Annotated in this window: 55 protein-coding genes (1 of these 55 only partly in view); 36 read left to right on the top strand and 19 right to left on the bottom strand. The window is 62.5% G+C overall.

What is annotated here, in order from left to right; genetic code table 11:
- A protein-coding gene (locus tag ACTJKX_RS32405; RefSeq protein ID WP_440727761.1) for a DUF4153 domain-containing protein crosses the window boundary here: on the bottom strand, positions 1 to 754 show its 5' end (the start). The gene continues 803 nt to the left of window position 1, outside the view; only the first 754 of its 1,557 coding nucleotides appear in the window; the start codon lies at positions 752 to 754; its stop codon lies beyond the left edge, outside the window.
- Between the two features lie 120 nt (positions 755 to 874).
- Positions 875 to 1,759 carry a class A beta-lactamase gene (gene bla, locus ACTJKX_RS32400; protein ID WP_440727760.1) on the bottom strand — a complete coding sequence of 295 codons (885 nt, stop codon included), beginning with the start codon at positions 1,757 to 1,759 and terminating at the stop codon, positions 875 to 877.
- A gap of 98 nt (positions 1,760 to 1,857) precedes the next feature.
- Here bla and ACTJKX_RS32395 point away from each other — a divergent pair, with 98 nt between their 5' ends.
- Positions 1,858 to 2,745, top strand: coding sequence for a LysR family transcriptional regulator (locus ACTJKX_RS32395; protein ID WP_440727759.1), 888 nt, complete (start codon positions 1,858 to 1,860; stop codon positions 2,743 to 2,745).
- Positions 2,746 to 2,777: 32 nt separating this feature from the next.
- Here the strand turns inward: ACTJKX_RS32395 and ACTJKX_RS32390 are convergent, their stop codons facing one another.
- The 4 genes from ACTJKX_RS32390 to trxA all read right to left on the bottom strand — a co-directional run bounded on the left by ACTJKX_RS32390 (position 2,778) and on the right by trxA (position 5,945).
- Positions 2,778 to 3,980 carry a serine hydrolase domain-containing protein gene (locus tag ACTJKX_RS32390; protein ID WP_394314548.1) on the bottom strand — a complete coding sequence of 401 codons (1,203 nt, stop codon included), beginning with the start codon at positions 3,978 to 3,980 and terminating at the stop codon, positions 2,778 to 2,780.
- Between the two features lie 68 nt (positions 3,981 to 4,048).
- Complete coding sequence (locus tag ACTJKX_RS32385; protein ID WP_311932869.1) at positions 4,049 to 4,249, bottom strand: Trm112 family protein; 201 nt, start codon at positions 4,247 to 4,249, stop codon at positions 4,049 to 4,051.
- A gap of 12 nt (positions 4,250 to 4,261) precedes the next feature.
- Complete coding sequence (locus ACTJKX_RS32380) at positions 4,262 to 4,921, bottom strand: LON peptidase substrate-binding domain-containing protein (protein ID WP_311932870.1); 660 nt, start codon at positions 4,919 to 4,921, stop codon at positions 4,262 to 4,264.
- A 127-nt stretch (positions 4,922 to 5,048) separates the two neighbouring features.
- Entirely contained in the window at positions 5,049 to 5,945 is an 897-nt protein-coding gene (gene trxA / locus ACTJKX_RS32375) for a thioredoxin (RefSeq protein ID WP_311932871.1), read from the bottom strand.
- Between the two features lie 827 nt (positions 5,946 to 6,772).
- On the opposite strand from trxA, the gene ACTJKX_RS32370 reads away from it, so the two are divergent.
- The 6 genes from ACTJKX_RS32370 (at position 6,773) to ACTJKX_RS32345 (ending at position 11,205) form a co-directional block, all read left to right on the top strand.
- A complete protein-coding gene (locus ACTJKX_RS32370; RefSeq protein ID WP_440727763.1) occupies positions 6,773 to 7,519 on the top strand; it encodes a LuxR C-terminal-related transcriptional regulator in 747 nt (248 codons plus the stop codon).
- Positions 7,520 to 7,799: 280 nt separating this feature from the next.
- Complete coding sequence (locus ACTJKX_RS32365) at positions 7,800 to 8,315, top strand: hypothetical protein (protein WP_440727758.1); 516 nt, start codon at positions 7,800 to 7,802, stop codon at positions 8,313 to 8,315.
- 367 nt (positions 8,316 to 8,682) lie between these two features.
- A complete protein-coding gene (locus ACTJKX_RS32360; RefSeq protein ID WP_440727757.1) occupies positions 8,683 to 9,273 on the top strand; it encodes a hypothetical protein in 591 nt (196 codons plus the stop codon).
- A gap of 218 nt (positions 9,274 to 9,491) precedes the next feature.
- Entirely contained in the window at positions 9,492 to 10,031 is a 540-nt protein-coding gene (locus ACTJKX_RS32355; protein ID WP_394314542.1) for a hypothetical protein, read from the top strand.
- A gap of 99 nt (positions 10,032 to 10,130) precedes the next feature.
- On the top strand, positions 10,131 to 10,502 hold the full coding sequence (locus ACTJKX_RS32350) for a hypothetical protein (protein WP_440727756.1): 372 nt from the start codon (positions 10,131 to 10,133) through the stop codon (positions 10,500 to 10,502).
- Between the two features lie 109 nt (positions 10,503 to 10,611).
- The gene (locus ACTJKX_RS32345; RefSeq protein ID WP_394314539.1) at positions 10,612 to 11,205 is read left to right on the top strand and encodes a hypothetical protein; all 594 of its coding nucleotides are present in this window, start codon (positions 10,612 to 10,614) and stop codon (positions 11,203 to 11,205) included.
- 279 nt (positions 11,206 to 11,484) lie between these two features.
- On the opposite strand, the gene ACTJKX_RS32340 is transcribed toward ACTJKX_RS32345, so the two are convergent.
- Together ACTJKX_RS32340 and ACTJKX_RS32335 are read right to left on the bottom strand one after the other, a co-directional pair.
- On the bottom strand, positions 11,485 to 12,000 hold the full coding sequence (locus ACTJKX_RS32340; RefSeq protein ID WP_311932878.1) for a prolyl-tRNA synthetase associated domain-containing protein: 516 nt from the start codon (positions 11,998 to 12,000) through the stop codon (positions 11,485 to 11,487).
- Between the two features lie 129 nt (positions 12,001 to 12,129).
- Complete coding sequence (locus ACTJKX_RS32335; RefSeq protein ID WP_440727755.1) at positions 12,130 to 12,894, bottom strand: outer membrane protein; 765 nt, start codon at positions 12,892 to 12,894, stop codon at positions 12,130 to 12,132.
- Between the two features lie 305 nt (positions 12,895 to 13,199).
- Between ACTJKX_RS32335 and mnmA the strand changes: the two genes are divergently transcribed.
- The 5 genes from mnmA to glmM all read left to right on the top strand — a co-directional run bounded on the left by mnmA (position 13,200) and on the right by glmM (position 18,433).
- Positions 13,200 to 14,369, top strand: a complete 1,170-nt coding sequence (gene mnmA, locus ACTJKX_RS32330; protein ID WP_440727754.1) for a tRNA 2-thiouridine(34) synthase MnmA — start codon at positions 13,200 to 13,202, stop codon at positions 14,367 to 14,369.
- 120 nt (positions 14,370 to 14,489) lie between these two features.
- Positions 14,490 to 15,479: a flagellar motor protein MotA gene (locus ACTJKX_RS32325; RefSeq protein ID WP_311932885.1), complete on the top strand. Its 990-nt coding sequence runs from the start codon at positions 14,490 to 14,492 to the stop codon at positions 15,477 to 15,479.
- A 16-nt stretch (positions 15,480 to 15,495) separates the two neighbouring features.
- Complete coding sequence (locus tag ACTJKX_RS32320; RefSeq protein ID WP_068297785.1) at positions 15,496 to 16,533, top strand: peptidoglycan -binding protein; 1,038 nt, start codon at positions 15,496 to 15,498, stop codon at positions 16,531 to 16,533.
- Positions 16,530 to 16,997, top strand: coding sequence for an N-acetyltransferase family protein (locus ACTJKX_RS32315; RefSeq protein ID WP_440727753.1), 468 nt, complete (start codon positions 16,530 to 16,532; stop codon positions 16,995 to 16,997). Before ACTJKX_RS32320 ends, ACTJKX_RS32315 begins: the two co-directional genes overlap by 4 nt.
- A gap of 95 nt (positions 16,998 to 17,092) precedes the next feature.
- Positions 17,093 to 18,433: a phosphoglucosamine mutase gene (gene glmM, locus ACTJKX_RS32310; protein WP_440727752.1), complete on the top strand. Its 1,341-nt coding sequence runs from the start codon at positions 17,093 to 17,095 to the stop codon at positions 18,431 to 18,433.
- Positions 18,434 to 18,532: 99 nt separating this feature from the next.
- Here glmM and ACTJKX_RS32305 read toward each other — a convergent pair whose 3' ends face one another.
- Together ACTJKX_RS32305 and ACTJKX_RS32300 are read right to left on the bottom strand one after the other, a co-directional pair.
- A complete protein-coding gene (locus tag ACTJKX_RS32305) occupies positions 18,533 to 19,840 on the bottom strand; it encodes an MFS transporter (protein WP_311932890.1) in 1,308 nt (435 codons plus the stop codon).
- Positions 19,841 to 19,865: 25 nt separating this feature from the next.
- A complete protein-coding gene (locus ACTJKX_RS32300; protein WP_311932891.1) occupies positions 19,866 to 20,924 on the bottom strand; it encodes a histone deacetylase family protein in 1,059 nt (352 codons plus the stop codon).
- Between the two features lie 348 nt (positions 20,925 to 21,272).
- Between ACTJKX_RS32300 and ACTJKX_RS32295 the strand changes: the two genes are divergently transcribed.
- Positions 21,273 to 21,854, top strand: coding sequence for a dienelactone hydrolase family protein (locus ACTJKX_RS32295; protein WP_311932892.1), 582 nt, complete (start codon positions 21,273 to 21,275; stop codon positions 21,852 to 21,854).
- 54 nt (positions 21,855 to 21,908) lie between these two features.
- Here the strand turns inward: ACTJKX_RS32295 and ACTJKX_RS32290 are convergent, their stop codons facing one another.
- The gene (locus ACTJKX_RS32290) at positions 21,909 to 22,388 is read right to left on the bottom strand and encodes an SRPBCC family protein (RefSeq protein ID WP_440727751.1); all 480 of its coding nucleotides are present in this window, start codon (positions 22,386 to 22,388) and stop codon (positions 21,909 to 21,911) included.
- Positions 22,389 to 22,923: 535 nt separating this feature from the next.
- Here ACTJKX_RS32290 and rpsU (ACTJKX_RS32285) point away from each other — a divergent pair.
- The 4 genes from rpsU (ACTJKX_RS32285) (at position 22,924) to rpsU (ACTJKX_RS32270) (ending at position 25,759) form a co-directional block, all read left to right on the top strand.
- A complete protein-coding gene (rpsU, locus tag ACTJKX_RS32285) occupies positions 22,924 to 23,208 on the top strand; it encodes a 30S ribosomal protein S21 (protein ID WP_311932894.1) in 285 nt (94 codons plus the stop codon).
- Between the two features lie 596 nt (positions 23,209 to 23,804).
- Positions 23,805 to 24,710, top strand: coding sequence for an LpxL/LpxP family acyltransferase (locus tag ACTJKX_RS32280; protein ID WP_440727750.1), 906 nt, complete (start codon positions 23,805 to 23,807; stop codon positions 24,708 to 24,710).
- A 152-nt stretch (positions 24,711 to 24,862) separates the two neighbouring features.
- Positions 24,863 to 25,348: a hypothetical protein gene (locus ACTJKX_RS32275; RefSeq protein WP_440727749.1), complete on the top strand. Its 486-nt coding sequence runs from the start codon at positions 24,863 to 24,865 to the stop codon at positions 25,346 to 25,348.
- Between the two features lie 120 nt (positions 25,349 to 25,468).
- A complete protein-coding gene (gene rpsU, locus ACTJKX_RS32270; protein WP_311932898.1) occupies positions 25,469 to 25,759 on the top strand; it encodes a 30S ribosomal protein S21 in 291 nt (96 codons plus the stop codon).
- 588 nt (positions 25,760 to 26,347) lie between these two features.
- Here the strand turns inward: rpsU (ACTJKX_RS32270) and ACTJKX_RS32265 are convergent.
- Together ACTJKX_RS32265 and ACTJKX_RS32260 are read right to left on the bottom strand one after the other, a co-directional pair.
- Entirely contained in the window at positions 26,348 to 26,557 is a 210-nt protein-coding gene (locus ACTJKX_RS32265) for a cold-shock protein (protein ID WP_311932900.1), read from the bottom strand.
- Between the two features lie 1,130 nt (positions 26,558 to 27,687).
- Complete coding sequence (locus ACTJKX_RS32260) at positions 27,688 to 27,897, bottom strand: cold-shock protein (protein WP_149250444.1); 210 nt, start codon at positions 27,895 to 27,897, stop codon at positions 27,688 to 27,690.
- A 299-nt stretch (positions 27,898 to 28,196) separates the two neighbouring features.
- On the opposite strand from ACTJKX_RS32260, the gene ACTJKX_RS32255 reads away from it, so the two are divergent.
- The gene (locus ACTJKX_RS32255; RefSeq protein ID WP_311932901.1) at positions 28,197 to 28,658 is read left to right on the top strand and encodes a cupin domain-containing protein; all 462 of its coding nucleotides are present in this window, start codon (positions 28,197 to 28,199) and stop codon (positions 28,656 to 28,658) included.
- 25 nt (positions 28,659 to 28,683) lie between these two features.
- On the opposite strand, the gene ACTJKX_RS32250 is transcribed toward ACTJKX_RS32255, so the two are convergent.
- From ACTJKX_RS32250 to ACTJKX_RS32235, 4 genes are all read right to left on the bottom strand, one after another.
- Positions 28,684 to 29,175 (bottom strand): GFA family protein, encoded by a 492-nt coding sequence (locus ACTJKX_RS32250; RefSeq protein ID WP_311932903.1) that lies wholly within the window; start codon positions 29,173 to 29,175, stop codon positions 28,684 to 28,686.
- Positions 29,176 to 29,206: 31 nt separating this feature from the next.
- A complete protein-coding gene (locus ACTJKX_RS32245) occupies positions 29,207 to 29,770 on the bottom strand; it encodes a GNAT family N-acetyltransferase (RefSeq protein WP_440727748.1) in 564 nt (187 codons plus the stop codon).
- A 64-nt stretch (positions 29,771 to 29,834) separates the two neighbouring features.
- Positions 29,835 to 30,602, bottom strand: coding sequence for an ABC transporter permease (locus ACTJKX_RS32240; protein ID WP_311932908.1), 768 nt, complete (start codon positions 30,600 to 30,602; stop codon positions 29,835 to 29,837).
- The gene (locus ACTJKX_RS32235; protein ID WP_367625045.1) at positions 30,602 to 31,552 is read right to left on the bottom strand and encodes an ABC transporter ATP-binding protein; all 951 of its coding nucleotides are present in this window, start codon (positions 31,550 to 31,552) and stop codon (positions 30,602 to 30,604) included. Before ACTJKX_RS32235 ends, ACTJKX_RS32240 begins: the two co-directional genes overlap by 1 nt.
- Positions 31,553 to 31,645: 93 nt before the next feature.
- On the opposite strand from ACTJKX_RS32235, the gene ACTJKX_RS32230 reads away from it, so the two are divergent.
- The 10 genes from ACTJKX_RS32230 to ACTJKX_RS32185 all read left to right on the top strand — a co-directional run bounded on the left by ACTJKX_RS32230 (position 31,646) and on the right by ACTJKX_RS32185 (position 45,257).
- Complete coding sequence (locus ACTJKX_RS32230; protein WP_440727747.1) at positions 31,646 to 33,457, top strand: amidohydrolase; 1,812 nt, start codon at positions 31,646 to 31,648, stop codon at positions 33,455 to 33,457.
- 221 nt (positions 33,458 to 33,678) lie between these two features.
- Positions 33,679 to 34,740 (top strand): ABC transporter ATP-binding protein, encoded by a 1,062-nt coding sequence (locus ACTJKX_RS32225; protein WP_311932912.1) that lies wholly within the window; start codon positions 33,679 to 33,681, stop codon positions 34,738 to 34,740.
- Positions 34,741 to 34,977: 237 nt separating this feature from the next.
- Positions 34,978 to 36,648: an extracellular solute-binding protein gene (locus tag ACTJKX_RS32220; RefSeq protein ID WP_440727746.1), complete on the top strand. Its 1,671-nt coding sequence runs from the start codon at positions 34,978 to 34,980 to the stop codon at positions 36,646 to 36,648.
- A 207-nt stretch (positions 36,649 to 36,855) separates the two neighbouring features.
- The gene (locus ACTJKX_RS32215) at positions 36,856 to 37,962 is read left to right on the top strand and encodes a carbohydrate ABC transporter permease (protein ID WP_311932915.1); all 1,107 of its coding nucleotides are present in this window, start codon (positions 36,856 to 36,858) and stop codon (positions 37,960 to 37,962) included.
- Between the two features lie 16 nt (positions 37,963 to 37,978).
- Positions 37,979 to 38,899 carry a carbohydrate ABC transporter permease gene (locus ACTJKX_RS32210; protein ID WP_311932916.1) on the top strand — a complete coding sequence of 307 codons (921 nt, stop codon included), beginning with the start codon at positions 37,979 to 37,981 and terminating at the stop codon, positions 38,897 to 38,899.
- Between the two features lie 182 nt (positions 38,900 to 39,081).
- Complete coding sequence (locus tag ACTJKX_RS32205) at positions 39,082 to 40,248, top strand: phosphoserine transaminase (RefSeq protein WP_440727745.1); 1,167 nt, start codon at positions 39,082 to 39,084, stop codon at positions 40,246 to 40,248.
- A 157-nt stretch (positions 40,249 to 40,405) separates the two neighbouring features.
- Positions 40,406 to 41,995 carry a phosphoglycerate dehydrogenase gene (gene serA / locus ACTJKX_RS32200; protein WP_311932918.1) on the top strand — a complete coding sequence of 530 codons (1,590 nt, stop codon included), beginning with the start codon at positions 40,406 to 40,408 and terminating at the stop codon, positions 41,993 to 41,995.
- Positions 41,996 to 42,068: 73 nt separating this feature from the next.
- Positions 42,069 to 42,410: an ADP-ribosylation/crystallin J1 gene (locus tag ACTJKX_RS32195; RefSeq protein ID WP_311932919.1), complete on the top strand. Its 342-nt coding sequence runs from the start codon at positions 42,069 to 42,071 to the stop codon at positions 42,408 to 42,410.
- A gap of 172 nt (positions 42,411 to 42,582) precedes the next feature.
- Positions 42,583 to 43,440 carry a type 1 glutamine amidotransferase gene (locus ACTJKX_RS32190; protein WP_311932921.1) on the top strand — a complete coding sequence of 286 codons (858 nt, stop codon included), beginning with the start codon at positions 42,583 to 42,585 and terminating at the stop codon, positions 43,438 to 43,440.
- Positions 43,441 to 43,625: 185 nt separating this feature from the next.
- Positions 43,626 to 45,257: a mucoidy inhibitor MuiA family protein gene (locus ACTJKX_RS32185; protein WP_440727744.1), complete on the top strand. Its 1,632-nt coding sequence runs from the start codon at positions 43,626 to 43,628 to the stop codon at positions 45,255 to 45,257.
- Positions 45,258 to 45,621: 364 nt separating this feature from the next.
- On the opposite strand, the gene ACTJKX_RS32180 is transcribed toward ACTJKX_RS32185, so the two are convergent.
- On the bottom strand, positions 45,622 to 47,184 hold the full coding sequence (locus ACTJKX_RS32180) for a mannitol dehydrogenase family protein (protein ID WP_440727743.1): 1,563 nt from the start codon (positions 47,182 to 47,184) through the stop codon (positions 45,622 to 45,624).
- Between the two features lie 559 nt (positions 47,185 to 47,743).
- Here ACTJKX_RS32180 and ACTJKX_RS32175 point away from each other — a divergent pair.
- From ACTJKX_RS32175 to ACTJKX_RS32140, 8 genes are all read left to right on the top strand, one after another.
- Complete coding sequence (locus ACTJKX_RS32175) at positions 47,744 to 48,517, top strand: ferredoxin--NADP reductase (RefSeq protein WP_311944756.1); 774 nt, start codon at positions 47,744 to 47,746, stop codon at positions 48,515 to 48,517.
- A 154-nt stretch (positions 48,518 to 48,671) separates the two neighbouring features.
- On the top strand, positions 48,672 to 49,085 hold the full coding sequence (locus ACTJKX_RS32170) for a MarR family winged helix-turn-helix transcriptional regulator (RefSeq protein WP_311944758.1): 414 nt from the start codon (positions 48,672 to 48,674) through the stop codon (positions 49,083 to 49,085).
- Positions 49,086 to 49,265: 180 nt separating this feature from the next.
- Positions 49,266 to 50,216, top strand: a complete 951-nt coding sequence (locus tag ACTJKX_RS32165) for a sugar-binding transcriptional regulator (RefSeq protein ID WP_311944759.1) — start codon at positions 49,266 to 49,268, stop codon at positions 50,214 to 50,216.
- A 226-nt stretch (positions 50,217 to 50,442) separates the two neighbouring features.
- Positions 50,443 to 51,750: an ABC transporter substrate-binding protein gene (locus tag ACTJKX_RS32160; protein WP_376717795.1), complete on the top strand. Its 1,308-nt coding sequence runs from the start codon at positions 50,443 to 50,445 to the stop codon at positions 51,748 to 51,750.
- A 235-nt stretch (positions 51,751 to 51,985) separates the two neighbouring features.
- Entirely contained in the window at positions 51,986 to 52,852 is an 867-nt protein-coding gene (locus ACTJKX_RS32155) for a carbohydrate ABC transporter permease (RefSeq protein ID WP_311944760.1), read from the top strand.
- 3 nt (positions 52,853 to 52,855) lie between these two features.
- Positions 52,856 to 53,686, top strand: coding sequence for a carbohydrate ABC transporter permease (locus ACTJKX_RS32150; protein WP_311944762.1), 831 nt, complete (start codon positions 52,856 to 52,858; stop codon positions 53,684 to 53,686).
- A gap of 35 nt (positions 53,687 to 53,721) precedes the next feature.
- Complete coding sequence (locus ACTJKX_RS32145) at positions 53,722 to 54,723, top strand: ABC transporter ATP-binding protein (RefSeq protein WP_311944764.1); 1,002 nt, start codon at positions 53,722 to 53,724, stop codon at positions 54,721 to 54,723.
- 367 nt (positions 54,724 to 55,090) lie between these two features.
- Complete coding sequence (locus ACTJKX_RS32140; protein WP_311944767.1) at positions 55,091 to 55,873, top strand: SDR family NAD(P)-dependent oxidoreductase; 783 nt, start codon at positions 55,091 to 55,093, stop codon at positions 55,871 to 55,873.
- Positions 55,874 to 56,012: 139 nt separating this feature from the next.
- Here ACTJKX_RS32140 and ACTJKX_RS32135 read toward each other — a convergent pair.
- The coding region (locus tag ACTJKX_RS32135; RefSeq protein ID WP_440725774.1) for a transposase at positions 56,013 to 56,412 on the bottom strand (400 nt) is incomplete at its 5' end.

Here is a 56,412-nt window from a genome sequence, read left to right as displayed (position 1 = left end):
CGGGCCAGGAAGGCAGGACCGGCAGCGGCGCACGCGTGGAGGCACCGGCAAAGGGGCGCAGGCGCAGCGGCCTGAAGCTCGCCCATAGCGCAACCACGCTCGCCAGGACGAACAGACCATGCCAGAGCAGGCCTGTACCTCCGCTCTGCAGGGCGAGCGCACCCCAAAAGGCAGCGAAACCAAGGCCGATCAGGGGATTGGCGTCGGAGAACAAGAGCAGGAAAAGAACCGAGCCGAGGCTGGCCACGAGCAGTCCCCCCGCGATCCCGCCAAGAGCGAAGCCTCCTCGCCACCGCATGATCCGAACCAGCCGGCCTGCATCGAGCAGGGCCGCCATCGGGCTGAGAACCCCATAAAGGGGCAGGCGCACGACCCAGGCCAGCGCATTGCCGAACTCGCCATGGCGCGGCATCAACAGCGCCAGCGCCAATCCCGTCAGGAAGAGCAGGCCGGCCAGCAGGCTCGGCTCGACGATCAAGGCAAAACCCGCCAGACTGGCGCCGATCACCGCGAAGCGACTGGCCCGGCTGCGGCGCATCAGGCTGTCGCAGGCCAGCAGCGCTCCAAGCCAGGCAAAAGCCAGGAAGCCGATGATGCTGCCCACCTGCGGCAGGGCTTGCCCGGCCGACAGGACGAAGTCGGCCAGGATGGCCAGCACTGTGATGGCCAGGACCTTGAGAACGAAGCTCGGTCGAAGGGGCGAGTGGTTGCGGGCCGGCAGGGTCTGGTCCGGCGAGGCGGATGCGATCGGCATGGGCTCCTCCATGGCCTCCATCCTGCTGCGCCGGTGTTCAGCCGTCATACAGCATTCGTGGTGGCGCGGTGGGCTCCTCGTGCAGAAATCGTGCAGGGACCCACTGCGCCCTTCCCGCGCTCACGCGGGCAAATGCTCCACCACGGCCTTGGCCACGGCAGCCAGGGCGGCATTGCGGCGGTCGGCCGCCGCAATCGTGCCGGTCAGATAGGCAGCAATGAGAAGGGGCGGACGACCGGGCGGCCAGGCAATGGCGACATCATTGGTCGAACCGCGCTCGCCGGTTCCTGTCTTGTCACCGAAGGCCCATCCTGCGGGCAACCCGACCCGCAGGCGGGTATCACCGGTTCTGCTGGCCTTCAGCCAGGCCGTGAGCTGGCTGCGCGAGGATGGCGACAGCGCCTCTCCGACCAGCAGGCGCTGGAGGTCCGCCAGCATGGCTGCGGGGCTGGTGGTATCGCGCGGATCACCCGGCAGCGATTCGTTGAGCTCCACCTCCCAGCGGTCGAGGCGGCTGACCGGGTCACCGATCGAGCGCAGATAACGGGTCAATCCGGCCGGTCCATCGACGGCTTCCAGCAGGAGATTGCCGGCCAGGTTGTCGCTCACGGTGATCGCAGCCTCGCAGAGCTCCGCCAGGGTCAGATGGCCGCCGGCATGCCTGGCCGTTATCGGCGAATTGGGCAGCAGCCTCGCGGCCTCGATCGGGACCGGACGGGACAGTTGTTCATGCCCCTGGTCGACCCGGGCGAGCACCGCAGCGGCAACCAGCAGCTTGAAGGTGCTGCAGAGCGGGAAGAGCTCATCCGGTCGATAAGCCAGCCTCATGCGCGATTTGAGATCGAGAGCGGCAACGCCCAGGCGTCCGCCCACCTCGCCTTCGATCCGCCTGATTGCCGCTGCGAAATCCGTCGAGGCTCGCGATTCGGCCACTGGAAACGCGACGCCGAATGGCAGCAAGAACAGGGCTGCACTTGCTCCAACCATGAAATTCCGTCTGGTCATACCAACTCCTTACACCGTTCGATGTCAGGATGGCTGCGGTCTGAGCGGAGGACAAACGATGATAAATCGCCTCAGACCTGAGAAAAATTTGGGGATCCATGATCCGTTCGCATCTGCCTCTCAATGCCCTGCGCGCCTTCGAGGCGGCGGCGCGCCATCTCAGCTTCACCGGCGCCGGGCTCGAATTGAGGGTGACCCAGACTGCCGTGAGCCACCAGGTGAAGAACCTGGAGGAGATCCTGGGCGTGCGCCTGTTCCGCCGCCTGCCGCGCGGCCTCGCCCTCACCGAGGAAGGCCAGGCGCTCGTCCCTGTCCTCAACGAAGCTTTCGGGCGCATCGGCGCCACGCTCGACCGCTTCGAGAAAGGCCATTTCCGCGACGTGGTGACGGTCGGCGTGGTCGGTACCTTCGCCGCCGGCTGGCTGCTGCCGCGCCTGCGGTCCTTTGGCGAGGCGCATCCTTTCGTCGACCTGCGCATTCTGACCAACAACAACCGCATCAATCTGGCCGGCGACGGCCTCGACTATGCCATCCGCTTCGGTGACGGCTTGTGGCATGGCACCGAGGCGGCGCTTCTGATGCCTGCCCCGCTCTCGCCCGTCTGTGCGCCGGCCATGGCCGAACGGTTGCGCCGGCCGGCGGATCTCGCCGGTGAAGTGCTTTTGCGATCCTATCGCGAGGATGAATGGCAATTGTGGTTCGCCGCAGCAGGATCCAGCGGCCCCGCCACCCATGCCGTCGTCTTCGATTCCTCGGTCACCATGGCCGAGGCCATCGCCCAAGGCATCGGCGTCGGCCTGTTGCCGACAGCGATGTTCTCGAGCGCCTTGGCCAGCGGCCGGCTGATGCGCCCCTTCGAGACCGAGGTTCACGCCGGTTCATACTGGCTGACTCATCTCAAATCACGCCAGCCTTCGCCCGCGATGCTGGCGTTCCGAGCCTGGCTCCTGGCAGGCTGCCAGACGCAAACGACCTTGCCCGCGTGACCTCGAAAAAGCCCCCTCGCGCGCCCCTCCGCCTACGCCAGGGCGTCGCGGATCGCCCGAACCGCGGCCAGGCTGGCGCGCGTCCGCGGTGCGTGCAGGAATTCCGGCCAGCTCGACAGCACCACGGCGGCAAACTCGCCGACGGGATCGATATAAATGAGCTGTCCGAACACACCACGGGCCATATAGGCCCCGCGCTCGACATCCTCGATCCAGAACTGGTTGCGATAGGCGCCCCGAGGGAGAATGTCGCGATAGACGCCCTGGAAGAGATCGGGCCGCGCAGCGAAACGCGTGTCTTCCAGCCAGGAGGACGGAAGGAGGCGCCGGCCCCCGATCTCCCCACCGCCGAGATGCAGCAGGGCGAAACGGGCGTAATCCCGCAAGGTGGCATTGAAACCGCCGTCCGCCAGGCCATAGCCGGCGGAATCGACGGTGAAATAGGCATCTTCCTCGGCCCCCATCGGTGACCAGAGCTCTCGGCTCACCAATTCGGGGAGCAACAGGCCTGTGGCGCTCTGCAGCACGAAAGCCAGCACGTCGGTCTCGACGGAGCGGTAGTTGAAGATGGCGCCATGGACACTTTGGCTGGCCTGGAGCTGCAGGATCAGCTCGAAGACATGGGTCGGCCAGCTCGGATCCTTGCGGGCCTTCCAGCCACTGGCCACGTCCATCTTGGCGATATGCGAATCGAGCGCGGTATAGGTTTCGTCGAACACGACGCCGGTCGTCATGTCGAGCACTTGCTGCACGGTGGCGCCACGATAGGCGGTCGTCTCCAGCTCCGGCAGATAATAGGTGACCGGCGCGGCGGGATCGAGCACGCCGCGCCCGATCAGGATGCCGGCAACCGTACCCACCACCGATTTGGCGACCGATTGCGACAGATGCTGGCTGTGGCTCGTCATGCCGTTGAAATAGCGCTCCGCCACCACTCTGCCGCGATGCAGCACCAGAAATCCGTCGGCGTAATTCGCCTCGAAGAAGCTTCCGATCGTTGCCGGCTGGCCGTCGCTCTCAAAAGCGATCCCATCGATGTCCTGCAAGGCGACCGGCAGCGCCGTGGCCGGCCCCGGCCCACGCCAGACCTGCGCCGTCGGCACCAGTTCCCGCACATGCTGGAACGACCAGCGGTTCCACGGCGCCCGGTCCCAATCCTCGCGTGGAATGGAGGCGGCGCCGAGAACGGTCGGTTCCTGTGTCGATCCTTGGAGCTCCGGCGGGCTGTCATACATTCTCTGCGTCTTCCTTTCGGCTAACGAGGCAAATGAACGGAACGATCCGATCTATTCGATCAGCCGTCCTATTCGATGATCCTTGCCTCCTCGGGCAGCATGATAGGGAAACCATCCCGGATGGGATAGGCAAGCTTGGCGGCGCGCGAGATCAGCTCCTGTTTTTCCGCATCATATTCCAGCGTCGTCTTGGTGAGGGGGCACACCAGCAATTCCAGGAGCTTGGGATCGGTCAGCGGCGGTGGGCGGTGCGGTGTCGGCGTGGGCATCGGCACTCATCCTCACTGCAACGGCGTATCGGAGCCGTCGCCGCTCTTGGCAAGTTCGATCTGCGTGATGGCGACCAGGATCTCGGCGCGCTCCCGCAGGCAGGAGGCCTCGAGCAGCGCCTGTTTCTCGCGCCGCCCGAACGGACTCATCATCGATAACGCATTGACCAGCGCCTCGTTGGAGGCCTCGTGAATGTCGTTCCAGTCAACCTGGAAGCGATTGACGGCAAGATAGGCGCGCAGCGTATCGATCAGGCTCTTGCGGTCGACCTCCTCTTCACCGGCACGCGGGGTGAAATCGATGGCGAAGGGTTCGGCCGTGATACGGCATTGGCGGTAGGCCGTCGTGACGGTTTCCTCCGACAGGACCTTGAAACGCGAGATGCCGGTGAGCTGGATGAGGTAGCGCCCATCGCCTGTCTCGGCGAATTGGGTGAGACGCCCGACGCAGCCGACCTGGAACAGGCGCGGCATCGTCTCGTTTTCCTCGTCCTCGGGCTGAATCATGCCGATCAGGCGCGGTCCCTTCAGCACGTCGTCGATCATGGCCAGGTAACGCGGCTCGAAGATGTTCAGCGGCAGTTGGCCACGCGGCAACAGCAGGGCGCCGGCCAGGGGAAAGACCGGAACGACAGGAGGCAGATCGGCCTCCGTCTTGAACAAGGGATGCATCGGCTGCCATTCCTCAAACGGGCCTGGAGGCTGTCATGGCCCAAGGACGGGGCATGACAGTTTCTCAAGGTCGCGACCGCGACCTCCGGGCGGCATCTTACGGCCTGCTAGCGGGCCGCGTCACTATTTATGAGAACAGGATCGACGACAGCCGGCGGCGACCATAGATGGTGTTTTCGTCCATCGGGCCCCAGGCCTCGAAGAACTGCACGAGCTGCTTGCGCGCGCCGTCCTCGTTCCATTTGCGGTCGCGCCGGGCGATGTCGAGCAGCTGGTCGACCGCCTCCTCGCGCCTATTGGCCGCGGCGAGAGCCAGGGCGTAGTCGAACTTGGCCTGGTAATCCTTTGGATCAGCCTCGACCTGGCGCGCCAGCCCTTGCAGATCACCGACATCGCTGGCCTGTTCGGCCAGTTCCAGTGCGGCCCGGGCGCTGGCGATGAGGGGATCATTCTCCTTGCCCTTTGGCGTAAGCGAAAGCGTGGCCTTGGCCTGATCGAGCTCTCCGGCGGCAAGCGCACAGCGCGCAAGGCCGGCGATCGCCTTCAGGTTCTCGGCGTCCTGCTCGAAAATCTGCGCGAAGAGCTGAGCCGCTGCCGCTCCATCGCCTTCGTTGAGCAAGGCTTCGGCCTCGGCCAGCAAGGCCTCCGTGTCCGGATCGCCGCCGGGACCGGCGATCCTGGTGATGAATTCCTTGATCTGGCTTTCGGGAATGGCCCCCATGAAGCCGTCGACAGGCTGACCCTTGGAGAAGGCGAAGACGGCGGGAATCGATTGAACCCCCAATTGCCCGGCGATCTGCGGATGCTTGTCGATATCCATCTTCACCAGCTTGACCTTGCCCTTGGCTGCAAGCACGGCCTTCTCCAGGATCGGCCCCAATTGCTTGCAAGGGCCACACCATTCGGCCCAGAAATCGACCAGCACCGGCTGCTTCATCGATTCCTGAATCACGTCGGCCATGAAGGTCTGGGTGGTGGTATCCTTGATCAGACCGTTGGTTCCGGCAGCGTCGTTGCTCATCATTCCTACCCGCTTGGAAAGCTTCGTCCGCGGTTAGATGGGGGCAAAACGCCTCGAAGGCAACCGTCAGATGCCATTGCCGTACGAAACAATAAATTTCATCTTGCTTGTTGCGAGAATGGAACAAATGAAACTTGGTACCTATTTTTCGCCAATAACCCCCAAAAGGGGTAACGGCGGTAGTCAACCACCAGCAAAACGGCCCCGCAACATATTGAAGAGCGCCACAGGCTGCCGCGTATAGAAAGAAAAGATTGTTACCTATACACGGACGACTACCGGGATATTTTTGAAGATTAAAGTTTTTTAATCGTATTCGGAAACTTCACTCAAATCACGGCGAATTCACGCCATCCTTAATATAACCTGCATACACGAACCGGGAAGGCTGAAAATCGCCTTTTGCCTCAATATGATACCTTTTGGTGTTGACGATGGGGAAGGTCCCTTTCGGATTAATCCCAAAAGACTTTCGCGAATAGTCGTTTCTGTGAGATAAATGGCACATCGCGATAATCAATATTCTGGCATCCTATTATTCGTGAATCGTTTTACTTTTCGAGCCCCACGGCAAAGAATTTCGTGGCGGCCGATGAAGGTGGCTGCGTGCGACAACCGACCGTGCAGGTTGGCAACGCAGAACAGCCACACAGGTGTAATGGCTAACACCCTAACGACGTATTAGGATGAAGGCCCAACCCACAAGAAGACTTGCAGAGGAAGTAACGCCAGAACTTTCAAGAGGCCAAATCATGAGTCACCACGTCACCTGCAATGACATGCTGGATTGCCATGATCATAGACAAACGGAGCCAGGCGCGTTGCCTGTTGTGGACCGCAAAGTCGTCTTGCTGATCGAGAGCCGTCCCCTGCTGGGCGAGATCTTTTCCCATGCCCTCAAGGAGGCGGCCGACGATATCGATGTCCGCATCATGGGCGCTCCCGGAGAGGGCGGCACGCAAGCCTCGCTCGCCATACTGAGCCTGGTACAGCGCAGCACGGACCCGCTCTTCATCGCCTTCGTCATTCAGCAATTGCAAAACCGTATCGGCAAGCTGCCCCTGCTGGTGGTTACCGACAACAGCGATCCTGCCATCGGACGATTGATGGACGAGGCCGGCGTTCATAGCTGGATCACAGCCTCGATGGGCTTCAATGCCATGGTGAGTGCGATCCGGCAGGGCCTGTCGCTGCCAGCGCGTGAGGAAACGGCTGCTCAGCCTATTTCCTATGCGAGCGCGCCTCCCCTGTTTACGGAACCATCCTCGAGCGTGCCCAAACCGCGGCCCGAACGTCAATTGCGTTCCGACATCCATCTCAGCCTGACCGACCGCGAGATGGACGTCCTGAGCCTGCTCCAGAAGGGCAAGCAGAACAAGATCATCGCGCATGCCCTCAACATTTCCGAGAGCACCGCAAAAGTTCATATCCGCAACATCATGCGCAAATTCCATCTGCGCAACCGGACCGAAGTCGCCCTGATGTGCGGCAGCCAGATGCGTGCGCCCGGCACCACCATGATGATCGGGCCTGATTGCGAAGACAGCCAAATGGCCGTTCCTGCCATCGCCTACTGACGACGGCCACAAAAGACGTCCGATGGACCGAGCTGGGTGTGTTGGGGAACTCTGATCCAGCCGTTCCACGCCTTGAAAATTTTCCTCTCGAACAATCCGGGGCTTTTGAGCTGCATGGCGCGCATCTGCGTTGCTGCGCGGCAATATTTGGCATGCTCAAATCAATTTTTAGTATATCGCCCTTGATTTAATACCCCTTTGTACTAATTCCAATAGACAAGTTTCTCTACACTGAAAAATCAATAAGCTTAAAACTGTAATCACCGCGGGCTTAAAGCAAATGCTTCTGTTGATTACAGCCTTAAGCACCTCACAAGACAGACTGAGTGGAGAGACCATTATGAAATCGCTTCTCATCGCATCCGCCCTGATCCTGAGCGTTTCCAGCGCCGCGATGGCCTTCAGCGTCGGCAGTGGCAATGGCAACGGCAACGGCAATGTCGGCTTCGGCAACGGCAACGGCAACGGCAACGCCAATACCGGCGCCTTCAACGGCAACGGCAACGGCAACGGCAACTGGGGCGCCCTCAACGGCAACCTGAACGGCAACGGGAATACCGGCGCCGTCAACGGAAATGGCAACGGCAACGGCAACGCCGGCATCGGCAACGGCAATGCCAACGGCAACGGCAATACCGGCCTCGGGAACGGCAATGCCAACGGCAACCACAACTTCGGCTTCGGCAACGGCAACGTGAACGGCAATGCCAACTACGGCATCGGCAACGGCAACGTGAACGGCAACCACAACTGGGGCGCCTTCAGCGGCAACGGCAACGGCAACGGCAACCAATAAGCCTTGCTTGCTCTCAGGGAGCTGGCCCGGCTTTCCTCCCAGCCACTGGTCAGCTCCCGCCTTCCCTGGCGTTCAGCGTTCGCTGCTCGAGCCCTGAAATCTGGATGCGGCATTCCTCCTCCCTCCCTGCTCCGGCGTAGCGTCCTGCGGACGGCCGACGGAAGAGGATCCCGCATCCAGGCCTTTCCGGCCGGGCGCCAGGCAGTTCGATCCGAACGGACGAACCGCCTCGAACGCTCCGTGCAGGTCCAGTCAGATTGCATCATGGACGGGCCGCGGCAGCGACAGACCGCACCGCCCGATCATCGAACACGCCTCCCAGCTCCGGGGCCAGGCTGTTTTTCGAGTCGCAAGAAAGGACAGTATCATGCGCACCCTCCTCACGCGGCTGCTGCTGAGTGCGGCACTGGTCTGCACCCCGGTCCTCAGCGCCTATGCGGGATTCGGCAATGGCAACGGCAATGGCAACGGCAACACCGGAACCGGCAATGGTAACGGCAATGGCAATGGCAATTCCGGTACCAACAACGGCAACGGCAACGGCAACAACAACACCGGAACCGGCAACGGCAACATGAACGGCAACGGCAATACCGGGACCGGCAATGGCAACATGAACGGCAACGGCAACACCGGAACCGGCAACGGCAATATGAACGGCAACGGCAATACCGGAACCGACAATGGCAACTATAACGGTAACGGCAATACCGGGACCGGCAACGGCAACTTGAACGGTAACTTCAATACCGGCACGTTGAACGGCAACTACAACGGCAATTTCAACACCGGCGTCAGCAACGGCAACATGAACGGCAACGGCAATTACGGCATGGGTGATCCCAATGATCCGGATCCGCCCGCCGGCGTGACGGTTACTTCGACCAGCAGCACGGCGGGGACCATTGCCGATCGGGCCAGTTGCAACATCATGAACAATGGCTGCACCTCGCATTGAGGTGAAAGCCACCACGCGCCTCCTCAAGCCAGGAGGCGCAATTAACCCCGTTGAGGGCTACGATCATCCGGCAATTGCCAACACCGCTCACGTGGCGCGTGACACCTGGGAAGCGAGGTATGTCGCATGCGCGCCTGCCTCCTGCCACCTCAAGGGATCGGAACACAATCAAGGGAAGGCTCGGCCTTTCCCGAACCCAGTCCAGGAAAGGTAGAACCATGAGAATGACCCTGCTCCATGCGGCGTTGTACGCCGCGCTCGCCTGCACCTCGATCTCCGCCGCTCACGCTTTCAGTTACGGAAACGGAAACGGAAACGGAAACGGTAATGTCGGCGTCGGCAACGGCAATGCCAACGGCAACATGAATACCGGCATCGGCAACGGCAACGGCAACGGCAACGGCAACTGGGGCGGCTTCAGCGGCAATAGGAACGGCAACGCCAATAGCGGCCTCGCCAACGGCAACGGCAATGGCAACGGCAATTACGGGCTCGGCAACGGCAATTATAACGGCAATGCCAATACCGGCACCTTGAACGGCAACGCCAATGGCAATGGCGCGCCGGACGCCAACGGCAATATCGGCTACGGCAATGGCGGCACCGGCAATATCGGCGCCTATAACGGCCGCGGCAACTCCAGTTCCACCAGCGGCAACAACAATATCGGCGCGCTGAACGGCAACAACAATGGTGGCATGTTCAACGGCAACGGAAACGTCGGTTCGTTCAACGGCAACGGAAACGGCAACCCATAGGAGGCTGCCGAGGCAGCTTCGGCCGGATCGACTGCTGGGTCGGTCCGGCCTTTATGGTTTATACTGAACCGCGCCGTCCCTGATCACAGGAATGCAACCATGATCGCAGACCTCGATGTCGGCTGCTGGCAGCCCCCCCTCTCCCTGCAGGTTCCGGCACTTTCCCGCTGCCATGTTCCGGGCCGGCAGCAGGGGACGCCGCAAATCGAGATACTGCGGAGAGATGATATTATCCTTGTTCAATACAGCATTGGACGAGGAAACAACAACGGCAACGGTAATACCGGCAACTTTAATGGAAACTTCAATCAAGGAAACAATAATGGCAATTTCAATTCTGGTAACGGAAACGGAAACTGCTTCACAAGTGACAACAACGAAAACCACGACGAGGCAACGTATAATTGGGACTACAAGCGCCTGATGAAAGAACTTCATCGCTGCGGCATTACTCCCCGTCAGGTTCCTTAGCGATAAAATATTGTATTCATTGCGAAAATCACATTTGTAGCGTAACCTCCTGTACACCTCATAGACTTTCCAAAAGTTTGTGGGCGTGTTTGTGTTTGGGGGAACGCATATGAAATCGCTTGCGAAGGGTATTGTCTATTTCTTCACCATCGTCATCTTCCTTACCGCTGCCTCGCTGGCACAGGCCCAGAACGGGACGGGCAACGGCAATAATTCCGGCGACGGATCGGGCAATGGCAACGGCAATGGCAACATCACAGGCAATGTCGGCGGCGCCACGCTGAACAATCGCGATCGACGCCAGGCTCCCGCGGCGTTTGCCCCGGGCCTCGCGGCGGCCGGCATCGAAGCCTGCCTCGGCAGTGTCAGCGTCGGCGGCTCGGGCGCCGGCTTCGGCTTCAGCTTCGGCACCACCAAGCTCGACCAGGGCTGCAATATCCGCCTCTACGCCCGCACCCTTCAGGCCATGGGCTATCGCAGGGCCGCTACCCAGATGCTGTGCTATGATGCCGATGTCGCCGGCGCCCTGGCAACGGAAGGCATTCGCTGCCAGGTCGGCCCCAGGGCGGCACCATCGGCCGGCGTAGCCGGCGTGCAGCAACCGGCCCAGCGCTATGCCCGCGGGACTACCGCGACCCAAACCGCCTACGCGCCTCGCCGCAAATGTATGAGATACGACATCTTCCGCGGCTGTCTCGACTGAACGGGATCATGCCCGTCGGCAACCCGACGGGCTTTCCACACCATGCGCCGGCACGGGATGTCGGGGCTTGTGCCCAGAGCCATGTTCGGTGGTTCTGGGTGCCTTTGATTCTTGGTGCCTTCTGATGATTTTCGCCGAATCCTCGATAGGACGCCTGATGCCGCCAGGTGTTCGAGCCTCGGATGCGCCAGCATCTTCGAGACCCAGCATCTTCGAGACCCAGCATCTTCGAGACCTGGAATCAGAGCGAGGTGCGCATCGATGGAAGCGCGCTCGGCCTCAGGCGTCCGCCTGCTGAGGCTGCGAGACGGCAAGGATCCTGGGCTCGTGTCCGGTCGCGCGCAGGAAGGCAATGAGGTCTTCGCGGGCGATCGTGGTGGTCTGCGTATTGACCAGCGGATGATGGTTGAGCTTGTCATTCTCGAGCAACGCCTGATCGAGCACCACGGTCACCTGCGCTTCGGTATCGTTGATGGCGCCGAAGGGCGTGACCGCACCCGGCAACACCCCCCAGACCTGCGTCAGCAGCTCGGCCGAACCGAAGGACACCTTGCCCTGGGCACCGATGATCTCGTGGATGCGCTTGAGGTCGACGCTGGCATCCTCCTCCAGCACCACCAGGAACAGCCGGCCCTTGCGATCCTTCAGGAAGAGATTCTTGGTGTGACCGCCGGCGATCTGCCCCCGCAGCGCCTTCGAATCCTCCACCGTGAACAGGGGCGGATGCTCGACGGTCGTCACTGCGATGCCGAGCTTGGCGAAGAAGGCGAACAGGTCGTCAGGCGTGGCCGGCATGGTTCGGGGTCTCCTGGAAAGGCCCCCTGACTAGAACGACGGGCCGGCTGGCGCAAGACCGTGCCGGGCAAAGCAAAGGGCCCCGCCAAACGGGGCCCTCGAAGACAGGATAAATGCTGTCGCGACCGATCAGAACTTGTAGTTCACGCCGGCACGCACCGTGTGCACGGAAACGTCGGTCTTGGCGGTGATCTGGGCGATCTCGCTGTTGGCCTTGATCGTCTCGGCCTTGCCGAGATCGACATAGAGATATTCGGCCCGCACGGTCCAGTTCTGTGTCAGAGCATATTCGGCGCCCGCACCGAGAGCCCAGCCGAATTTGGTCTCCGATCCGGACAGATTGGTGCCGCCGGTGCTGACCTTGGTCTTCACCTGGCCATAGGCAAGACCGCCCGTGCCATAGATCAGGACATTGTCGAAGGCATAGCCGGCGCGCACGCGGGCCGTGCCGAACCAGTTGAGCTCATTCTTCACCGTGACCGGAATGTTCTGAGCACCGATGAAGGTCTTCTTGGTGTCCAGGCCGGCATATTGCAGGTCGGCCTCGGCGCCAATTACCCAATTGGGATCGATCTGATAATTGTAGCCGATCTGGCCGCCGGCGACGACGCCGTTGGCGCTACCCTTGACCTTTGCGGCCCCGCCGTTCAGCCCGAAACCGAGAGCCCTCTCAAGCGTCGGTGCCGTCGCAGTCGGCACCGCCTTCAGATCCGTGTCGAGATTGCCGCGGCCATAGCCCGCACTCAGACCGGCATAGAAGCCTGTCCAGGTGAAGGATGGCACGATTTCCGGCGCGACCGGCTCGACGGGCGGCGGCGCCAGGTCGGCGGCGAATGCCGCTGCCGGCGCGAGAATGACGACGCCCGCAAGCAGAGCATTCCTAAGAATTTGCATTTTAATACCCCAGCACTTGGCACTTGTTACGCTCGAACGCCTGATAGCACCGCCTTTACATGAAATCCTATGACATAAATGCAACACCGGCTTTTTTATTGAGCAATCCATAATGGATATACTTAACAATTATAGTTAACGTCCCAAATGGCACAAAATAATTACGTAGAGTAAGATAGGAACAAACATCGGCAGCGCCGCACCCGGCGGCTTTCGTTCGAACATCGGCGTTCCCCTCGCGGCCAAAATCGCGTAAAGGAGCGCCGTCGCAGAGACCTTGACCCTCTGATGGACGGAAGGATGCCATGTTGAACTCGCTCGACCTGCCGCGCCGGCCGCAGGACACCCGTGTCGTTGTTGCCATGTCGGGCGGCGTCGACTCTTCCGTTTGTGCCGCTCTTCTCAAGGAGCAGGGCTATGACGTGATCGGGGTGACGCTTCAGCTCTATGACCATGGCGCCGCGGTCCATCGCAAGGGCGCCTGCTGCGCCGGCCAGGACATTCACGATGCGCGCGAGGTCGCCGACCGCATCGGCATTCCCCATTACGTGCTCGACTATGAAAGCCGCTTCAAGGAGGCGGTGATCGACCGTTTCGCCGATTCCTATGTTGCCGGCGAGACGCCGATCCCCTGTGTCGAATGCAACCAGCGAGTCAAGTTCCGCGATCTGCTCGGCACGGCACGCGACCTCGGCGCCGACGTGCTGGCGACCGGCCATTATGTTGCCAGCCGTGCGGTGCCCGGAGGGCGCGGCCTGTTCCGCCCGCGCGACGCCGAGCGCGACCAGAGCTATTTCATGTTCGCCACCACCAAGGAGCAGCTCGACATCCTGCGCTTCCCGCTCGGCGAGATGACCAAGCCGGAAACCCGCCAGGCCGCCGAGCGTTTCGGCCTGTCGGTAGCGGCCAAGCCCGACAGCCAGGACATCTGCTTCGTGCCGTCGGGCCGCTACGCCCAGGTGATCGAGAAGCTCAAGCCCGGCGCCGCCGTTCCCGGCGAAATCGTGCATCTGGATGGCCGCGTGCTCGGCCAGCACCAGGGCGTCATCCACTACACCATCGGCCAGCGCAAGGGCCTTGGCATCGCCACCGGCGAGCCGCTGCACGTCATCCGTCTCGATGCCGAGGCGGCACGGGTGATCGTCGGCCCGCGCGAAGCACTGGCGACGCGCCATGTCGCCCTGCGCGATGTGAACTGGATCGGCGACGGCGCGCTTGAAGACCTGCCTTCCGAAGGCCTGGAGGTCGCGGTGCGCGTGCGCTCCACCCGCGCGCCCAAGCCGGCCCTGCTGCATCTCGGTCCGGAAGGCCCGACGATCGAGCTTGCCGAGGCTGAGGACGGTGTTTCACCCGGACAGGCTGCCGTGTTCTACGACCACGCCGATGGCCAGGCCCGCGTGCTCGGTGGCGGCTTCATTCGGGGCGCACGGCCGCAGACCGTCTTCGCCTATGGCGGCCAGACCGCTGCAGCCTGATCCGGCCCGGCGCGCCATTGAGCGCGTGCTTTCGGTCCTTGCATTGCGTTAAGCTCTGGCCGAAAAGGAGAGCCCTCCTGTCGAGGGTTCGCGTGTGGATTGTTGAAACGGCGTGGTGCGATGGCCAGAGACCTTGATCCCTACAAGCTGTCTTCCCCCCGGATCTTCTTCATCCGCATGCTGATCTTCCTGGTGCTGGCAGCCTGCGTCACCGCCGTGCTCTATCGCCAGCTCTATATAGCCTTCATGGCCAATCCCGGCCTCAACGGCCTGATCATCTTCACGCTGCTGCTCGGCATCGTCTTCGGCTTCCGCCAGGTGATCCGCCTGTTGCCGGAAGTGCGCTGGGTCAATGCCTATCGCCTGCGCGATCCCGGCCTGGAGCTTCGGGACCAGCCGGTGATGCTGGCACCGATGGCGACATTGCTGGGTGACAAGGTCGGCCGGCGCTCGATCTCGCTCTCCACCCTGCGCTCCATCCTCGAATCGATCGGCATGCGCCTCGACGAGCAGCGCGAGGTCTCGCGCTATCTCACGGGTCTCCTGGTCTTCCTCGGCCTGCTCGGCACGTTCTGGGGCCTGATCGAGACCGTGGGTTCGGTCGGCAACGTCATCAATTCCATGTCGGTGGGCGGCGGCGACGCCAGCACCGTGTTCGAAAGCCTGAAAAGCGGCCTCGCCGCCCCGCTCAAGGGCATGGGCGTGTCATTCTCGTCCTCGCTGTTCGGCCTTGCCGGCTCGCTGATCCTCGGCTTCCTCGACCTGCAGGCCGGGCAGGCCCAGAACCGCTTCTATACCGAGCTCGAGGACTGGCTCGCCGCCACCGTGACGGACATCGAGGCCGAAGGCCTGGCCCGCGGCGGCTCGGACGGCGAGATGGCAGCCATCAAATCGGCGATCGAGCGCATGGCCGACGGCTCGCGCGAGGCCGGTTCCGGCCGCAATGCCACCGCCGCCATGGCCCAGCTCGCCGAGGGCATCCAGGGCCTGGTGCAGCATATGCGCTCTGAGCAGCAGATGATCCGCGACTGGGTCGAAAGCCAGGCCGAACAGCAGCGCGACATCAAGAGCGTGCTCGAGCGCCTGACGCAAGAGCGCGAGAAGAACTGATGCCGGAGTCAGAGTAATGCCGCTTGGGCGCAGCCGCCGTCGCGGCGAGGGCATCAATTACTGGCCGGGCTTCGTCGACGCCCTGTCGACCCTGCTCCTGTCCATCATCATGATCCTGTCGATCTTCGTGCTCGGCCAGTTCTTCCTGTCCCAGGAAGTCACCGGCAAGGACGAGGCGCTCAACCGGCTCAATGCCCAGATCGCGGAATTGTCGCAGCTGCTTGCGCTGGAACGCACCAATGGCCGCAATGCCCAGGAACAGCTGTCGGTACTCACCAGCGGCCTCGACAAGGCCAATGCCGACAAGACGCGCTTGCAGGGCCTGCTCGACGACGCCCAGAAGGATGCCGCAGCCGCCAGCGCCCAGGGCGGACAGGTCGCGCAAATCCAGGGTGAGCTCGACAGCCAGAAGCGCATTTCCGACCAGGCGATGGCGCAGGTCGAACTGCTCAATCAGCAGATCTCGGCCCTGCGCCGCCAGATCGCCGCGCTGGAACAGGCCCTCGACGCCTCCGAATCCAAGGACCGCGAGAGCCAGACCAAGATTGCCGATCTCGGCTCGCGCCTGAATGCGGCGCTGGCCCAGCGCGTGCAGGAACTCTCCCGCTTCCGTTCCGACTTCTTCGGGCGCCTGCGCGAAGTGCTCGGCAACCGTCCGGATGTCCGCATCGTCGGTGACCGTTTCGTGTTCCAGTCGGAGGTGTTCTTCCAGGCGGGGCAGGCCACGCTGCAGCCCGAGGGCAAGGCCGAGATGGACAAGCTCGCAGCCGCCCTCCTCGACCTGCAGGACAAGATTCCCACCGATATTCCCTGGGTGCTGCGCGTCGACGGCCATACCGACGACCGGCCGATCAACTCGCCGCAATTTCCGAGCAACTGGGAATTGTCATCCAGCCGCGCCATCTCCGTTGTGCAATATCTGATGTCGAAGGGGATCCCGGCACAGCGCCTCGTCGCAGCCGGTTTTGCCGAATTCCAGCCGATCGATACCGCCGGTACCGACGAGGCGCGCAAGAAGAACCGCCGCATCGAGCTGAAGCTGACCGAGCGATGAGCATGACCGCCGTCACGCTGCGCCGGGCCGGCGCAGCCGATCAACCCGCTCTATGCTCGCTGTGGTGCACAGCCTGGCAGGAAACCTATCCCGCCTTCGACTACCGGGCGCGCTGGCCTGGAATGTGGGCCCATTGGCAGGGATCTCAGGCTGAGATCTTCGTGGCGTCACGCGAGGACGCCGGGGCGAGCCCGATCATCGGCATGCTGGTGCTGATCCAGAAGGCAAGCGACGTGCTGGAACTGGAACAGATCGCTTTGCCATCCAGCGAACGGGGCAGCGGCACCGCTCACCTGCTGATGCTGTTTGCCAAGCAGCGGGCTCGCTCCGTCCTGCGCCTCACCGTCAATGCCTTCAACGACAGGGCGATCCGCTTCTATGAGCGCGAGGATTTCGAGCGCATCGGCAGCGGCGTCAACCCCGCCTCCGGCCTGCCGACCTTCGACTATGAATGGCGGCGCTGAAAAGGCAGCGGGCTGTTACGGTTGAAAACATTTTTTGAAGCAAATTTCCGCATGATTTCGGGCATAATCGTGCCGGAAAATCTTGGGGTTGTCGCATGAATCGCAAATATTTCGGCACCGATGGCATTCGCGGTCGGGCCAACAGTGTCATTACGCCGGAACTGGCGATGAAGGTCGGCATGGCGGCCGGCCTCGCCTTCCAGCGCGGCGAGCACCGCCATCGCGTGGTGATCGGCAAGGATACCCGCTTGTCGGGCTACATGATCGAGAATGCGCTGGTGGCGGGCTTTACCGCCGTCGGCGTCGACGTGATGCTGCTGGGCCCGATGCCCACACCCGCCGTGGCCATGCTCACCAATTCGCTGCGCTGCGACATCGGCGTGATGATTTCGGCCTCGCACAACCCCTATGACGACAACGGCATCAAGCTGTTCGGTCCCGACGGCTTCAAGCTCTCCGACGAGACCGAGCGCTCCATCGAGGCGCTGATCGACACCAACCTGTCCTCGCGCCTGGCCGGCTCGCGCGATCTCGGCCGGGCCCGCCGCATCGACGACGTGCGTGCCCGCTATATCGAATTCGCCAAGCGCACCCTGCCGCGCCAGCTCCGCCTCGATGGCCTCCGGGTGGTGGTCGACTGCGCCAATGGCGCCGCCTACAAGGTCGCCCCGGAAGCGTTGTGGGAACTCGGGGCGGACGTCATTCCGATCGGCGTCGAGCCTGATGGCTACAACATCAACAAGGATGTCGGTTCCACTGCACCCGATGCCCTGGCCCGCAAGGTCCGCGAATTACGTGCCGATATCGGCATCGCCCTCGACGGCGACGCCGACCGCGTGGTGATCGTCGACGAGAAGGGGCACGTCATCGACGGCGACCAGCTGATGGCGGTGGTGGCCTCGGACTGGAAGGACGAGGGCAAGCTCACCCAGCCCGGCATCGTCGCCACTGTGATGTCCAATCTCGGCCTGGAGCGCTATCTCGGCGGGCTCGGCCTTCAGCTCGAGCGCACGGCGGTCGGCGACCGCTACGTGCTCGAACGCATGCGGGCGCAGGGCTACAATGTCGGCGGCGAGCAGTCGGGCCACATCATCCTGTCCGATTTCGCCACCACCGGCGACGGCCTGGTCGCCGCCTTGCAGGTGCTGGCGGTGCTCAAGAAGGCCGATCGCCCGGTCAGCGAGGTCTGCCACCGCTTCGACCCGCTGCCGCAGATCCTCAAGAATGTGCGCACAGGTGGCGGCAAGGTGCTTGATGATCCCAAGGTCGCCAAGGCAATCGAGGGCGCGCGCAAGCAGCTCGGAGACAGCGGCCGCCTGGTCATCCGTCCTTCCGGCACCGAGCCGGTCATCCGCGTCATGGCCGAAGGCGACGACCGCGTCAGCGTCGAGACTGCCGTGGACGAGGTGATCGAGGCCATCACCAAGGCAGCGTGAGTCGGGGAGCGGGTCTTCCGACCCGCTCGAAACATCGCGTTCACGAAACATCGCGTTCACCGGAAAGGCGGGTCAGAAGACCCGCCCCCCAAAGCGCCTTCAGGACCGGACCTGCTCCTCTTCGATGGGCAGGAACAGGCTCGACAGCAGAGTAAGCCCGGCGATCACCATGAAGAGCAGCGACAGCGGCAGCCACTGCACGCCATAGGTCTTGACCAGCCAGACCCCGACGACGGGCGTCAGGCCGCTGAAGATGGCACCGCTCAGCGACGAGCTCAGGGAAATGCCGGTATAGCGCAGATGCACCGGGAAGGCGCGTGTCAGGAAAGGCGCCATCACGGCATAATGGGCGGCGACGAAGAAGGTGCCGACCAGGATGCCGATGCGAATATTGCCGAGATCGCCGGTGACGATCAGCATCATCATCGGGATGGCGAAGACGAAGGCAGCGGCCGACATCGCCACCAGCAAAAAGCGTTCGTTGAACCGGGTGGCGATCCAGGAGCCGAACGGAAAGGCGATGAGCTCGAGCACCCCGACCCAGAAGATCACGTTCAGGATGTCGGATTTGGAGATGCCGAGCGACTCGGTGGTGAAGGTCGTCATCAGCGTGGTCAGGAAGTAAAAGCCGGCGACCCCGAGCAGGCACAGGCCCATGCCGAGCAGGAGCGTATAACCGCGCGTGCGGAAGATCTCCTTGGCCGGCACGATGTCGTCCTGCGGCGCTTCCTGCAGCCGCTTGATCAGTTCCGGGCTCTCCTTGATGCCGGCGCGGATGGCGAAGGCCACGATGATCAGCACGGCGCTGGCCAGGAAGGGAATGCGCCAGCCCCAGGCGAGAAAATCCTCGCGCGGCAGATCCGAGACCGTGCGAAAGGCGAGCGCGGCCAGCATCAGGCCGATCGGGCTGCCATATTGCGGGGCCGAGGCCAGGAAAGTCTTCCACTTCGGCGGTGCATGCTCGGCGGCGATCAGCACCGCACCGCCCCATTCGCCGCCAACCGCAACGCCCTGGATCAGGCGCAGCGCGATGAGCAGGATGGCGGCGCTGATGCCGATCGAATTATAGCCCGGCAAGAGGCCGATCAGCACGGTTGCCCCGCCCATGAGCAGGAGCGTGATGATCAGCGAGTTCTTGCGCCCGACCTTGTCGCCGAAATGGCCGAACAGCAGAGCGCCGACCGGACGGGCCACGAAGCCGATGGCGAAGGTGCCGAGCGAGGCGATGATGCCCATGAAGCGATCTTCGGACTTGAAGAAGACATCGCCGAAGACCAGCGCCGCCGCCGTGCCGTAGACGTAGAAATCGTACCATTCGATCATGGTGCCGACGAAGGCGCCGAGTGCGGCACGGATCGGCTGGCGCTCGGGCGCCTGTTGGGCGCCGGCTGTCACAGTCTGTGTCATGATGGTCCTCGTCTCGATTTCTGGATCAGCGTGACGGCCGGGCCGTGCGGAACGCCGAGACGAAGCGCGGCGCAGCTTCCGACACCGCGCTGAGCGAATAGCCGCCCTCCTGTACGATCACGACGGGAAGGGGCAGCGCACCCCAGACGGAACCGATCGCCTCATAGGCGGCGGTGGTCACGGCCAGCTTGGACAGCGGATCCTCGCGATGGGCATCCCAGCCGGCGGACACCACCAGCGCCTCGGCCCCGAACGCCGTCACGGCAGCGGCCAGCGCCCGGTTGGCTTCGACGAAGGCCTCGTCGCCGCTGCCTTCGGCCAAGGGCAGGTTGAGGTTGGTTCCCACGCCCGCGCCCTCACCCGTCTCGTCGGCATAGCCGGTGTAATGGGGGTAGTAGCTGGATGGGTCCGTATGGGTCGAGCCGAAGAAGACGTCGCCGCGGCTGTAGAAGATCGCCTGCGTGCCATCGCCATGATGGGTATCGAAATCGATGATGGCCACGCGCTGATAGCGGGCGCGCAGCCGCTCGGCGACGATGGCGGCATTGTTGAAGAAACAGAATCCGGCCGCGCGATCGACATAGGCGTGATGCCCCGGCGGGCGGCAAAGCGCGAAGCTGTCGAAGGCGCCGGCGATGAGATCGTCGGCGGCCGCCACGGCGCTCTGGGCCGACAGATAGGCGGAGGAGAAGGTGTGCTCCGTCATCGCATTGGACAGGCCGTTGATGTACCAGCCCGTCTGCCCGAGAATGCCCTTCGGGCGCGGGGCAGGACGCGGGCGGAAGGCCGCGTCGGCGCCCTGATAGGGGCTGACGGCCGGCAGGACTTCGGGCCCGGCATTGGGCAGTTCCTGGAAGCGCCGATAGGCCGTCTCCAGGAAGTCGACATAATGGCCGGCATGTACGGCCTCGATCGGCGCCCGACCCGCATCTTTCGGCTCCTCGAGCGTCAGACCGAGCGCCGTGAGAGACCCGACCAGGGTTTGCGCGCGCTCGGGATTTTCAAGGGCGCTGCCGATACGACCATTGATCATGTATTGGGTCGGCCGATGGGCCATCTGCCTGTCGGAAAAGAACAATTTCATCGAGCAACACTCCGGGCAACGAATGCGAGGCCCCAAAGCATTTTCCAGAAAAGCCGGCCGATCTTTCGGCTGAGAAAATGCGTCAGAACAATAAGTCAGAGGAAAAATGCGATTCGGATGAATCGAACTTTGCCCCAATCTTGCAGAAGCTGGCGAGAATGCCACCCATCCGGCTGCCGGTCCTGTGAATTGGACTGACGAAAGGAATATGCCGGAATTGCAGTCGGTGGTTCCGCATTTACCGACGCCCTCGTGAATGCTGCGTGAGGGGAGTGCTTTTCTGCAGGACCTTCAATTTGCAACATTGGCGTGGTTAGCTGGCGGCGTCACAGGCAGCGGGGAACGACGATGGCCGAGATTCTGCTGTTTCACCATGCCCAGGGCCTGACCGCTGGCGTGCGGGCATTCGCCGACGCATTGCGCGCCGCCGGCCATCGCGTGCATGCACCGGACCTGTTCGGCGGGCGCATCTTCGCCAGCATCGAGGAAGGCCTCGCTCATATCAATGAGGTCGGCTTCGACGCCATGCGGGCTCGTGCCGAGCATTGCGCCGACGGCCTGCCTTCGGACCTGGTCTATGCCGGCTTTTCCTTCGGCGTGGTGCCGGCCCAGAAGCTCGCGCAGACGCGCCCGGGCGCCCGCGGCGCCCTGTTCTTCTATTCCTGCCTGCCGATCAGCGGCGAATGGGCGTTCGGCCCCTGGCCGCAGGGCGTTCCGGTACAGATTCACGGCATGGACCGGGATCCCATCTTCGTCGGCGAAGGCGACATCCAGGCGGCGCGCGAGATCGTCGGGAAAGCCGAGGATGCGGAACTGTTCCTCTATGCGGGGGACCAGCATTACTTCGCCGACAATTCGCTGCCATCCTTCGACGCGGATGCAACGCGGCTGCTCACTCGGCGGGTGCTCGATTTCCTCGACCGCATCTAGAGCAAGGCGCGCCAATGGGAACGCGCCCTACTCCAGAACCGGCCAAACCGCATCTCAGCGGGTCAGCAGCTGCTCGCTTTCCGTGATGGCCTCGCCGACATTGGGGCGACCCGCGCCGGTGGCAATCAGGTCCCGCAGGCTGCCACTGACATAAGTGTGCCAGCCGTCCGAACAGGCGTCATAGCATTCATAGTCGGGCACGAGCCCCAGATGAGTGAAGGTGACCTCGGTCTGCTCGCCCTTCCTGGCGATCTCGAAAAGGATGTCGGTGCCTTTCCACTCGGACCTGTCCTGCGTGAAGCTGAAATAATTGTCGAGGACGTGCCAGACGACCCTGCTGTTCGGGATCAACTCTCGTATCTGGATCTCGCAGCGATGCAGATCCTCGTAGCGGTATTTGAATTTCTCGCCGACCCGGCTGGTCTCGCCTTCGATAGTCTCCGACCACCAGCCGCGCACATTGCTGATGGCGGCGAATGCCTGCGCCGGCGTCTGGTCGACCGTGAAACTGGTGGTGTAGCTGCGATCCGTCATGGCTGTCTCCCGTTGCTTGGTTCGATGACGGGATTGTAGGAAGGCCCAGCGAACGGCGTGAGTTACAAGCATGGCGGGATTCGGCGCGTTTCAGCCCACACCCCTTCCAACGCCATGCCCGCCATTCAGGATCGGCCTGTGAAGCCCGGGTCAATCCTGGACGGCCGGCGGACAAGATGTATCGAACCGTGCGGTCATCCGATCCTAGCTATCCCACAGTGAATGGTGTACAACTCCAAAAATTGGAGCGGAGCCAGTGCGTGAGATGCTGGCCTGATTGAGACACGCTCCACGATCGGCGGATTGACCGAAGCTCTTGCAGCATCCTGCCTGCAGGCTGCGATTTTTCCAGGAAACTGCAACTCTTCTCCCGGCCCCGCCGTAGGATGGGTAAGTCCGTGGCTGGCAATAGGGAAAGGTGCCCGCCGCCTTCAGTCCCGACCGATCAGAACGGTTGATTGGTGCAAGACGGTTACGATTCATCTTTGGGCCGGCAATGCGTTCGGCCCTTTTGTTTTTGGTATTTGGAGTTCGTATGCTGATACTCGTTCGTGAGAACAATATTGAACAGGCGCTCAAGGCCCTGAAGCGCAAGCTGGCGCGCGAAGGCGTCCTTCGTGAGCTGAAGCTGCGCAGGGCTTATGAAAAGCCGTCCGAGCGCAAGGTGCGCGAGAAGGCGGAGGCAGTCCGCCGCGCGCGCAAGCTCGCGCGCAAGCAAGCCCAGCGCGAGGGCCTTCTGCCAGCCCCCAAGCCCAAGGCTCAGTCGCGAGGACGGGGAGGCCCACCCAGGAGTGCACCCCCGACCGTCACCAGGACCTGATTGTCGCCGGCTCGACGCGTCGCGGATCGCGATATTGGCGGCACGGCGAGCGCCTCCCGACACCTCCAGAACATCCAAGGAGGAGTGAGTGATGAAGCATGCGTTTGAGGTCGGCGATATCGTCACCCTTCATTCGTCCATCTCAAGGCACGAGGAAGGCCCCTATCAAGTAACCCGGCAAATGCCCGCAGACGGCCCCGAGCCCGCTTACAGGCTCAAGGGCGTGGCGGATTCCCGCGAAAGAGTGGCTCGGGAACATGAACTGCGGGCTTCCAGGCAAGGCGCGGGTGCGATGGCGGAGCCGGGTCAAAGTTCCTTGAGGCCCACGCGGACGAGGCCGACGCGGCGATCGCCATGAGGTAGGCTGGGAAGGGGTGCAAATCTCGGATGGTCCTCCAGGTGGAGGGCTGGCCGTCTGTGGTCTGGGCGGCGGGTCCGCGCCGAGTCCCCGAAAGAACAGGCCTCGGGCGCAGATGCCGGTATAGGCAAGGTTGGTGGCCTCACAATCCTCCACAGTCGAGATTCGGGCCCACGACCTTGATGCATCGCCGCGACATTCGGTCGAACCGGCGATATCGGTTACGATGATGGTAAATTTGTCAGATATATCCAACGTGATCCCGTCGGAAACAGGGCGCAGCTGGCGCAACACCAAGCACGCCGCCGAATATATCCTGCTGCGCGGCCTTGTGGGCCTGCTTCACCTCTTGCCACTCGATTTCGGTTCCTGGGCCATGGGTTCCCTATGGCGTCTGATCGCGCCGCGACTGCGCCGCCACGAGCGCGCCTTGCAGCACCTCGCCGCGGCGTATCCGGCAAAGAGCGCCGCCGAGATCGACGCATTGGCGCGTGCCATGTGGATGGATCTGGGACGAACATTCGCCGAAAGCCTGATGGTGGATCGCATCGTCAAGACCGGACGGGTCGAAGATGCGAGCGGCCCGTTGATCGAGGCAGTGAAGGCCAGCGGCAAGGGCGTGGTTTTCGTCTCGCTCCATACCGGCAATTGGGAACTCGTGGTCATCCCGACGGTGACGAATGGCATCAAGGTCGCCGGCGTCTATCAGCGCATGAAAAATCCGAAAGTCGACGATTATGTCGCGCTGGTGCGCCGCGACCGCTATCCGCGCGGGCTTTTCGTCAAGGGCGCGGATACCGGCAAGAAGCTGCTGCGCATCGTGCGTGGCGGGGGTGCCATCGCATTGCTGGCCGATCTGCGCGACCGCAATGGACTCTCCGTGCCATTCTTCGATCGGCCCGCCCCTTCGACCACCTTTCCGGCCTTGCTTGCCAGGGGAAGCGATGCGCTGCTCGTCGCGGCCCGCGTCATCCGCACGCGCGGCGTGCGCTTTCGGATCGAGGCCGAGATTCTCGACATGCCCCGCACCGCCGATCGGAATGCCGATATCGACGCGGCAACGCACCAGATTCATCGGCTCTTCGAAAAATGGGTGCGTGAATATCCCGAGCAATGGATGTGGGCGCACCGCCGCTGGGGCTAGACACCTGGCGCTCCTTCATCGAGGGCGGTCGCAATTGGTAGGATGGTGCAGACGCTCAATATTTCAAAGAAACCGTAAATTTATCCCGCCGCCATTCTATCTTAATTTTAGATATATAATGACAAATCTGGAATTTAGTGATAGTTTGATATATGTCAAAATTGGATGTTTGCATTCCTTCTGAGCTTTTTGTAAAATCAAAGTCCGCTGGATGGACTCGAAATTCTGTAAAATATCGCCGGTTTGACAGCCTCGCCTCTGCCGTAAAATTTGCCGTGGACGAGTATGGGGCCAATCTTAACGGGGTCTCTATTCACACAGACACGAGCGAATACACAGGCTCCGCCATTCGCTCTCTCTATGACGATGAACACTATCCTCTGAAGGGAAAGCATGCCGTTCAAGCCGGTGCCAAAAACACCTCGCGTTCGGCTAGTGGGGAGCCCGGCCCGACATGTCACAAATTCGGGATCGGTGACACCGTCGTCTATTTGCGTCCCGGCCTGGTGGGGCAGAGTGGGTATTACGAGATCGTCAATATCCTTCCCGTTGAAAATGCCGAGCCGGCCTATCGCATCAGGAGCAAGAGTGAGCGGCATCTGCGCGCAGTCAAAGAGCATGAGATAGCGCGCGCCTGACGGCTTGATTCTGAACGGCCAAATCCGATCGACACAACACCGAATAGATCGAGCTTTTGGAGCAATGAACGATGTTCGAGATTGCTCCCATGTCTACCCAACCAAAAAGGAGATGACTCATTGCAGGTGCTGGTGCGGGACAACAACGTCGAACAGGCCTTACGCGTACTCAAAAAGAAGCTGCAGCGAGAGGGCCTCTTTCGCGAGATGAAGCGCCGCCGGGCCTATGAGAAACCGTCCGAAAGGAAGACTCGGGAAAAGGCCGAAGCGGTGCGCCGGGCTCGCAAGCTCGCGCGCAAACAAGCTCAGCGCGAGGGGCTTCTCCCGCCTCCGAAACCGCGTGAAAATGCGGCTAAGCGCAGCGGTCCAGCGAGAGCCCCTTCACCGGCGAAGCCCGCTCAGGTTTCCTGACATCTTTCAGTTTCCCCCTTGCGATGAACCGCGCTGTCATTGCAAGGGAATGTTTCGCAACGATTATATCGCTTTGGGCAAGTGGATCGCAGATGGCTGTTCCAGTTCCCAATTCAGGCAACGCCCAGGGAAAGGCGACGGCGAGGGCTGTTACTCCCTGTCGCGTGTATTGGCCGCGCCCCGCCGCTATCGTGCCAACTGGAAGACTGGTCCTTTGATGGCAGCCTGACCCGAGAATCCTATCGGAGCGAAGCGATGGTGATCTTATGGGCTCTCGAGGAGAGAGGCTGGTCGCCGGTCGGGCTCGTGGTGAGGAATGATGATCGCTACTCGATCCAATGGCCTTGCACGGGCAATGAAGCAAGCATGCACTTGGCCAAGCTCAAAGCACCCGTGACGACCGACATTCTGCTTGGCGTGGCTTATGACCAAACCAATGATGCTACCGGATAGCGGATGAGGCGCCGAGGGAGTTGATGGTCATTTTGCTGGCCGATGCACAAAAGGCCGGGTGTGAACCCGGCCTCTTCAGAGCGTCTCAACAGACCATGCCGGTACATCCGTGGTCAAAGACTGCAGACGCTGGCTCTACACGGTCTGCAGGTTGTCTGCAGAGGCCTTGCCGCTGCGGCTGTCCGTGACGACGTCGAAACTGACTTTCTGGCCTTCGCGAAGGTCCGACATGCCAGCCCGCTCGACGGCGCTGATATGGACGAAAATGTCCCGGCTGCCATCTTCAGGAGCGATGAAGCCATATCCCTTCTGGGAGTTGAACCATTTGACAGTACCCGTGCTCACGACGATTTCCTTTCAATCGACATAGATAAACCTGCCGCGTTGATGCAGCAGGCGCTAAATTTCTACCGAAATTGTCGGAGGGAATCGTCAAAGGCAATTTGAAACTGCCTGGGAATTCATCAGCAAGATCGATAATTCTCTATATATATTGTAAATTTTCAAAAAAATATAGGCGTAAATTTATTTTTTCATTGAAAGGCCGAATGAAGGAATTATCTTGCTTTTTCGGCATGATCATCTGATTGCGGTGATCGGGCGCCCTCGCGCTATTCACCTGCCCTGCGGAAGGCAGCAAAGGCCGGCAGCCCTGCGATGTCGTTGCCAAGATTACCGCGCATGTTCGCGATGAAGCCCCAAGCACTTTTGGCATTGAAACTGGAAGGCCGATACAGGGAATGACCGTCATACAAGGGTAGCTCCGGCCAGAGGCTCAGTGGTTCGCATCCCCCTGGCCGGCTCCCACCGGGAGAGAGCGAATCCCTGCGACCAGTCCAAGTACACCCATCGGATATGCGGCGCGTCCGATAAATCGAGGGATTCGCTGAATGGCATTGAAATGCCCCCCAGCCGGTCTATTTGGCGCGGCTGGCCCAATGGATCAGGAGGGCGGCAATACGCTGAGTCGATTGACGATCTTCATGGCGCTCAATTCGGACTCCCGGACCCTCCGCTCAAAAGGCTCCCCTATGCTCTTGATCCTGTAAATGGGCTCCGATCCATCAGCTGGTAACAGCCGGATAATTTCATAAGCCTTGTCTTGCTGACGGATGGGAGCAAGCTTCAAGATAACAAGATCGCCAATTCCGAAAGTGTGTATACCCATCCCCTGTCCTTTGTTTCGGTCGTGTTCTGGAATGGATTCGACGCTGACGCCCCATCTTCTCTTGAATCGGATTTCGGCGTGCGACGAAGTAGGCCAGGAAAGTAGAATGCCTTGAGTTTTGGGGTAGAAAGACTTGCGGACGAGCTTAAGGCCCGCCGCATCATGTCTGCCTCTATTTTGATACTTTCATGCGGCCGACATTCCTCGTCGCCAATGACGATGAGCAAGAATTCTCACTCGGGATGCTGGGCCTGATGAGCAATTGTCGAAGGCAATGTCATCAAGCGCCCGCAGCAACCTACCGGGTTCAGCCTACCCTGAGGTCGCCGGCCGAAGATTTTCCCGTCTTGCGGTCACGAACCAACTCGAAGCTAATCTTTTGGCCTTCCGCCAATTCCCGCAAACCCGCACGCTCCACAGCGCTCACATGTACGAAAACGTCTGGTGTTCCGTCGTCCGGCTGGATAAATCCATATCCCTTGGTGGAATTGAACCACTTCACAGTACCTGTGCTCATATCGTGCCCTTCTTAACTTCCTTCGCACCTTCCAGGTGGAAGACCATGCCAAATCACGTCGGTGAAAGGCTGGTTGATTCAAGGGCTTATTGGCCGCTGAAGATCGAGGTCACCGGCCATAATCGACTTCATCAGTGTGCGCCGCACGTCGGAGCCCGTCAAGCCGCAAGTGACAATGGCTTCTCACCGCACCTGAACCTGCGGCATCCATGCCCCCTTTGATCAAGAGCCTGGAAAAGGCAAGATGGCCGCTCTGCTGCCGTCGTCGCCCCGACGGCCGTGACACCCGGGAGTTTGCCATGCCCAAGGTCGACCTTGCCACCGTCCCCAAGCACCAAGGCTCAGGCTATCCGTCGCCCTTCGATGCTCCCTGCGCGGAACGGGTCCGCCAACGCCTCGGCAATGCCGGCGGTCTCCAGGACTTCGGCATCAACCTCATGCAGCTGCCGCCGGGCAACTGGTCGAGCCAGCGCCACTGGCACACGGCCGAGGACGAATTCGTCTATGTGCTGCAAGGCGAGTTGACTCTCGTCGAGGATGGCGGCGAGACGATCCTGCGTGCCGGCGATTGCGCCGCCTTTCCCAAGGACTCGGGCAATGGCCATCACATGATCAACAGATCCGGTGCCATGGCGCACTATCTCGAAATCGGCTCCCGCTCACCCGCCGACGTGATCCATTGCTCCGACATCGACATGATGAGCCCCAGTTCGGACGGTCGCTTCCTGCACAAGGACGGCACGCCCTATGCCGAGACCTGAAAGCAATCCCAGCCGCCGGTATCGATCAACGCCCTGTGGCAGGCGCCTCATCCGCCTGACGCAAGGCGATATGCTCGGCAAATTCGGCGATCAGGGGTTGGTACATCTCGGGCGCCGGATAGTGCTCGAAACTATGACGGGCCGGCGTCGAGGCCCAGGACAGCTTCTCCGCAGTGAAGGTTTCGATGAACGGCTCCGTCCATACCGCTTCGGCCAGCATGGTCGGGCGGACATTGACGAAGAAATCCATGCCCTCGGGCCTGGTGAACAACCAGCTCTTGCAGTGGCCGCAGTAGAAATGCCTCGTCGGTCCATGCAGGGCGCCGATCACGGGCTCGCCGCGGGTGACCCGAAAGCCTTCAGAAGGAATTGCCGCGCTGAGGGAATAGGCGCTCCCGGTCATCTTCTGGCAGCCGCGGCAATGGCAGGCCATGGTCATCAAGGGCGCAGCAGCAACCTCGAACTCGACCTGCCCGCAGCGGCAGCTTCCCGTCATCGGTGTCGGTTGATTCGGCATACTTGCACCTTCCCGGCCATGGCTGTGATCGTTACGCCCCTGCTACTGCGCCGCCGTTGGAATGTCGAGCCGGGGTATCGGTCTCACCCAGCCAGCCCTCGAACAGCGTAACGACGGAATCATGATAGGTGACGTCCGGGCCGGCCTCGAGACCGAGCTTTTGGGCGATCCGGATCGAAGCAGTGTTCTCAGGCGCAATGATCGCCGTGACCCTGCGGCCGGGATGCATGCCGCGCGCCCAGTCGAAGGCGGCCTGGCCTGCCTCGAAAGCGATGCCCCGGCCATGGGCGTGGGAGGCGAACACCCAGCCCGCCTCCAGCGAGCCTACCAGGCTTGGCTCGATGTCGCGCATGGCATCCTGGAAGCCGGTCATGCCGAGATAGCGCCCGCTCGCCTTCTCGATCACCGAGAAATAGCCGAAGCCGAAGAAATGCCAGGTGCCATGGGCCTGGAGAAAACGCTGCCACATGTCCTCGCGGCTGCGCCTACTGCCCGAGATGTGCCGGTAGACTTCCGGCTCCGCCCACATGGCGGCATGGGGCTCGAAATCGTCGAGAATGGGTTTGCGCAGGAGAAGGCGCGGTGTTTCGATCATTATTTCAAATCTCGCTTTGCCATGAAATCGCCGCCCGCTGCGAGACGGCTCCTGGAAGCTTCGCTCACACCTTGATCCGCCAACCCGTGCGGAAGATCAGCGCGATCACGGCCAGGCACAGCAGCATGAAGACCAGCGTCATGCCCAGGCTCTGCCCGAAATCGACATCGGAAGCGGAGGCCCCATAGAAGGCCCAGCGAAAGCCGCTCACCAGATAGAGAACCGGGTTGACGTAGCTGACGCCCTGCCAGAAGTCGGGCAGCATCTTGATCGAATAGAAGCTGCCGCCCAGGAAGGTCAGCGGCGTGATGATCAGGGTCGGCACGATCTGCAGTTTTTCCCAGCCATCGGCCCAGATGCCGATCAGAAACCCGAACAGGCTGAAGGTCACCGAAGTGAGTACCAGGAAAGCCAGCATCCAGAACGGATGCTCGATGGAATAATGCGAAAAGGGCCAGGCGGTGATGAGGATGATGAACCCGAGCAATATGGATTTGGAGGCGGCCGCGCCGACATAGCCGATGACGATCTCCACCACCGAGACCGGAGCCGACAGCACTTCGTAGATGGTGCCGATGAATTTCGGCATGTAGATGCCGAAGGAGGCATTGGAAATGCTCTCGGTCAGGATCGCCAGCATGACCAGGCCGGGCACGATGAAGGCGCCGTAGTTCACGCCGCCGACCGTGGGCATGTGGTTGCCGATGGCCGAGCCGAACACGATGAAATAGAGCGAGGTCGAGATCACCGGCGAGGCGATCGACTGCAGGAGCGTGCGGAAGGTCCGCGACATCTCGAAGACGTAGATCGCGCGAATGGCGTGGATGTTCATCAATGCGCCCCTACCAGGCTGACGAAGATGTCCTCGAGCGAGGATTGGCTGGTCTGCAGGTCCTTGAAGCCGATACCGGCTTCGCCGACATCGTGGAGCAGGCGCGAGAGCACTTCCGGATCGTCCTTGGCATCGAAGGTGTAGACGAGCTGGTTGCCGTTGTCGGCGATATCCAGCCGATAAGCGGCAAGCGCCGTCGGCACCGCTTCGAGGGGCTGCTGCAGGCTGAGCGTGAGCTGCTTCTTGCCGAGCTTGCGCATCAGCTCGGTCTTGTCCTCGACCAGGATGATCTCACCCTTGTTGATCACGCCGATGCGGTCGGCCATCTCCTCGGCTTCCTCGATATAGTGGGTGGTGAGGATAATGGTCACGCCGTTCTCGCGCAGCCCGCGCACCATCTCCCACATGTCGCGACGCAATTCGACGTCGACGCCCGCCGTCGGCTCGTCGAGGAAGAGAATGGTCGGCTCGTGCGACAAGGCCTTGGCGATCATCACGCGGCGCTTCATGCCGCCCGACAGTGCCATGATCTTCGAGTCCCGCTTCTCCCAAAGCGAGAGGTCGCGCAGGATCTTTTCGAGAAAGGCCGGATTGGGCGGCTTGCCGAACAGGCCGCGCGAGAAATTCACCGTCGCCCATACCGTCTCGAAGGCATCGGTCGACAATTCCTGCGGCACCAGCCCGATCTTGGTGCGGGCGGCCCGGTAATCCCTGACGATGTCGGAGCCGTCGGCACGGATCGTACCGCTGGAGGGATTGACGATGCCGCAGATGATCGAGATCAGCGTGGTCTTGCCGGCCCCGTTCGGCCCGAGCAAAGCGAAGATCTCGCCGCGACGCAGGGTGAGATCGATCTGTTTCAGGGCCTGGAAGCCCGTCTTGTAGGTCTTGCTGACGCCGGACACCGCGACGATGACGTCCTCGGCGGACGGTGAATTGTTGGCTTTCATGCGTGCCTCCCTGCGGGGAAATGGCGTCTTTCCAAACCAAGTGCAACCATGTTTCTTCAAAGACGCTGGAGACCGGGAGGGGTCTTAGGGGGAATGAAGATGATTAGCCACAGCCTGAAGGCAGGCTTGTTCTGTATGGCCTTCACCGCAATCTCGGCACTCGGTTCAGCCGGCGCCAATGCCCAGGAGAGCAGACCTGCCGATACGGTTTACCTCAACGGCCCGATCTATACGGCCGACAGCAAGGACAGCATGGCCGAAGCCCTGGCCGTGCGCGAAGGACGGATCGTCTTCGTCGGTACGGGCGCGGATGCCAAGTCCCATATCGGCCCCAAGACCAAGGTGGTCGATCTCGGCGGCCGCATGGCCATGCCCGGCCTCATCGACGGCCATATGCACCCCCTCGGCGGCGGCAAGAGCCTGACGGGATGCAATCTCAACTATGCGGCCCTGACCCTCGACCAAACCCTGGCCGCCATCCAGGCCTGTCTCGATGGAGAGCCGAACGCCTCCGCCGACGCTTTCCTGATCGTCAACAACTGGTTCCGCCAGAAGATGCTGCCGGCAGGTACCGACATGGCCCGCGGCGAGCTCGACAAGCTCAAGACCAAGCGCCCCATCCTGGTGATCAATTTCGACTACCACTCCAAGCTCGCCAACAGCCGGGCCCTGGCGCTCGCGGGTGTCACCAGGGACACCCCCGATCCCAAGGACGGCAAGATCGTGCGCGACACCGCTGGCGAGCCGACCGGCATGCTGGAGGATGGCGGTGACGCACTGGTGATGGCGGCGATGCCCAAGCTCTCGCCCGAACAGGAGGCCGAGCAGAATCTCGCCTTCGGGCGCACTGCGCTCGAGGCGCTGCGCAAGGGCGGCATCACCAGCTTCCTCGAAGCGGCCGCCGACGAGGGCGAGATGACCGCCTGGGCGACCCTGCAAAAGCGAGGCGAGTTGACGGCGCGTGCCCATCTGGCGCCAAAGCTGGCCACCGACACCGACCAGAGTGCCGACGCCCACGTCCAGCGGGTCCGTACGCTCGCCGCCCGCTTCGATCAGGGCCCGCTGCGGGCTGAACCCGGCATCACGCTACGCAACGCCAAGATCTTCATGGACGGCGTCATCCAGGCGCCGGCGCAGACCGGCTATACGCTGGCTCCCTATTTCGTCAACAAGGGCAGTGTCGACAAGCCGGACTGGCAGCCGGGCACGGAGCGCGGCGCGCTCTACGTCCAGCCCGACCGCCTCACCCCGCTGCTGATCGGGCTCGCCGAAGCGGGCATCGATCCCCATCTGCACACGGATGGCGACGGTGCCGTCCACGTCACGCTCAACGCGATCGAGACCATGCGCGCCAAGGTGCCGGGCAAGGACATCCGGCCCGCGCTGGCGCATAACGAGATGGTCGATCCGGCCGACCTGCCGCGCTTTGCCAAGCTCGGCGCCATTCCCGTGCTCTCCTTCCAATGGGGTGCGGCCTCGCCGGACCAGGTCGCCGCCATCAAGGAGCAGGCCGGTCCCAAGCGCCTGCCCTTTGTCGAGCCCTATGGCCAGATCTCCAAGGCTGGCGCCCGGGTGGCTTTCGGCAGCGACTGGCCGGTGGATCCGCTCAACGAATGGTATGCCTTCCAGATCGCCGTCACCCGAAGCGACCCGAGCAATCCGGGCAAGCTCAACGCCGATCCCGGCCTGACCATCAGCCAGGCGCTCAGGGCCGCCACCATCGACGCCGCCTATGAGCTGCATCAGGACGAGGTCACCGGTTCGCTGGAGCCCGGCAAATTCGCCGATCTGATCGTGCTGGACCGCAACCCGCTCAAGATCCCCGTGGAGCAGGTTTCCAAGACCGAGGTGCTGCTGACGGTGGTGGGCGGCAAGGAGGTCTACCGCGCCGAAGGGTTCAAATAGGAGAAGTCATCCCGCACGCATTGCAGCGCGAAGTGATGCGATGCAGATGCGGGACCGCCCTCAAGAGAAGGCGCCTTTCTCCTCTCGCGGTCCCGTGTCTGCGCCGCACCGCTTCGCTCTGTAGCGCGCACGGGATGACCATAGCCCTACCCTTGCCGAACAGCGAAGCATTCGGCTACCAATCCTCGTCCGACAAATCCAGTCAGAGGGAACCTCGCCGCATGGCCTCAGTCGATGTCGTCGACGTCAAGAAATCCTATGGCGCCCAGAAGGTGATTCATGGCGTGTCGATCAATATCGAGGATGGCGAGTTCGTCACGCTGGTCGGGCCTTCGGGCTGCGGCAAGTCCACACTGCTACGCATGATCGCCGGTCTGGAACCGATCACCGAGGGAACCCTCAAGATCGGCGACCGCCTCGTCAACGACCTGCCGCCGCGCGATCGCGACATCGCCATGGTGTTCCAGAGCTACGCGCTCTATCCGCACAAGACCGTGGCCGAGAACATGGGCTTCGCGCTCAAGATCCGGAAGACGCCGAAGGCCGAGATCGACGAGCGGGTAAAGCGGGCGGCCGAGATCCTCGACCTCGGCCCCTATCTGGCGCGCTATCCCCGCCAGCTTTCCGGCGGCCAGCGCCAGCGTGTCGCCATGGGCCGGGCCATCGTGCGGGCGCCGCAGGTGTTCCTGTTCGACGAACCGCTCTCCAATCTCGACGCCAAGCTGCGCGTGCAGATGCGTGCCGAGATCAAGGAACTGCATCAGCGCCTGAAGACCACCACCATCTATGTCACCCACGACCAGATCGAGGCCATGACCATGGCCGATCGCATCGTGGTGCTGCATGACGGCATCATCGAGCAGATCGGCTCGCCGCTGCAGCTTTACGACCGCCCGGCCAATCTGTTCGTCGCGGGCTTCATCGGTTCGCCGGCCATGAATTTCATCAAGGGCCGGCTGGAAACCAGCCCCGCGCCGCGTTTCGTCACCGATGACGGCGTGGAATTGCCTGTCCCTTCAGCGCCGGCCGGCAGCGAGGGCCGGCGCGTCGTCTACGGTATCCGCCCCGAGCACTTTTCCCTCGGCGGCAACCTGCAGGCCAGGATCACCGTGGTGGAACCCACCGGGGCCGAAACCCAGGTCTTCGCCCAGCTCGGCGAGCAGAGGGTGCTGGGCGTCTTCCGCGAGCGGGTTACCGCCGGCTCGGGCGAGACCCTGGCGCTTCAGCCCGATCTTGCCGCCGTGCATCTTTTCGATGCCGAGACGGGTTTGCGGTTGAACTGAGATTTCCGGATGCACGGACGTCCCGTTCGTTCTTGGAATCATCGCGCGCGTTGCGAAAAGAACCGCCAGGATGCCCGTGCACCGGAATGGTCTGACCTTTTTGTTGACGGGAAAACAAGGCCTTCCTAGCATCCTGCCGCTCCGCCACAACCACGCGTTGTCGGAGCGGTTCGAAGAAACATCCCTGCTGCCAGACAGCCAAGAACAAGACGAGCCATCCAGACCGGGAGAATCGACGTGAAAACGGAAGACTACAATCATCTTCTCGCCCTGCAGGCGAGCCGCCGCGGGCTGCTCAAGAGCGCCGCAAGCGTCGGTGCCCTGGCCGCGATGGGCAGCCTGGGCGTCACCGCCGCCATAGAGCCGGCCATGGCGGACGAAGCCAGCGACCTCAGGGCCAAAATCCTGCAGATCCCCGGCGTCGGCAAGGGTTCGCCCACCGATGCGGACTGGCAGAAGGTCGGCGAACTCTGCCTCGGCGCCACCAAGGCCTCTATCAAGGAAGGCGAGTTCAAGGGCGTCGAACTCTCCTTCATGGGGCTCAACAACCAGAACCTGCACAACCTGCTGTTCCGCGGCTTCCTCAAACCCTGGGAGGCCTATACCGGCGCCAAGATCAACTGGATCGATCTCGCCCAGGCTGACTACAATCCCCGCCTGCAGCAAGCCATCGCCACCGGCACGGTCGATTTCGACCTGCTCGAGATGGGCGCCCCCTTCGAGGGCGACGTCTGCGGCAAAGGTCTGGCGTCGGAAATGCCGGACTGGGTCAAGAAGCAGATCGACATGGACGATCTGGTCTCCTACCTCAAGCCGCCCGTCGGCACCTGGGACGGCAAGCAGTATCGCGTCACCATCGACGGCGACACCCACAATTTCAACTACCGCACCGACTACTTCAAGGACGAGGCCCTGGCCAAAGCCTGGAAGGAAGCCGGCAACAGCACCGAATGGGCCGTGCCGCGCACCTGGCAGCAGGTGCAGGCGGTGACCAAATTCCTCAAGGGCAAGCAGGTCGAAGGCCAGGACGCCTATGGCTATCTCGACGCCTGCAAGGCCTGGGGCGGTTTCGGCTTCTACTTCCTCGGCAGCCGCGCCACCGCCTATGCCAAGCATCCCGACGACAAGGCCTGGTTGTTCGACGTCGACACCATGAAGCCGCGCATCAACAACCCGGCCTGGGTGCGCGCCATCCAGGACGTGCTCGACGCCCTGCCCTCCGAGCCCGCCGACCAGCTCAACGCCGACCCCAACACCACCGGCTTCCAGCAATTCCTCGGCGGCACCGGCTCGATGTGCGTGTGGTGGGGCGACATCGGTTCCAACGCCAAGACCAACGACTCCTCGGTCATCGGCGACAAATGCGGCTTCGACATCCTGCCCGGCTCCGACGACGTCTACAATTCGAAGACCGGCAAGTGGGACAAGCTCGCCAGCGGCCCGAACTTCGCGCCGAATCTGGCCTATCTCGGCTGGGGCGTCTATGTGATGGCCCGCGTCGACAAGGACGAGAAGAAACACAAAGCCGCCTGGAGTGCCGCCGCCCATCTCGGTGGCAAGGACCTGGCGCTGTGGACGGCGGTCTATCCCTCAGGCTTCCAGTGCTATCGCAACAGCCAGCACAATATCGACGAGTGGGTGGCGGCCGGCTACGACAAGGCCTTCATCTCCAACTATCTCGACTCGCAGTTCAACTCCTACAACCACCCCAACGGAGCGATCGAGCCGCGTATCCCCGGCATCTTCCAATATTACAGCCTGGCCGAGGACATCCTCGCCAAGATCTATGCGGGCCAGCTCAAGGCCCAGGAAGGCGCCGACCAGATCGCCGCCGCCTGGGAGAAGCTGACCGACCAGATCGGCCGCGAGAAGCAGATCAAGCTCTACAAGGCCTCGCTGGGGCTGTAGTCTAGTCCAGTCGAAAACACGTTCCCTTGCTAGGAGAATCTCCTTCTCCCCTTGCGGGAGAAGGTCCCGGCAGGGGGATGAGGGGTCTTGCGACCTATCCTGAGTCTGCCGCAGCCCCCCTCATCCGGCGCTTCGCGCCACCTTCTCCCACAAGGGGAGAAGGCGGGCGCCGCGCTTTTCAATCCTGTTTCGCGTCCTGGGGACCAGATGCCGCCGACCTCGTCTGCAACCGCTACACACATCCCAAGCTCCATCCCGAGCGGCCGCATCCTCCTGGGCCGCGTCCTGATCGGCCTGGCCTCCGTACTCCTCGTCGTTGCCGCCCTGGTGCAGTTCCTGCACGAGAACCAGGGCCTGGCCCTCGGCTTCGACAATTGGCGTCCCGTGCTCTACGCCTTCGTGCTGTGGTCGGTGGCGCTCGGCGTCGGGCAGGTGCTGATGCGGGGGGAAGCGGGCGAGCGGGCGCTGTTCATCCTGCCGGCCGTGCTGTTCACCGTGGCGATGGTGATCTTCCCCACCATTTTCGGCTTCTACATCGCCCTGACCGACTGGAATCTCTCCTCCTTCGCCGGCCAGCGCTTCAACGGGCTCGACAACCTCGTCGCGCTCTTCCACGACCCCGATTTCTGGAACGCTCTGGCCAACATGGTGTTCTACGTGCTGATGGTGCTGGTGGAATACGCCATCGCCTTCGGCCTCGCCCTCCTGCTCAACGCCGAGATCAGGGCCCGCAAATTCTTCCGCGTCGCCTTCCTCCTGCCCTTCATGCTCAGCCCCGTGGCGGTGAGCTGGATGGTCGGCAAATCGATGATGGAATATCGCTACGGGCCGGTGGCGCGGCTGATGCGGGAGCTGGGCTGGTCGCAGCCGACCTTCTTTACCCAGCCCTGGATCGCCCGCCTCTCGATCGAAGCAATGGATGCCTGGGTCTCGATCCCCTTCCTGATGATCCTGCTGCTCGCCGGCCTGCAAGCTTTGCCCAAGGAGGTGATGGAAGCCTCCAAGATCGACGGCGCCTCGGGCTGGCAGCAGTTCAAGGAGATGATCTTCCCCCTGATGCTGCCCGTCTCGATCACGGCGATCGTGCTGCGCATCATCTTCAAGCTCAAGCTCGCAGACATCGTGATCAACACCACCTCCGGCGGCCCGGGCGGGGCGACGGACACCGTGTCGAGCTTCATCTATCGCGAGTATAGGGATCGCTCGAATGTCGGCTACGGCACCATGCTGGCGATGTTCTATCTGGTGGCGATCATCGTCTTCGTCACAGTGCTCCTGAACATCGCCAACCGCTTCATGCAGCGCAGCAGCTGATCGGGAAGGGATCGACATGACGACGACAACCATCCCGACCGCCGTGCCCCGCGACACCGCCTTTCGCCTAACCACCGTGCTGAGCCGCGTGCTGATCTATGGCGCGCTGGTCGCCTGGGCCTTCATCTGCCTGTTTCCGATCTACTGGACACTGACCACCTCGATGAAATCGGCGGTCGACGTCACCCAGGGCCATCTCATTCCGTGGCTCGACTTCCAGCCCGACTGGAAGGGCTGGCGCTCGCTCGGCCTGTCGCCCGACACGCTCGGCTCGACCTCGACGGTGCGCTCGGAATTCCTGTCGCGCTTCCTGAACAGCGTGATCACCTCGCTCGGTTCCTCGCTGCTCGCCGTGGTGATCGGCTCGCTCGCCGCCTATGGCCTCAGCCGCTTCCAGTACAAATTCGGCTGGATGCGCAACCGCGACATCTCCTTCTTCTTCCTGTCGCAGTTGATCCTGCCACCGGTGGTGCTGGCTTTGCCCTTCCTGGTGCTCTACCGCGAGCTCGCTTTGCTCGATACCCGCATCGGCCTGATCCTGCTCTACACCCTCACCGTGCTGCCGATCGTGATCTGGATCATGCGCGACCAGTTCGACACCATCCCCACCGAGCTCGACGAGGCCGCTTTGGTCGACGGATTGTCACTCTGGGGCGCCTTCTGGCACATCATCCTGCCGATCGCCCTCCCCGGCATGGTCGCGGCCTTCATCCTGGCGCTGGTGCTGACCTGGAACGAATATTTCTTCGCTGCCCTGCTGACCTCCTCGGATGCCAAGACCCTGCCGGTGATGGTGGCCAGCCAGACCGGCTCGCAGGGCATCAACTGGTGGTCGATGGCCGCGCTTGCCACCACGGCGATCGCCCCACTCGCTCTGATCGGCATCTTCCTGGAGCGCTACATCGTCAAGGGTCTGACGGCCGGCTCAGTGAAGTGACGGTGAGTAACAGGGTGGCCGTGGCGTTTCTGCCACGGTCGCGCGCTCGAAAGGCTTACGCCAAAGTTTCCTCTATCCGACCATCAAAAGTCTCTTGACGCCATCCCCGCCGCAGCGCATACGGGCTGCGGGACATTCCTCCCCAACGAGGAACGCCCATCTGCGAGGATGGAGACATCGCGATGACACTGCCAATGCCAGCGGCCAAGCCCGCTGTTGTCAACTTTTCGTCCGGCCCCTGCGCCAAGCGCCCCGGATGGACCCCCGAAGCCCTGAAATCCGCCGCCCTCGGCCGCTCGCATCGTGCGAAGCTTGGCAAGACCAAGCTTGAGCAGGCAATCGAGCTGACCCGTGACGTGCTGGGCGTGCCGGCGGACTACCGCATCGGCATCGTGCCGGCTTCCGACACGGGCGCCGTCGAGATGGCGTTGTGGTCGCTGCTCGGGGCCCGCGGCGTCGACGTGCTGGCCTGGGAATCCTTCGGCGCCGAATGGGTCACCGACGTCGTCAAGCAGCTGAAGCTCACCGATGCCCGCATCTTCAAGGCCGGCTATGGCGACATCGTCGATATCAACGAGATCGACGCCAAGAACCGCGACATCGTCTTCACCTGGAACGGCACCACTTCCGGCGTGCGCGTGCCCAACGCCGACTGGATCCCGGCGGATCGCGAAGGCCTGACCATCTGCGACGCCACCTCGGCCGCCTTCGCCCAGCGTCTCGACTGGGCCAAGCTCGACGTCACGACTTTCTCCTGGCAGAAGGCCCTCGGCGGCGAAGCGGCCCATGGCATGCTCGTCCTTTCCCCTCGCGCCGTCGCCCGGCTGGAAAGCTATACGCCGGCCTGGCCGTTGCCCAAGATCTTCCGTCTGACCAAGGGTGGCAAGCTGATCGAGGGCATCTTCAAGGGCGAGACCATCAACACCCCCTCGATGCTCTGCGTGGAGGACTATCTCGACGCGCTGAACTGGGCCAAGGCCACGGGCAGCCTCGACGGGCTGATCGCCCGCGCCGACGCCAACCTCGCCGCCATCGAGCGCTTCGTCGAAAAGACGCCCTGGATCGATTTCCTGGCCAAGGACCCGGCCACCCGCTCCAACACCTCGGTCTGCCTGAAGGTGGTGGATGAGAGGGTGGCGGCACTCCCGCCCGAAGGGCAGGCCGCCTTCGCCAAGGCGCTCTCCTCCGCCATCGAGGCGGAGAAGGCAGGGCTCGACATCGGCTCCTATCGCGACGCGCCTCCGGGCCTGCGCATCTGGTGCGGCGCCACGGTGGAGACCGCCGACGTCGAGGCTCTGATGCCCTGGCTCGACTGGTCGTTCCACAAGGCGATCGCCACGCTCGGCTGAGTTCTTCCCTGGGACCGCCGGCATCCTGCCGGCCCTTCGGAAACACGACGTTTCCGGAATGAGGCCGACAAGAGATCGGCGGCCCCAGCAGCATCATCTTCTGCAAAGAATCCCGTTTCCATAAGCGGGCAGATGCCCGCGCTCCAGGAGAGCTTCCATGACTGCTCCCAAAGTCCTGATTTCCGACGCCCTCTCCCCCGCCGCCGTGCAGATCTTCAAGGATCGCGGCATCGAGGTCGATTTCCAACCCGCCCTCGGCAAGGACAAGGACAAGCTCGCCGAGATCATCGGCAATTATGACGGCCTTGCCATCCGCTCGGCCACCAAGGTCACGTCTGCCATCCTCGCCAAGGCCACCAACCTCAAGGTGATCGGCCGTGCCGGCATCGGCGTCGACAATGTCGACATCCCGGCCGCCACCGCCCGCGGCGTGATCGTGATGAACACGCCCTTCGGCAATTCCATCACCACGGCCGAGCACGCCATCGCCATGATGTTCGCGCTGGCCCGCGAGATCCCCGCCGCCGACGCCTCCACCCAGGCCGGCAAGTGGGAGAAGAACCGCTTCATGGGCGTCGAGATCACCGGCAAGGTGCTCGGCATCATCGGCTGCGGCAATATCGGCTCGATCGTCGCCGACCGCGCGGTGGGGCTGAAGATGCGCGTCATCGCCTTCGACCCGTTCCTGAGCGCCGAACGCGCGCTGGAACTCGGCGTCGAGAAGGTCGAACTCGACGATTTGCTCGCCCGGGCCGAGATCATCACCCTGCACACGCCGATGACGCCGCAGACCCGCAACATCCTGTCGCGCGAGGCGCTGGCCAAGACGCGCCCGGGCGTGCGCATCATCAACTGCGCCCGCGGCGGCCTGGTCGACGAGGAAGCCCTCGCCGAGCTCCTGAGATCCGGCCATGTCGCCGGCGCCGCCCTCGATGTCTTCGTCGAGGAGCCGGCGACGGCGAACCCGCTGTTCGGCCTGCCCAATGTCGTCTGCACACCGCATCTGGGTGCCTCGACCACGGAAGCCCAGGAGAACGTCGCCCTGCAGGTCGCCGAGCAGATGTCGGACTACCTCCTGCGCGGCGCCATCTCCAATGCCGTCAACTTCCCCTCGATCACGGCGGAAGAGGCCCCGCGCCTCAAGCCCTATATCTCGCTTGCCGAGAAGCTCGGCTCCTTTGCCGGCCAGCTCACCGAGACCGACATCAAGACCATCCGCATCGTCTATGAGGGCGATGTCGCCCACATGAAGATCAAGGCGCTGACGTCGGCAGCGGTGGCGGGCCTGCTGCGCCCGGCCCTGGCCGACATCAACATCGTGGCCGCCCCCAGCGTCGCGCGCGAGCGCGGCATCGTCATCGAGGAGACCACGCGCGAGAAGACGGGCGACCACGACAGCCTGATCACGCTGGAGGTCGAGACCGAGAACCTGACCCGGGCCGTGGCCGGCACCATCATCGCCGGCACCAAGCCCCGTATCGTGCAGATCAAGGGCATCAATGTGGAGGCGGACCTGCTGCCGCGCATGCTCTACATCACCAACCACGATCGTCCCGGCTTCATCGGCCGCATCGGCACGCTGCTCGGCGAGAACGGCATCAACATCGCCCATATGCAGTTCGGCCGCGATTTCGAAGGCGGCAATGCCATCGCCCTGGTCGGCATCGACCAGGTCGTGGGCGAAACCCTGCTCAAGGAAATCAACACCATCCCGAACGTGGTGCAGGTGAAGGCGCTGACTTTCTGAGACAGCGATCATCATTGACAAGGCGCCGGTGCCTGCTGTCGTTGACAGGGCGCCGGCAAAGGGAGGATGCGATATGGACGGCGTAACACTCTGGCGTCCAGTCGGTCCGGCGGAGTTGGCGCTGATCCAAGCGAGCGGAATGAAGGCGTTTCCGCCACGCCTGCCGGACCAGCCCATCTTCTACCCCGTCACGACGCACGCTTACGCGGTGAAGATTGCGCGAGACTGGAATGTACCGGCCAGCGGCTCCGGTTTCGTGACCCGTTTTGACGTCGATCAGGCCTTCCTTGAGCGCTATGCGGTCCAGGATGCCGGTGGCAAGGATCACCAGGAATACTGGATCCCGGCCGAAGATCTTCCCGCCTTCAATGCCGCGATCATCGGCGAGATAAAGATCGTCGATTCATTTCCCTGAGCGGAACCTTGCTCCGGCGGGTTTGCGCCGAAAAATCTCCCAAGGGCGCATACCAAACGCTTCATTTTGCCGCCCCGGCCCCCATCTTGTACGGATCGTTACTCTTCACCCTTTCCCGCCGGCTCGCGGGCTGCTAAACCCGGTCGCGGCAAAATGTGATCACAGGTGAGCAATGCGTCTCCTCGTCGTCGAAGGCAATGTCCGTGCAGCGCGTGAACGTCACCGCGCGACCTACGGCCTCACGCCGTCGGAATCCTATGCGGCGGTACTGAAGAGCCTGGCGCCGGATGCGATCTGCGACATCGCCCTGCCCGCCGACGAAGGTGCCAACCTGCCGGATGCCGCCGGCCTCGAAAGCTATGACGGTGTCGTTATCACCGGCTCCGGCCTCAACATCTGGAAGGCCGAACCCGAATCGATGCGCCAGGTCGAGCTGGCCCGCGAGGTCTACAAGTCCGGCACGCCCTTCTTCGGTTCCTGCTGGGGCCTGCAGGTCGCCACCGTCGCCGCCGGCGGCTCGGTGCGATCAAATCCCAAGGGCCGCGAAGTCGGCATCGCGCGCGACATCACGCTGACGGCCGAGGGACGCGACCACCCGCTCTACGCCGGCAAGGCGCCCATCTTCACCAGCCCCTGCGTGCATGGCGACGAGGTCGAGGCGCTGCCGGAAGGCGCCATCGTGCTTGCCAGCAACACGGTGAGCGACGTACAGGCGGTCGACATCAGCCATGATGGCGGACGTTTCTGGGGCATCCAGTACCATCCCGAATTCTCGCTCAACGAGTTGACGGTGATCATGCGGCGCTACAAGCCGACCTTGCTCGCCGAAGGCTTCTTCCGCGAAGAAAGGGCTGCCGATGGTTGGATTGCCGACCTCGAGGCGCTGGTCGCCGACGTCAGACGCACCGACATCTCCTGGCGCTACGGCATCGGTCCCGACATCCTCGACGCCCGCCGCCGGCTGAGGGAAATCGAGAATTTCATCGAGCTGCGCGTGAAGCCGGTGATTTCCGAACGCGGGCGCGGCTGATCCCAAATTGCCCCATGCGATCGGCGCCACCCCGCCGGTCGCAATGCGGTTTTGACCTGCCGATCTTCCGGCCCCCTCGCCGGCAAGGCCGACGCTCTCTGTTCCCCCCGATACAGCTCGAGGTTGCGGTCGCCATCGCGCCGCAATCCTGCCTTCCCATGGCGGTCCCGCAACGGAGATCCGTCATGTCCCCCGTCCCTCGCCTCGCCCTTACTGCCTTTCTGCTCCTGGGTACCACGCCGGTCTTTGCAGCGGATCTGGGGGTGCAGTCGAAGATCGATGCCGTTTCTGTCTATCCCGACGGCGCCACGGTCACCCGGGTGATCGAGTTCGACATACCGGCGGGCGAGAATGTGCTGGTCGCCAAGGATCTGCCCGCAGGTCTCGACGCAGCCTCGATCCGGGTCGACATGCGTGAGGCCTCTGGCGTCTCCCTGGCGGGAATCGACATCGCCAATGCCCTGAGCGACGGCCCCGTACCCGATGCCGCGGCGAACAAGACCCTGCAGGATCTCAAGGATCAGCGCGACGGCCTGGCCGGGATCGGCAAGGCCCTGCTCGCCAAGCGCGGTCTGATCGAACGCTTCGCCAATGGCGCCACCTTCAACGCGGCCAAGGAGGGCAGCAACATCGCCGCCTTGCGCGGCGCCTGGAACGCCGTCGGCGACGACATGGCAGAGGTCAATGAGGCACTGCGCCAGAATGCGCTCAAGATCCGCGATCTCGACGAGGACATCGCCAGGCTGCAGAGCCAGCGCGATGGCCGGCCCGAGGGCCAGAAGCGCACGCAGCTCCGCCTCTCCGTCAATGCCGAGCAGGCCGTGAAAGGCCGCATCGCCGTCTCCTACCTGATCGGCAATGCCGGCTGGTCACCGCTCTACGATGCCCGCCTCGACAGCGAGAAGGGTGAACTCGAACTCGTACGGCGGGCCAAGATCACACAAGCGACCGGCGAGGACTGGAGCGACGTCGCCCTCACCATCTCGACCGCCCGCGCCACCACGGGCGCCGCGCCTCCCAAGCTTGCCAGCTATGTCCTCAATTTCCAGCCCGACTATGACGTGCTGCCGGCCGATGCTCTGGCGCGCAGCCGTGCCGAAGAGAGCGCAGCGCCCCCGGCACCGAAAGCTTCCGCAGCGGCGCAGGCCCAGCCAAGGCCCGGGCGGGAGACCGAGGCAAAGCTCAACACGGCCGGCTACCAGAGCGTGTGGGCCCTTCCGGCCCGCGCCAGCGTGCCCTCGGGGCCGGGTTCCAAGGCATTGCGCCTCGCCTCGGCCACGCTCACGCCGGAAATCGTGGCGCGTGCCGTCCCCTCCCTGCAGCAGACGGCCTTCCTCGAGGCCAGCTTCAGCAATGGCGAGGATACGCCGCTTTTTCCGGGTTCCGTCTCGATCTATCGTGACGGCCTCTATGCCGGCCAGACCGCCATGCCGCTCGCCACCAAGGGAGAACCCGTGCGCCTCGGCTTCGGCGCCGATGATCGCATCAAGGTGGAACGGGCAGTGACGCGCAAGCTGGAAAGCAACACCGGCATCGCTCGCCCCACCACCAGCGAAAGGCGCGACTACAAGATCAGCCTGCGCAATGGCCGCGCCAATGCCATCAAGCTGTCGATCGAGGAAGCCCTGCCGGTCGCCGAGAACAAGGACATCAAAGTGGAACCCTCCGCCCAGATGACACCACCGACCCAGCGCGACGCCGACAATCGCCGTGGCGTGCTGGTCTGGACGGTGGATCTCGCCCCCGGCGCCAGCAAGGACATCAATTTCGGCTACAAGGTCACCTGGCCGGGCGCCGAGACGATCAACCTGGATTGAGGCTTGTCAGGATGGAGGGCGACGGCCTTCTCCCTCTGTGGGCTACCAGATTCACACTTCTCTCGCATCCAATATAGGCGCGGGAATCCTTCCCCGGTTTCGGGGAAGGTGTCGTTGCGCAGCAGCGACGGAAGGGGGGAGATTGGTGCTGCCTCGTCAATTATAGCTGGACTTGTGCCACCCTCCCCAACCTGTGCCGGCTTTGCCGGCCCATCCCCCCCGAAACCGGGGAGGGATCCGCGCGCTCCAATCGGCGGAGCCGAGATGTGTGATCTGGTAGCCTCTGCGGGAGAAGGTGGCACGCGGCACCGGATGAGGAAAGATACGCCACTTTGCAGGGGATGACGGACGCCATGATTTCCCCTCACGCCGTCTCGACCAGCAGCGCCTCCAGGGTCTGGCCCGCCGAGGTCGCCTGGATGGAGGCGACATAGCCGGCATAGAGCTTGGCAAACTCCAGGTGCTCGGCGAGGCCGAGCTTGGCGAAGGGGCTGGTGCGCAGCAGGTCGAGCGGATTGCCGCCGCGGACGAGCTCCCAGTCTTGCTCGCTGAGGCGCGGCTCGACCACATCGAACGCCTCGCCCCTGTCGTCCTTGCCGGTCAGATAGGCGCCGAAACAGGCGAGGAAGAAAGCCTCGCGCCGAAGATCCCCACCGTCCGCCAGCAGCATTTCCAGGGTCTTGGAGTGGAAGACCGGGATCTTGGCCGTGGTGTCGAAGGCGATGCGCAGCAGCTGGTCGTTGATGGCCGGGTTCGAGAAGCGCTCGAGCACCGCGTTCTTGTACTCTTCCAGCGAAACACCCTTCGGCCCCTCGATGCGCGGAATGGCGTCGCGGTCGAGAAAGGTTTCCAGGAGCCGATGCAGGCGGGTGTCGGCGAGCGCCTCGTGCACGATGCGGTAGCCCATGAGAATACCGGGCATGGCCAGCAGGATGTGGGAGGCATTGAGCATGCGCCCCTTCATGAACTCGAAGGCCGGCACGTCGTCGCGCATCTCGACCCCGACCTCTTCGAAGGGCGGGCGCCCGGCCCGGAAATCGTCCTCCAGCACCCATTGGCTGAAGGTTTCGCCCAAAGCGGGCACGGCATCATCGATGTCGCTGCGCTTGTTGAGGCGCTCCTTCACCTCGGGCGGAATCTGCGGCGCGATGCGGTCGACCATTGAATTGGGGAAATCGACCTCGGCTTCGATCCAGGCCGCAAGCCCCGCGTCGCGGGCGCGGGCAAAGGAGACGATGGCCTTGCGCGCCGTGCCGCCATTGTGACGGAGATTGTCGCAGGACATCACCGTGAACGGTTTCGTGCCCTGTTCGTGTCGACGCCGCAGCGCCTCGACGATGTAGCCGAAGGCCGTGCGCGGCGGACCGCCGGCCAGATCGAGCGCCACCTCCGGCGTATCGAGCTTGAACACGCCAGTGGTCTCGTCGAGATTGTAGCCGCCTTCGGTGATCGTCAGGGAGACGACGCGGGTATCGGCGTGGCTGAGGCGGGCCAGCACGGCTTCCGGATCATCAGGCGCATGCAGATAATCCACCATGGCGCCGATCACCCGCGTGCTGGCCGCACCATCCGGCGCATATTCGGTGACGGTGTAGAGGCAATCCTGGGCGCGGTAGGCCTCGGCCTTGGCCCGGGTGGCGGGGACGTCGATCAGTTCGACGCCGCAGATGCCCCAGCCTTCGTTACCGGGCTTGTGCAGGCAGCGATCGACATAGACGGCCTGGTGAACGCGATGGAAATTGCCGAGGCCGAAATGCACGATGCCAGGGCGCACGGCGGAACGATCATACCCGGGAACGGCGATGGCAGCGCCGAGGCTTCCGAGGGTCTTCGAGGAAAGCTTCTTCAAGATCGTCTCCATGATGGTAGCGGCAGCGGCGATCCGGCGCCGTCGGTCGCGAAAGCGTTTTGCAATCTGACGCATCATCAAGAATCGTAAAGACGCGTCAAAACAAAGAGTTAGAGCAATCGGGCGTTTACGTTCAAACGCGTTTTGCTCTAGCTCGAGCCGGCAGAACGGGCCTGCCCGAGCCTCCATGCCTGGGTGATGGATGCCGGACCGGGAACGGGGCTGCCCCTCCTGTTCTCGTCCGGCTGAAAGCGGCGACGCCTGACCGCAATTCGAAGGCGTGCCTGCAATAGCTGCATACTTGGCCCTGCTTCCGACATTTTGGCAAGGACTTGTTGCAGAGGGTCATTTTTTGGCGCGCAAAATTCGTTTGCACACTAACGAGTTTTGCCTAAAATCAGGACGTCCACCGTGGATCGGTTCTAATTCACGCAATTCCTTGTTTATTTATTTGATTGCCAGATTATTTGCGGATATCTCCTCGGTGAGAATGAGTGACGACCTGAACAGAGTGCCCTGGCGAGGCCCATGGACGAGCCTCGCCAAGACACTCTGGAAAGTTTGATATCCTGCAGGTTCCTCCTGATCGGACCGCGGCCCGATCAGGAGGAACCTGCCTAGTGGCAAGGCGGCCAGCATGAGCAATTTCAACGAGGAACGGGTTCTGAGCGTCCATCATTGGACCGACAGGCTGTTCAGTTTCACCACCACGCGTGATCCGGGCTTCCGCTTCGAGAACGGCCAGTTCACCATGATCGGCCTGCCGGTCAATGGCCGCCCCCTGCTGCGTGCCTACAGCCTGGTCAGCGCCAATCACGAAGAGACGCTCGAATTCTTCTCCATCAAGGTGCAGGATGGGCCGCTGACCTCGCGGCTGCAGCATCTGAAGGAAGGCGATGCCATCATCGTCGGGCGCAAGGCCACCGGCACACTGCTGCTCGACAACCTCAAGCCCGGCCGCTACCTCTACTTGGTCGGTACCGGTACGGGCCTGGCTCCCTTCCTCAGCCTGATCAAGGATCCGGAGACCTATGCCCGCTTCGAGAAGATCGTGCTGATCCATGGTTGCCGCCAGGTCCAGGAACTGGCCTATGGCGAGCGCATCACCCACGAGCTTCCCGCCCATGAATTCCTGGGCGAGGCCGTGCGCGAGCAGCTCATCTATTATCCGACGGTGACGCGCGAGGCCTTCCGCAACACCGGCCGCATCACTGACCTGATCAAGTCCGAGAAGCTGTTCGAGGATATCGGCCTGCCGCCGCTCGACATCGAGCAGGACCGCGTGATGATCTGCGGCAGCCCCGAAATGCTGCGCGACCTCAAGGCCCTTTTGGAGGAACGCGGGGCCGTCGAGGGCAATCATGGTGAGCCGGGCGATTTCGTGATCGAAAAGGCCTTCGTGGACAAGTAGGCTCAGCGTCCACGTCTCGATTCGCCTCCAGGCAGATTCCTCCCGATCGAACCACGGGCTCGATCGGGAGGAATCTGCAGAATTTCAAACGCTTGCAGAATTTCTCGATATCGCCCATTCGTGGGCAATATCGAGAAATTCTGCTTGGAATGCCATGACCGATTACAGACTGGACGATCAGATTGGCTTCATTCTGAGGCAGGTCTACCAGCGGCATGCCGTCCTGTTCTCCGACGGGCTCGGCGAGGACCTGACGCCGATGCAATGGGCGGTGCTGGCCAAGCTTGCCGAACTCGGCACCTCCTCCCAGAATCTCTTGGGCCGGCTCACGGCCATGGACGTCGCCACCGTCAAGGGCGTGGTCGAGCGGCTGTCGCGCCGCGGCCTGATCGAAACCCGGCCCGATGCCGAGGATCGTCGCCGCCTCGTCGTCTCCCTCTCCGCCTCGGGCGAAGCGCTATACGTCCAATTGGTGGCCAAGGCTTCCGCCGTCACGGACCTGACCCTGGCGCCGCTGAGCGAGACAGAGCGCGGCACGCTGCGGGCGCTGCTGGACAAGCTGCGCTGACGCCGTTCTGACAACAATGCCGGAATTGTCCCCAACGAGGCCTGTCCCGAGCGCCGCAGGACTAAAATCGTACCGTCGCTCGATGCTGAGGCTTGCGCCGCTACCCGATGAATGCATTCTAGGTTATAAAACTGGGCGTTCGCAACCAGCCTGGGCAAATACTCAGAGGGATGGGATATCATGAGCGACCTCGCAGACCTGCAGAACCGCAAGCTCGATCTCGCCACCCGCGCCGCCTGGCTCTACTACATCGACGGGGCGACCCAGGATGAGATCGCCGCCCAGTTCGATATTTCGCGCCAGAGCGTGCAGCGCCTGGTCGCTCTGGCCGTCTCGGAACGCGTGATCGAGTTCCGCATCCAGAGCCCCATCGCCGAATGCACGGCGCTGGCCAAGCAATTGCGCGACAGCTACGGCCTGACCATCTGCGAAGTCGTACCGAACGGCCTGCACGACCCGCTCGCAGCCGTGGGACTGGCCGCCGCGCAGATCCTCGAGACCCAGTTCGGCCAGCGCGGCTCGGGCGTGTTCGGCTTTTCGACCGGACGCACCCTGCTGCGCATGGTCCGCGAGATCTCGGCCAAGCCGCGCCCCGACCTCAAGATGGTCTCGATCGTCGGCAATGCCGCGCGCGACGGCTGCGTCAGCCCCTTCGAGATCGCGATGCGCCTGGCCGACAAGCTCGACGCCAAATGCTACCCGCTGCAAATGCCGGTGCTCGCCGACACCGTCGAGCATTGCCAGGCTCTGAGAAGTCAGCCGGTACACACTTTGCTGCAGGATCTGGTGGAGACGGCACGGGCCGTCTATGTCGGCGTCAGCGACGTCAGCTACGGCTCTCCGATCCACCAGGACGGCTTCGTGCTGGAGCAGGAAATGCATTATCTCATCGAGAATGGCGCCATCGGCGAGATCGCCGCCTGGCCCTTCGACCGCAACGGCCGCATCCTGCAGAACGATTATACCGAGCGCCTGCCCGGCTTCCGCCCGGACCGGCTGGCGCGTCTCGTGCCTGTGGTCGGCGTCGCCGCCGGCCAGCGCAAGATCGCCCCGATCCGCGCCGCCCTGAAGGGCGACCTGCTTTCCGGTCTGATCACCGACGAACAGACGGCCATCGCTCTGCTCGAATAGACCCACCCCTGCCCAGAGCCGAAAATCGCCCGACGCGCGGCCCCTCTTCCGCGCGCGCTGGCGCTTGCCTGCCCCGCAGGCGCAATCCCGGCGCATGACTCAGCTTGACATTAAGCCGCGCCGCTGAGAATATGCTCTCGTATTGGGCGTCTGCCCACGCCCACAAGCCGTGACAAGCGGTGCGCATTTTTGACGGGAGGTTCTGGTGCAAACGGCAAAATCACTGATTTCGCTTGCAGGCGCGCTTGCCTGCGGCGTTTCCCTCGCCTGGTCTACGGTGGCCGGAGCCGCCGAGACACTGACGATCGCCACGGTGAACAATGGCGACATGGTCCGGATGCAGAAGCTTTCGGAGGATTTCACCAAGGCCAATCCGGACATCACGCTGAACTGGGTCACCCTCGAGGAGAATGCCCTGCGCGAGAAGGTGACGACCGACATCGCCACCAAGGCCGGCCAGTTCGACATCCTCACCATCGGTACCTATGAAGTGCCGATCTGGGCCAAGAAGGGGTGGCTGGTCTCGCTCGACAAGCTCGGCGACAACTATGACACCAATGACCTGATCAAGCCGATCCGCGACGGCTTGACCTATGAAGGCAAGCTCTACGCCGCTCCGTTCTACGGCGAGTCCTCGATGATCATGTATCGCAAGGACCTGTTCGAGAAAGCCGGGCTGAAGATGCCCGACAGCCCGACCTGGGACTTCGTGGCGGATGCCGCCAAGAAGCTGAAGACCGCCGACACCTACGGCATCTGCCTGCGCGGCAAGGCCGGCTGGGGCGAGAACATGGCCTTCCTCACCGCCATGTCGAACTCGTTCGGCGCCCGCTGGTTCGACGAAAGCTGGAAGCCCCAGTTCGATCAGCCCGAATGGAAGGCCACGCTCACCTTCTATGTGAACCTGCTCAAGGAAGCCGGCCCGCCGGATGCTTCCTCCAACGGCTTCAACGAGAACCTCACCCTGTTCAACCAGGGCAAATGCGCCATGTGGATCGACGCTACGGTAGCGGCCGGCTTCGTGACCGACCCCAAGCAGTCGACTGTGTCCGACAAGGTCGGCTTCGCCCTCGCCCCTAATACCGGCCAGGGTAAGAACGCCAACTGGCTGTGGGCCTGGTCGCTCGCGGTCCCCGCCGGCTCTCAGAAGGTGGAAGCCGCCGAGAAGTTCATCGCCTGGGCCACCAGCAAGGACTATTCGGCCCTGGTTGCCAAGACCGAGGGCAACTGGGCTGCGGCACCTCCCGGGACCCGCACCTCGCTCTACAACAATCCCGACTACCAGAAGGCTGCGCCCTTCGCCAAGCTGACGCTGGATTCGATCATGTCGGCTGATCCGACCCATCCCACCGTCAAGCCGGTGCCCTATGTCGGCGTGCAGTTCGTCGCCATTCCCGAGTTCCAGGGCATGGGCACCTCGGTGGGCCAGCAATTCTCCTCGGCCCTGGCCGGCTCGGCTTCGATCGACGATGCCCTGGCCGCATCGCAGAAGCTGGTGACCCGCACCATGACCAAGGCCGGCTACATCAAGTGACCCCTTCCTCCCGGGACGGGGCTCATCGCCCCTCCTGAAACTTGGCTGTCCCGGCTCTTCATCACCGGGACAGCCCCCTTTCGAAGACTTGAACGAACGCTTTTTGGGGATTCGAAGGGGTCGCCAAAGAAGCCAAGACGCGTCGAAGCAAAGATTGGGCTCACATACGGGGTTCGAGCCTGAACGCGCTTTGCTCGGAAACATTCAAGATTTGGTCTGTGGGGAGGACCTCAAGATGGCAACGCAGCAGACGCGTGTGCTCGCCAGGGTGGCCGTCGCGCCCTCGGTCATCATGCTCTTCATCTGGATGATCGTTCCGCTCGTTCTGACGATCTATTATTCGTTGAACAACTATACGCTCGACGATCCGACGAATTTCTACTGGAACAGCTTCGGGAACTATACCTACTTTCTGACGGACCCCACCTTCTTCAAGTCGCTGGGCGTCTCGCTGCTGATCGTGGGCTCCGTGCTTGCCATCACCATCGTCGGGGGCATCCTGATCGCCCTGCTGATGGATCAGCCCTTCGCCGGCCAGGGCATCGTGCGCCTGATGGTGTTGGCGCCGTTCTTCGTGATGCCGACAGTGGCCGCGTTGATCTGGAAGAACCTGTTCATGAATGCCGACGGCGGCATGCTGACCTGGGTCTCGCAGGTGCTCCACCTGCCGGTGGTCGTCTGGTTCACCAACTGGCCGCTGCTGTCGATCATCATCATCGTGGCCTGGCAATGGCTGCCCTTCGCCACCCTGATCCTGCTCACCGCCATCCAGTCGCTGGACGAGGAACAGAAGGAAGCCTCCCAGCTCGACGGCGCCAAGCCGATCTCCTACTTCTTCTACATCGTGCTGCCGCATCTCTCGCGCGCCATCACGGTGGTGATCCTGATCGAGACCATCTTCCTCCTCAACATCTTCGCCGAGATCAAGGTCACGACAAATGGCAGCTTGAACACGGCCAATCTGCCCTTCCTGGTCTATCTCACCGAAGCGGGCGACCACGATATCGGAGCGGCCTCGGCCGGCGCGCTGGTCGCCGTGGTGCTGGCCAATATCGTCGCCTTCTTCCTCGTCCGCATGATCGGCAAGAATCTGGAGGCCTGAGCCATGGCACGCGCAGTTTCCACCCGGCGCAAGGTCGTCGTGACAGCCGCCGCCTGGATCGTCGGCTTCCTGATCTTCTTCCCGATCCTCTGGATGGTGATCACCAGCTTCAAGACGGAAGGCGAGGCAGGCATCCTGCCGCCAAAATTCGTCTTCTTCGAATGGACGCTGGAGAACTATCGCAACATCTTTACGGAATCCAACTATGGCAGGGCCGCGCTCAACTCGATCTTCCTGTCGGTCGGCTCCACCCTGCTCGGCCTGATCTTCGCGGTTCCGGCCGCCTGGGCCATGGCTTTCGCGCCCGGCAAGCGCACCAAGGATCTCTTGATGTGGATGCTCTCCACCAAGATGATGCCGGCGGTGGGCGCCCTGATGCCGATCTTCCTGCTCTTCAACCGCTGGGGCCTGCTCGACAGCCGCTGGAGCGTGATGGTCGTCCTGTTCCTGCTGAACCTGCCGATCGTGGTGTGGATGCTCTACACCTATTTCAAGGAGATCCCCGGCGAGATCCTGGAAGCGGCCCGCATGGACGGCGCCTCGCTCTGGCGCGAGATCGTCTATGTGCTGACGCCGATGGCCGTCCCCGGCATCGCCTCCACGCTTTTGCTCAACACGATCCTGGCCTGGAACGAGGCGTTCTGGACCCTGAACCTGACCACTTTCGACGCCGCGCCGCTGCCGCAGTTCATCGCGGGCTACTCGGCCAAGATGGGGTTGTTCTGGGCCACGTTGTCGGCCGCCTCGACCCTCGCCATCCTGCCGATCGTGGTGCTCGGCTGGTTCTCGCAAAAACAACTCGTCCGCGGCCTGACCTTCGGCGCCGTGAAATGACGAACAACAACATGTCAGAATGGGGAGCTGCGTAAATGGGCCGCTTCAATCTTCGCAATGTGCGCAAGGCCTTCGGTGAAGTCGTGATCATTCCCGATCTCGACCTCGACATCGAGGATGGCGAGTTCGTGGTCTTCGTCGGTCCGTCGGGCTGCGGCAAGTCCACTTTGCTGCGCCTGATCGCCGGCCTGGAGGACACCACCTCGGGCGAGATCAAGATCGACGGCGTCGACATGGCACAGGCCCCGCCGTCCAAGCGAGGGCTGGCCATGGTGTTCCAGTCCTACGCGCTCTACCCGCATATGAGCGTGCGCAACAACATCGCCTTCGCCTTGAAGATGGCGGGCGAGAGCAAGGACGTCATCGACCAGAAGGTCGCCAAGGCCGCCGCCTCGCTCAACCTTACCAACTATCTCGACCGCAAGCCGCGCCAGCTCTCCGGCGGCCAGCGCCAGCGTGTCGCCATCGGCCGCGCCATCGTGCGTTCGCCCAAGGCCTTCCTGTTCGACGAGCCCTTGTCGAACCTCGACGCGGCGCTGCGCGTCAACATGCGCATTGAGATCTCGCAGCTCCACAAGGACCTGAAGACCACGATGATCTACGTCACCCACGACCAGGTCGAGGCCATGACCATGGCCGACAAGATCGTGGTGCTCAATGCCGGTAATGTCGAGCAGGTCGGCTCGCCGCTCCAGCTCTACAACAAGCCGAGGAACCTGTTCGTCGCCGGCTTCATCGGTTCGCCCAAGATGAACTTCCTCAAGGATGGCGCGGCGGCAAACTACAACGCCACCACCATCGGCATCCGTCCCGAGCATCTCAACCTGTCCCCGAGCGAGGGGCAATGGAAGGGCAAGATCTCGATCTCCGAGCATCTGGGCTCGGACACTTTCTTCTATGTCGATCTCGACGAGGGCACCCGCGTCACCGCGCGAGCACCCGGCGAGTTCAGCCTCACCACCGGCGATACCATCTATCTCACGCCGCAGCCCGACCGCCTGCATCGCTTCGACGACAAGGGCCTGTCCCTCGCCTGATTCTGGAGGACAGGTCTCCAGAGACGGACTCAAAATTCGCGATGGAACCGGAAAGGGCTCCAACTTTTGTCATGTCCCGGGCGTCCGGCTTGGCGCAACCCGTCGAGATTGCGGCCCCTGGATCTACACCGGACACCTCGTCCAGTCGGGGACGAGATGTCCGGTGATGATGAAGGTCGAGCTTCCTGTGACGTTCGATCCGGCTTTGAAGACAGCCCACGAAATGCTTGTCCAATTGTAGGGCCAATGCAGGATTGACTTCGTCGAATCGGCATGCCGCATTAGATTGATCCGTAGCTGCACGGGCTTTTGTCCCGTTTGCAAAATCGATGCAGCAAACGGGAGCGACGCATGGAAAGGATCCGCGATGTATAAGAAGAAACTCGATCTCACTGGCCGGCATGCCCTCGTCACGGGCGGCGGGCGTGGCATAGGCCTGGCCTGCGCCGAAGCCCTGGCCGAGTTCGGGGCCGAAGTGGTCATCGCCGATTTCGACATGAAGGTCGCGGCAGAGGGGCAGGCCGCCCTCGCAGCCAAGGGCTACAAGGCCGAGACGGTGAAGATGGACGTCACCAATTCGGCGGAAGTGACCGCCGTGGCCGACGACCTCGCCGCCAAGGGCCGCACCGTCGAGATCCTGGTCAACAATGCCGGCATCGCTCGCTCGATGACCCCGGCCGAGGACGTCGCCGACGAGCATTGGCTCAACGTGCTCGACGTCAATCTGAATGGCGTGTTCTGGTGCTGCCGCGCCTTCGGCAAGCACATGCTGGCCGCCAGAAAGGGCTCGATCATCAATATCGGCTCGATGTCCGGCATCATCGTCAACAAGCCGCAGGAGCAGTCCTACTACAACGCCTCCAAGGCCGGTGTGCATCACCTCACCAAGTCCCTGGCGGCCGAATGGGGCCTGCGCGGCGTACGCGTCAACTCGGTGGCGCCGACCTATATCAACACGCCGCTGACTGCCTATGCCGCGACGGACCCGGCCAATGCGGCAATGTTCAAGACCTGGTTGGAGATGACACCGCAGGGTCGGATGGGCGAGCCGGAGGAAATCGCCTCCGCCGTGCAGTTCCTGGCTTCCGATGCCGCCAGCCTGATGACCGGCTCGATCGTCACCGTCGATGGCGGCTACACCTGCTGGTAGGGGCAGCACGCAAAGGCGCTACCCTAACCTTCTCCCCTTGCGGGAGAAGGTGTCCCGAAGGGACGGATGAGGGGTTTTGCGACCCATCTAGGTCACCTCCGGAGAGGTCACCAAGAATTGTTAGAGCATCGTGCCGATATTATGAAGCATATCCTGCATCCTTGAAGTAGTTTTGACATTCGCGTGGCTCGAAGAGTTTGCAGATGTCGTGGAGGGCTTTGAACAGGGTATCGAAGGTTCGAGCTGCGGCTTTTCGCAAATGCGCCTTGAGCTTGGAGAAGGCCATTTCGATGGGGTTCAGGTCTGGCGAGTACTGCGGCAGGAACAGCATCCAGGCCCCGCGCGCCCGGATAAGGGCTTCGGCCTTTGCACTTTTGTGGACACTGAGATTGTCGAGGATAACGATGTCGCCAGGCCGCAAGGTCGGCGCCAGCTGGGTTTCGACATAGACATTGAAGGCGGCACGATCCATCGCGCCCTTGATCACCCAAGGAGCGCTCAGCCCTTGGTGACGCAGGCCCGCGATCAGGGTCTGGGTC

It is taken from the genome of Labrys sp. 22185 (assembly GCF_052045555.1).
GTDB classification, from domain to species: Bacteria; Pseudomonadota; Alphaproteobacteria; order Rhizobiales; family Labraceae; genus Labrys; species Labrys neptuniae.
The sequence above is the reverse complement of the archived record's forward strand: the minus strand, read 5'-3'. Positions and strand labels throughout refer to the sequence as shown.

Bases quoted from the DNA above. Each gene is read 5' to 3' on its own strand.
- bla (WP_440727760.1), bottom strand. From the start codon at position 1,759: ATGACCAGACGGAATTTCATGGTTGGAGCAAGTGCAGCCCTGTTCTTG.
- ACTJKX_RS32395 (WP_440727759.1), top strand. From the start codon at position 1,858: ATGATCCGTTCGCATCTGCCTCTCAATGCCCTGCGCGCCTTCGAGGCG.
- ACTJKX_RS32390 (WP_394314548.1), bottom strand. From the start codon at position 3,980: ATGTATGACAGCCCGCCGGAGCTCCAAGGATCGACACAGGAACCGACC.
- ACTJKX_RS32385 (WP_311932869.1), bottom strand. From the start codon at position 4,249: ATGCCCACGCCGACACCGCACCGCCCACCGCCGCTGACCGATCCCAAG.
- ACTJKX_RS32380 (WP_311932870.1), bottom strand. From the start codon at position 4,921: ATGCATCCCTTGTTCAAGACGGAGGCCGATCTGCCTCCTGTCGTTCCG.
- trxA (WP_311932871.1), bottom strand. From the start codon at position 5,945: ATGATGAGCAACGACGCTGCCGGAACCAACGGTCTGATCAAGGATACC.
- ACTJKX_RS32365 (WP_440727758.1), top strand. From the start codon at position 7,800: ATGCTTCTGTTGATTACAGCCTTAAGCACCTCACAAGACAGACTGAGT.
- ACTJKX_RS32360 (WP_440727757.1), top strand. From the start codon at position 8,683: ATGCGCACCCTCCTCACGCGGCTGCTGCTGAGTGCGGCACTGGTCTGC.
- ACTJKX_RS32355 (WP_394314542.1), top strand. From the start codon at position 9,492: ATGAGAATGACCCTGCTCCATGCGGCGTTGTACGCCGCGCTCGCCTGC.
- ACTJKX_RS32350 (WP_440727756.1), top strand. From the start codon at position 10,131: ATGATCGCAGACCTCGATGTCGGCTGCTGGCAGCCCCCCCTCTCCCTG.
- ACTJKX_RS32345 (WP_394314539.1), top strand. From the start codon at position 10,612: ATGAAATCGCTTGCGAAGGGTATTGTCTATTTCTTCACCATCGTCATC.
- ACTJKX_RS32340 (WP_311932878.1), bottom strand. From the start codon at position 12,000: ATGCCGGCCACGCCTGACGACCTGTTCGCCTTCTTCGCCAAGCTCGGC.
- ACTJKX_RS32335 (WP_440727755.1), bottom strand. From the start codon at position 12,894: ATGCAAATTCTTAGGAATGCTCTGCTTGCGGGCGTCGTCATTCTCGCG.
- mnmA (WP_440727754.1), top strand. From the start codon at position 13,200: ATGTTGAACTCGCTCGACCTGCCGCGCCGGCCGCAGGACACCCGTGTC.
- ACTJKX_RS32325 (WP_311932885.1), top strand. From the start codon at position 14,490: ATGGCCAGAGACCTTGATCCCTACAAGCTGTCTTCCCCCCGGATCTTC.
- ACTJKX_RS32320 (WP_068297785.1), top strand. From the start codon at position 15,496: ATGCCGCTTGGGCGCAGCCGCCGTCGCGGCGAGGGCATCAATTACTGG.
- ACTJKX_RS32315 (WP_440727753.1), top strand. From the start codon at position 16,530: ATGAGCATGACCGCCGTCACGCTGCGCCGGGCCGGCGCAGCCGATCAA.
- glmM (WP_440727752.1), top strand. From the start codon at position 17,093: ATGAATCGCAAATATTTCGGCACCGATGGCATTCGCGGTCGGGCCAAC.
- ACTJKX_RS32305 (WP_311932890.1), bottom strand. From the start codon at position 19,840: ATGACACAGACTGTGACAGCCGGCGCCCAACAGGCGCCCGAGCGCCAG.
- ACTJKX_RS32300 (WP_311932891.1), bottom strand. From the start codon at position 20,924: ATGAAATTGTTCTTTTCCGACAGGCAGATGGCCCATCGGCCGACCCAA.
- ACTJKX_RS32295 (WP_311932892.1), top strand. From the start codon at position 21,273: ATGGCCGAGATTCTGCTGTTTCACCATGCCCAGGGCCTGACCGCTGGC.
- ACTJKX_RS32290 (WP_440727751.1), bottom strand. From the start codon at position 22,388: ATGACGGATCGCAGCTACACCACCAGTTTCACGGTCGACCAGACGCCG.
- rpsU (WP_311932894.1), top strand. From the start codon at position 22,924: ATGCTGATACTCGTTCGTGAGAACAATATTGAACAGGCGCTCAAGGCC.
- ACTJKX_RS32275 (WP_440727749.1), top strand. From the start codon at position 24,863: ATGTCAAAATTGGATGTTTGCATTCCTTCTGAGCTTTTTGTAAAATCA.
- ACTJKX_RS32260 (WP_149250444.1), bottom strand. From the start codon at position 27,897: ATGAGCACAGGTACTGTGAAGTGGTTCAATTCCACCAAGGGATATGGA.
- ACTJKX_RS32255 (WP_311932901.1), top strand. From the start codon at position 28,197: ATGCCCAAGGTCGACCTTGCCACCGTCCCCAAGCACCAAGGCTCAGGC.
- ACTJKX_RS32250 (WP_311932903.1), bottom strand. From the start codon at position 29,175: ATGCCGAATCAACCGACACCGATGACGGGAAGCTGCCGCTGCGGGCAG.
- ACTJKX_RS32245 (WP_440727748.1), bottom strand. From the start codon at position 29,770: ATGATCGAAACACCGCGCCTTCTCCTGCGCAAACCCATTCTCGACGAT.
- ACTJKX_RS32240 (WP_311932908.1), bottom strand. From the start codon at position 30,602: ATGAACATCCACGCCATTCGCGCGATCTACGTCTTCGAGATGTCGCGG.
- ACTJKX_RS32235 (WP_367625045.1), bottom strand. From the start codon at position 31,552: ATGAAAGCCAACAATTCACCGTCCGCCGAGGACGTCATCGTCGCGGTG.
- ACTJKX_RS32230 (WP_440727747.1), top strand. From the start codon at position 31,646: ATGAAGATGATTAGCCACAGCCTGAAGGCAGGCTTGTTCTGTATGGCC.
- ACTJKX_RS32225 (WP_311932912.1), top strand. From the start codon at position 33,679: ATGGCCTCAGTCGATGTCGTCGACGTCAAGAAATCCTATGGCGCCCAG.
- ACTJKX_RS32215 (WP_311932915.1), top strand. From the start codon at position 36,856: ATGCCGCCGACCTCGTCTGCAACCGCTACACACATCCCAAGCTCCATC.
- ACTJKX_RS32210 (WP_311932916.1), top strand. From the start codon at position 37,979: ATGACGACGACAACCATCCCGACCGCCGTGCCCCGCGACACCGCCTTT.
- ACTJKX_RS32205 (WP_440727745.1), top strand. From the start codon at position 39,082: ATGACACTGCCAATGCCAGCGGCCAAGCCCGCTGTTGTCAACTTTTCG.
- serA (WP_311932918.1), top strand. From the start codon at position 40,406: ATGACTGCTCCCAAAGTCCTGATTTCCGACGCCCTCTCCCCCGCCGCC.
- ACTJKX_RS32195 (WP_311932919.1), top strand. From the start codon at position 42,069: ATGGACGGCGTAACACTCTGGCGTCCAGTCGGTCCGGCGGAGTTGGCG.
- ACTJKX_RS32190 (WP_311932921.1), top strand. From the start codon at position 42,583: ATGCGTCTCCTCGTCGTCGAAGGCAATGTCCGTGCAGCGCGTGAACGT.
- ACTJKX_RS32185 (WP_440727744.1), top strand. From the start codon at position 43,626: ATGTCCCCCGTCCCTCGCCTCGCCCTTACTGCCTTTCTGCTCCTGGGT.
- ACTJKX_RS32180 (WP_440727743.1), bottom strand. From the start codon at position 47,184: ATGATGCGTCAGATTGCAAAACGCTTTCGCGACCGACGGCGCCGGATC.
- ACTJKX_RS32175 (WP_311944756.1), top strand. From the start codon at position 47,744: ATGAGCAATTTCAACGAGGAACGGGTTCTGAGCGTCCATCATTGGACC.
- ACTJKX_RS32170 (WP_311944758.1), top strand. From the start codon at position 48,672: ATGACCGATTACAGACTGGACGATCAGATTGGCTTCATTCTGAGGCAG.
- ACTJKX_RS32165 (WP_311944759.1), top strand. From the start codon at position 49,266: ATGAGCGACCTCGCAGACCTGCAGAACCGCAAGCTCGATCTCGCCACC.
- ACTJKX_RS32155 (WP_311944760.1), top strand. From the start codon at position 51,986: ATGGCAACGCAGCAGACGCGTGTGCTCGCCAGGGTGGCCGTCGCGCCC.
- ACTJKX_RS32150 (WP_311944762.1), top strand. From the start codon at position 52,856: ATGGCACGCGCAGTTTCCACCCGGCGCAAGGTCGTCGTGACAGCCGCC.
- ACTJKX_RS32145 (WP_311944764.1), top strand. From the start codon at position 53,722: ATGGGCCGCTTCAATCTTCGCAATGTGCGCAAGGCCTTCGGTGAAGTC.
- ACTJKX_RS32140 (WP_311944767.1), top strand. From the start codon at position 55,091: ATGTATAAGAAGAAACTCGATCTCACTGGCCGGCATGCCCTCGTCACG.